General features: G+C 37.1%; 53 protein-coding genes, 2 pseudogenes and 1 riboswitch (1 of these 56 running past the window's edge). Of the genes and pseudogenes, 16 read left to right on the top strand and 39 right to left on the bottom strand.

The window, feature by feature from the left end; translation table 11 throughout:
• From IEX29_RS05780 to IEX29_RS05770, 3 genes are all read right to left on the bottom strand, one after another.
• A protein-coding gene (locus tag IEX29_RS05780; RefSeq protein WP_188733521.1) for an aminotransferase crosses the window boundary here: on the bottom strand, positions 1-1108 show its 5' portion. It extends 248 nt beyond the left edge of the window; 1108 of the gene's 1356 nt are visible here — the first part of the coding sequence; the start codon lies at positions 1106-1108; its stop codon lies off the left edge, out of view.
• 675 nt (positions 1109-1783) lie between these two features.
• A complete protein-coding gene (locus IEX29_RS05775) occupies positions 1784-2503 on the bottom strand; it encodes a GntR family transcriptional regulator (protein ID WP_308423620.1) in 720 nt (239 codons plus the stop codon).
• A gap of 182 nt (positions 2504-2685) precedes the next feature.
• Positions 2686-3309: a TetR/AcrR family transcriptional regulator gene (locus tag IEX29_RS05770; RefSeq protein ID WP_188733520.1), complete on the bottom strand. Its 624-nt coding sequence runs from the start codon at positions 3307-3309 to the stop codon at positions 2686-2688.
• Positions 3310-3510: 201 nt separating this feature from the next.
• On the opposite strand from IEX29_RS05770, the gene IEX29_RS05765 reads away from it, so the two are divergent.
• Positions 3511-4413, top strand: a complete 903-nt coding sequence (locus IEX29_RS05765) for an alpha/beta fold hydrolase (protein ID WP_188733519.1) — start codon at positions 3511-3513, stop codon at positions 4411-4413.
• Between the two features lie 70 nt (positions 4414-4483).
• Here the strand turns inward: IEX29_RS05765 and IEX29_RS05760 are convergent, their stop codons facing one another.
• Positions 4484-5239 carry an SDR family NAD(P)-dependent oxidoreductase gene (locus IEX29_RS05760; protein WP_188733518.1) on the bottom strand — a complete coding sequence of 252 codons (756 nt, stop codon included), beginning with the start codon at positions 5237-5239 and terminating at the stop codon, positions 4484-4486.
• A 201-nt stretch (positions 5240-5440) separates the two neighbouring features.
• Positions 5441-6373 carry a D-2-hydroxyacid dehydrogenase gene (locus tag IEX29_RS05755; protein ID WP_188733517.1) on the bottom strand — a complete coding sequence of 311 codons (933 nt, stop codon included), beginning with the start codon at positions 6371-6373 and terminating at the stop codon, positions 5441-5443.
• A gap of 569 nt (positions 6374-6942) precedes the next feature.
• Between IEX29_RS05755 and ileS the strand changes: the two genes are divergently transcribed.
• Entirely contained in the window at positions 6943-10020 is a 3078-nt protein-coding gene (gene ileS, locus IEX29_RS05750) for an isoleucine--tRNA ligase (protein ID WP_188733516.1), read from the top strand.
• Positions 10021-10065: 45 nt separating this feature from the next.
• On the opposite strand, the gene IEX29_RS05745 is transcribed toward ileS, so the two are convergent.
• The 6 genes from IEX29_RS05745 to IEX29_RS05725 form a co-directional block, all read right to left on the bottom strand.
• On the bottom strand, positions 10066-10665 hold the full coding sequence (locus IEX29_RS05745) for a short chain dehydrogenase (protein WP_188733515.1): 600 nt from the start codon (positions 10663-10665) through the stop codon (positions 10066-10068).
• Between the two features lie 162 nt (positions 10666-10827).
• Positions 10828-12288, bottom strand: coding sequence for a CoA-acylating methylmalonate-semialdehyde dehydrogenase (locus tag IEX29_RS05740; RefSeq protein ID WP_188733514.1), 1461 nt, complete (start codon positions 12286-12288; stop codon positions 10828-10830).
• A gap of 75 nt (positions 12289-12363) precedes the next feature.
• Positions 12364-12537, bottom strand: coding sequence for a hypothetical protein (locus tag IEX29_RS26605; protein ID WP_229720114.1), 174 nt, complete (start codon positions 12535-12537; stop codon positions 12364-12366).
• Between the two features lie 220 nt (positions 12538-12757).
• On the bottom strand, positions 12758-14203 hold the full coding sequence (gene nhaC / locus IEX29_RS05735; protein WP_188733513.1) for a Na+/H+ antiporter NhaC: 1446 nt from the start codon (positions 14201-14203) through the stop codon (positions 12758-12760).
• A 41-nt stretch (positions 14204-14244) separates the two neighbouring features.
• The gene (gene iadA / locus IEX29_RS05730) at positions 14245-15396 is read right to left on the bottom strand and encodes a beta-aspartyl-peptidase (protein ID WP_188733512.1); all 1152 of its coding nucleotides are present in this window, start codon (positions 15394-15396) and stop codon (positions 14245-14247) included.
• Positions 15397-15602: 206 nt separating this feature from the next.
• Positions 15603-17639, bottom strand: coding sequence for a sigma-54 interaction domain-containing protein (locus tag IEX29_RS05725; RefSeq protein ID WP_188733511.1), 2037 nt, complete (start codon positions 17637-17639; stop codon positions 15603-15605).
• Positions 17640-18161: 522 nt separating this feature from the next.
• Between IEX29_RS05725 and IEX29_RS05720 the strand changes: the two genes are divergently transcribed.
• Positions 18162-18611 carry a MarR family winged helix-turn-helix transcriptional regulator gene (locus tag IEX29_RS05720; RefSeq protein WP_188733510.1) on the top strand — a complete coding sequence of 150 codons (450 nt, stop codon included), beginning with the start codon at positions 18162-18164 and terminating at the stop codon, positions 18609-18611.
• A gap of 260 nt (positions 18612-18871) precedes the next feature.
• Positions 18872-20242 carry an MFS transporter gene (locus IEX29_RS05715; RefSeq protein WP_188733509.1) on the top strand — a complete coding sequence of 457 codons (1371 nt, stop codon included), beginning with the start codon at positions 18872-18874 and terminating at the stop codon, positions 20240-20242.
• Positions 20243-20408: 166 nt separating this feature from the next.
• Here the strand turns inward: IEX29_RS05715 and IEX29_RS05710 are convergent, their stop codons facing one another.
• The gene (locus IEX29_RS05710) at positions 20409-21155 is read right to left on the bottom strand and encodes a class I SAM-dependent methyltransferase (protein WP_188733508.1); all 747 of its coding nucleotides are present in this window, start codon (positions 21153-21155) and stop codon (positions 20409-20411) included.
• 255 nt (positions 21156-21410) lie between these two features.
• Here IEX29_RS05710 and IEX29_RS05705 point away from each other — a divergent pair, with 255 nt between their 5' ends.
• The 3 genes from IEX29_RS05705 to IEX29_RS05695 all read left to right on the top strand — a co-directional run bounded on the left by IEX29_RS05705 (position 21411) and on the right by IEX29_RS05695 (position 24449).
• Positions 21411-21902: a sigma-70 family RNA polymerase sigma factor gene (locus IEX29_RS05705; RefSeq protein ID WP_188733507.1), complete on the top strand. Its 492-nt coding sequence runs from the start codon at positions 21411-21413 to the stop codon at positions 21900-21902.
• Positions 21899-23050 (top strand): anti-sigma factor, encoded by a 1152-nt coding sequence (locus IEX29_RS05700; RefSeq protein WP_188733506.1) that lies wholly within the window; start codon positions 21899-21901, stop codon positions 23048-23050. Before IEX29_RS05705 ends, IEX29_RS05700 begins: the two co-directional genes overlap by 4 nt.
• Positions 23051-23267: 217 nt before the next feature.
• Complete coding sequence (locus tag IEX29_RS05695; RefSeq protein ID WP_188733505.1) at positions 23268-24449, top strand: metal-dependent hydrolase family protein; 1182 nt, start codon at positions 23268-23270, stop codon at positions 24447-24449.
• 69 nt (positions 24450-24518) lie between these two features.
• Here the strand turns inward: IEX29_RS05695 and IEX29_RS05690 are convergent, their stop codons facing one another.
• A complete protein-coding gene (locus IEX29_RS05690) occupies positions 24519-24857 on the bottom strand; it encodes a DnaJ family domain-containing protein (RefSeq protein ID WP_188733504.1) in 339 nt (112 codons plus the stop codon).
• Positions 24858-25076: 219 nt separating this feature from the next.
• Here IEX29_RS05690 and IEX29_RS05685 point away from each other — a divergent pair, with 219 nt between their 5' ends.
• A complete protein-coding gene (locus IEX29_RS05685) occupies positions 25077-26714 on the top strand; it encodes a hypothetical protein (protein ID WP_188733503.1) in 1638 nt (545 codons plus the stop codon).
• Between the two features lie 142 nt (positions 26715-26856).
• Here the strand turns inward: IEX29_RS05685 and IEX29_RS05680 are convergent, their stop codons facing one another.
• The 3 genes from IEX29_RS05680 to IEX29_RS05670 form a co-directional block, all read right to left on the bottom strand.
• Positions 26857-27291, bottom strand: a complete 435-nt coding sequence (locus tag IEX29_RS05680) for a hypothetical protein (protein WP_188733502.1) — start codon at positions 27289-27291, stop codon at positions 26857-26859.
• A 155-nt stretch (positions 27292-27446) separates the two neighbouring features.
• Positions 27447-29606: a DNA topoisomerase gene (locus IEX29_RS05675; protein ID WP_188733501.1), complete on the bottom strand. Its 2160-nt coding sequence runs from the start codon at positions 29604-29606 to the stop codon at positions 27447-27449.
• A gap of 218 nt (positions 29607-29824) precedes the next feature.
• The gene (locus IEX29_RS05670) at positions 29825-30544 is read right to left on the bottom strand and encodes a hypothetical protein (RefSeq protein WP_188733500.1); all 720 of its coding nucleotides are present in this window, start codon (positions 30542-30544) and stop codon (positions 29825-29827) included.
• Positions 30545-31249: 705 nt separating this feature from the next.
• Here IEX29_RS05670 and IEX29_RS05665 point away from each other — a divergent pair.
• Positions 31250-31399 carry a hypothetical protein gene (locus tag IEX29_RS05665; protein WP_188733499.1) on the top strand — a complete coding sequence of 50 codons (150 nt, stop codon included), beginning with the start codon at positions 31250-31252 and terminating at the stop codon, positions 31397-31399.
• A 136-nt stretch (positions 31400-31535) separates the two neighbouring features.
• Here IEX29_RS05665 and IEX29_RS05660 read toward each other — a convergent pair whose 3' ends face one another.
• A complete protein-coding gene (locus IEX29_RS05660) occupies positions 31536-32759 on the bottom strand; it encodes an MFS transporter (protein WP_188733498.1) in 1224 nt (407 codons plus the stop codon).
• Between the two features lie 495 nt (positions 32760-33254).
• Between IEX29_RS05660 and IEX29_RS05655 the strand changes: the two genes are divergently transcribed.
• Complete coding sequence (locus IEX29_RS05655; protein WP_188733497.1) at positions 33255-34004, top strand: YdeJ family lipoprotein; 750 nt, start codon at positions 33255-33257, stop codon at positions 34002-34004.
• Positions 34005-34135: 131 nt separating this feature from the next.
• Here the strand turns inward: IEX29_RS05655 and IEX29_RS05650 are convergent, their stop codons facing one another.
• The 17 genes from IEX29_RS05650 to IEX29_RS05570 form a co-directional block, all read right to left on the bottom strand.
• Complete coding sequence (locus IEX29_RS05650) at positions 34136-35008, bottom strand: helix-turn-helix domain-containing protein (RefSeq protein WP_188733496.1); 873 nt, start codon at positions 35006-35008, stop codon at positions 34136-34138.
• A 269-nt stretch (positions 35009-35277) separates the two neighbouring features.
• Positions 35278-36186: a sensor histidine kinase gene (locus tag IEX29_RS05645; RefSeq protein ID WP_188733495.1), complete on the bottom strand. Its 909-nt coding sequence runs from the start codon at positions 36184-36186 to the stop codon at positions 35278-35280.
• 17 nt (positions 36187-36203) lie between these two features.
• Positions 36204-36953, bottom strand: coding sequence for an ABC transporter permease (locus tag IEX29_RS05640; protein ID WP_188733494.1), 750 nt, complete (start codon positions 36951-36953; stop codon positions 36204-36206).
• Entirely contained in the window at positions 36950-37867 is a 918-nt protein-coding gene (locus IEX29_RS05635; protein WP_188733493.1) for an ATP-binding cassette domain-containing protein, read from the bottom strand. Before IEX29_RS05635 ends, IEX29_RS05640 begins: the two co-directional genes overlap by 4 nt.
• A 106-nt stretch (positions 37868-37973) precedes the next feature.
• The gene (locus IEX29_RS05630) at positions 37974-38654 is read right to left on the bottom strand and encodes a response regulator transcription factor (RefSeq protein ID WP_188733492.1); all 681 of its coding nucleotides are present in this window, start codon (positions 38652-38654) and stop codon (positions 37974-37976) included.
• A gap of 5 nt (positions 38655-38659) precedes the next feature.
• Positions 38660-39031 carry a cupin domain-containing protein gene (locus IEX29_RS05625; RefSeq protein ID WP_188733491.1) on the bottom strand — a complete coding sequence of 124 codons (372 nt, stop codon included), beginning with the start codon at positions 39029-39031 and terminating at the stop codon, positions 38660-38662.
• Positions 39032-39065: 34 nt separating this feature from the next.
• A complete protein-coding gene (locus IEX29_RS05620) occupies positions 39066-39866 on the bottom strand; it encodes a GNAT family N-acetyltransferase (RefSeq protein WP_188733490.1) in 801 nt (266 codons plus the stop codon).
• Positions 39867-39915: 49 nt separating this feature from the next.
• A complete protein-coding gene (locus IEX29_RS05615) occupies positions 39916-40389 on the bottom strand; it encodes a GNAT family N-acetyltransferase (RefSeq protein ID WP_188733489.1) in 474 nt (157 codons plus the stop codon).
• A gap of 183 nt (positions 40390-40572) precedes the next feature.
• Positions 40573-41688: a 5-methyltetrahydropteroyltriglutamate--homocysteine S-methyltransferase gene (locus IEX29_RS05610; RefSeq protein ID WP_188733488.1), complete on the bottom strand. Its 1116-nt coding sequence runs from the start codon at positions 41686-41688 to the stop codon at positions 40573-40575.
• A gap of 93 nt (positions 41689-41781) precedes the next feature.
• A riboswitch (SAM riboswitch) is annotated at positions 41782-41883 on the bottom strand.
• A gap of 253 nt (positions 41884-42136) precedes the next feature.
• Positions 42137-42883, bottom strand: coding sequence for a Fic family protein (locus IEX29_RS05605; RefSeq protein ID WP_188733487.1), 747 nt, complete (start codon positions 42881-42883; stop codon positions 42137-42139).
• Between the two features lie 293 nt (positions 42884-43176).
• Positions 43177-43500 (bottom strand): hypothetical protein, encoded by a 324-nt coding sequence (locus IEX29_RS05600; protein WP_188733486.1) that lies wholly within the window; start codon positions 43498-43500, stop codon positions 43177-43179.
• A gap of 219 nt (positions 43501-43719) precedes the next feature.
• Complete coding sequence (locus IEX29_RS05595; protein WP_188733485.1) at positions 43720-44298, bottom strand: type 1 glutamine amidotransferase family protein; 579 nt, start codon at positions 44296-44298, stop codon at positions 43720-43722.
• Positions 44299-44607: 309 nt separating this feature from the next.
• Positions 44608-45060, bottom strand: a complete 453-nt coding sequence (locus IEX29_RS05590; protein WP_188733484.1) for an NUDIX hydrolase — start codon at positions 45058-45060, stop codon at positions 44608-44610.
• A gap of 65 nt (positions 45061-45125) precedes the next feature.
• Complete coding sequence (locus tag IEX29_RS05585) at positions 45126-45662, bottom strand: GNAT family N-acetyltransferase (protein ID WP_188733483.1); 537 nt, start codon at positions 45660-45662, stop codon at positions 45126-45128.
• 73 nt (positions 45663-45735) lie between these two features.
• A complete protein-coding gene (locus tag IEX29_RS05580) occupies positions 45736-46257 on the bottom strand; it encodes a ClbS/DfsB family four-helix bundle protein (RefSeq protein ID WP_188733807.1) in 522 nt (173 codons plus the stop codon).
• Between the two features lie 96 nt (positions 46258-46353).
• Positions 46354-47187, bottom strand: a complete 834-nt coding sequence (locus tag IEX29_RS05575; protein WP_188733482.1) for a GNAT family N-acetyltransferase — start codon at positions 47185-47187, stop codon at positions 46354-46356.
• A 113-nt stretch (positions 47188-47300) separates the two neighbouring features.
• Positions 47301-47777: a DinB family protein gene (locus IEX29_RS05570; RefSeq protein ID WP_188733481.1), complete on the bottom strand. Its 477-nt coding sequence runs from the start codon at positions 47775-47777 to the stop codon at positions 47301-47303.
• 89 nt (positions 47778-47866) lie between these two features.
• Between IEX29_RS05570 and IEX29_RS05565 the strand changes: the two genes are divergently transcribed.
• The gene (locus IEX29_RS05565) at positions 47867-48562 is read left to right on the top strand and encodes an ArsR/SmtB family transcription factor (protein WP_188733480.1); all 696 of its coding nucleotides are present in this window, start codon (positions 47867-47869) and stop codon (positions 48560-48562) included.
• An 820-nt stretch (positions 48563-49382) separates the two neighbouring features.
• Here IEX29_RS05565 and IEX29_RS05560 read toward each other — a convergent pair.
• On the bottom strand, positions 49383-50237 hold the full coding sequence (locus IEX29_RS05560) for a helix-turn-helix transcriptional regulator (RefSeq protein ID WP_188733479.1): 855 nt from the start codon (positions 50235-50237) through the stop codon (positions 49383-49385).
• A 111-nt stretch (positions 50238-50348) separates the two neighbouring features.
• On the opposite strand from IEX29_RS05560, the gene fabF reads away from it, so the two are divergent.
• Positions 50349-51575 carry a beta-ketoacyl-ACP synthase II gene (gene fabF / locus IEX29_RS05555; protein ID WP_188733478.1) on the top strand — a complete coding sequence of 409 codons (1227 nt, stop codon included), beginning with the start codon at positions 50349-50351 and terminating at the stop codon, positions 51573-51575.
• A 103-nt stretch (positions 51576-51678) separates the two neighbouring features.
• Here the strand turns inward: fabF and IEX29_RS05550 are convergent, their stop codons facing one another.
• Complete coding sequence (locus IEX29_RS05550; RefSeq protein ID WP_188733477.1) at positions 51679-52554, bottom strand: phosphotransferase family protein; 876 nt, start codon at positions 52552-52554, stop codon at positions 51679-51681.
• Between the two features lie 806 nt (positions 52555-53360).
• On the opposite strand from IEX29_RS05550, the gene IEX29_RS05545 reads away from it, so the two are divergent.
• Both IEX29_RS05545 and IEX29_RS05540 read left to right on the top strand, forming a co-directional pair.
• Positions 53361-54578 (top strand): quaternary amine ABC transporter ATP-binding protein, encoded by a 1218-nt coding sequence (locus IEX29_RS05545; protein WP_188733476.1) that lies wholly within the window; start codon positions 53361-53363, stop codon positions 54576-54578.
• Positions 54571-55278, top strand: a complete 708-nt coding sequence (locus IEX29_RS05540) for an ABC transporter permease (RefSeq protein ID WP_188733475.1) — start codon at positions 54571-54573, stop codon at positions 55276-55278. Before IEX29_RS05545 ends, IEX29_RS05540 begins: the two co-directional genes overlap by 8 nt.
• On the opposite strand, the pseudogene IEX29_RS26600 reads toward IEX29_RS05540, so the two are convergent.
• Positions 55274-55318, bottom strand: a pseudogene (locus IEX29_RS26600) (hypothetical protein); the annotation flags it as partial. The gene IEX29_RS05540 and the pseudogene IEX29_RS26600 sit on opposite strands and share 5 nt — an antisense overlap.
• Before the next feature lie 111 nt (positions 55319-55429).
• Positions 55430-56026, bottom strand: coding sequence for a TetR/AcrR family transcriptional regulator (locus IEX29_RS05535; protein ID WP_188733474.1), 597 nt, complete (start codon positions 56024-56026; stop codon positions 55430-55432).
• 95 nt (positions 56027-56121) lie between these two features.
• Between IEX29_RS05535 and IEX29_RS05530 the strand changes: the two genes are divergently transcribed.
• Complete coding sequence (locus IEX29_RS05530; RefSeq protein ID WP_188733473.1) at positions 56122-56655, top strand: 2TM domain-containing protein; 534 nt, start codon at positions 56122-56124, stop codon at positions 56653-56655.
• A gap of 106 nt (positions 56656-56761) precedes the next feature.
• Positions 56762-57283, top strand: a complete 522-nt coding sequence (locus IEX29_RS05525; RefSeq protein WP_188733472.1) for an HXXEE domain-containing protein — start codon at positions 56762-56764, stop codon at positions 57281-57283.
• A 138-nt stretch (positions 57284-57421) separates the two neighbouring features.
• On the opposite strand, the pseudogene IEX29_RS05520 reads toward IEX29_RS05525, so the two are convergent.
• Positions 57422-57671, bottom strand: a pseudogene (locus tag IEX29_RS05520) (hypothetical protein); the annotation flags it as partial.

Below are 57671 nucleotides of genomic sequence, written 5' to 3'. Positions count from 1 at the left end.
CTTCCCCAACATTTTTATGATCAATCAGTTGATGCAATTCTGCTAATTTGGATTGAGCGAGATTATTTACACGCTCAATGATGTTCTCATTTTCAATGATTTCAATATTCTTCAGCGCAACCGCACACGCTGCCGGATGTCCTCCATATGTGGAGACGTGCCGAAAATGCGAGTCTTTTCCATCCTTTTGAAATACATCATATATTTCAGATTTAACCGCAGTAGCTCCTAAAGGCAGATAACCGCTGGTCAGCCCTTTTGCCATTGTTACCATATCAGGCTGCACTCCTGCTGCTTGCTGAAATCCAAACATTTTCCCTGTGCGCCCATAACCGGACACAACCTCATCCATTATTAGAAGTATATTATGCTGCTTGCAAATTTCAGATACCCGTTGAATATATTTCATCGATGGGATAATAACCCCGCCCCCGGAGATAAAAGGTTCCATAATAAAGGCAGCTATGGTTTCTTCGCCTTCCCAATTAATCATTTCTTCCAATAGCTGCGCCGCTTTCAAATCCGACTCCTCCGCACTTCCATTAAAAATGGATCGGTAGCTGTACGGTGGATAAACATGCAGGAATCCGGGCACTGTCGGATCATATTTCACCCGTCTATTAGCTTGTGCTGTGGCACTAAGTGCTCCCAGGGTTGAACCATGATAAGCCCGGTAACGGGAAATAATTTTATATTTCTGCGGATTGCCGGTCTGATTATGGTATTGTCTGGCGATTTTAAATGCCGTTTCATTCGCTTCCGAACCACTATTTGCGAAAAACGTCCGATACTCTTCGCCAAGCAGTTCACTAATCTTCGCTGCCAGTTTGATTGCAGGCTGGTGGCTCATCGTTAACGGAAAATAGGAAAGGTTTTTCATTTGCTCCGCTGCCGCTTCGGCTATTTCCTCACGTCCATGACCAAGATTTAAACACCACAGCCCGGAAACTCCATCCATATACCGTTTACCAGATTCATCTGTAAACCATGAACCCTCCCCCTTCACGGCAACAAGCTGTTCCGCTTCCGGATTAAAACGATGCATCGCATTCCACAATAACGATTCTTTTTTCTCAAGCCTACCGTTCATTTCTTTTTTGACTTTCATTCTTCTTACCTCCTCATTTATCTAAGACTATTCATCTAGAAACCTAAATTTAAGAAGAAACTGAAATTCCAGGAACCGGTTGAATCGATTGTTATGCCATGTTGTATACTGTACAATTATTCTGAGTTTTAAATAACCAGTCCTATAGCGTATGAGGGAATACCTTCAGGTTATACATTCTTTATCAGAGCAGCTAGTTTATTTCTAATGAGCCTAGCACAATATTTGTCTAGTGAAGAATTCACACAATAAAAAGACCGCTCTCAATTAATGAACTATTCTAAGCATCCAGTTACCTCCTTAAACACTTCAAAATAACATTAAAAAAAGCCGTCAAAACACAAAAGACGTTATATTTTATCCCGTTTGCAGCACACCGCCAATTATTCTCTTTGCTTCCTCTCCCATGCTTCGAAATTTGAGAAGACAAACTAATCCCTTCATAAAGATTCTGACGTCCGAACCAGTTGTAATATAAAAGCTCTGCTCATAGTATAATCCAGGTTAACTCCTAATTCAATATATTCAGTTATTTGAAATAATGATAAGAGTTATTACTGTTTTTAATAAACCGCTTTGTCCATGAGTTCAAAAAAATATATTATATTAATATTCTATGACTGAGAAATAGCAATAATCACCACCATTTTAATTTTAAATTTTCAGCAGCCTGATCTATCCAAACTTACGAGACAGGTTTAATTTAAATGTATACAAATCACTTCGATAAAATGCCTTTTCCATTTCAATGATTTCATTATTTCGATCCTTAATAATACGTTCAGCAATCAAGGCATTCGTTCCATCCGTCAATTCCAAATTCTCCTTATCCTCGTCTGAAAAAGCACCGCTGCTTATTGTCTGCCCTGCCTCGGCAAGTATTATTCCCAGCTCATTTTCCAGCAAATCGTACAATGTTACATCATTTAAATCATACTTTATTAATTTCTCACCAATATGAACTGGATAGTAATGCTGTTCTACACCTATTGGCGTGTCATCGGCATAGCGAATTCGTTTAATAAAATATGCCTCTTTAAGGTCGGTCTTTTCCTGAATATGGTGCGGGGTTTCCATCAAATAAGATGCAATTACCTTTGCTCCCGGTTTCTTTCCCATCTGTATAATAGTTTCCGTCGTACTGCTTAAATTCCCAAGCCAATCTTGAATCGGTTTTAAAGAAACAAATGTGCCTTTTCCATGTCTCTTCTCCAATATTCCTTCACGAACTAAAAGATTAACAGCCTCTCTGACAGTACTTCGGCTCGTATTATAATCTGTCATAAGCTGTCTTTCACTTGGAATCTGGTCTGTAAATATTCCCTCTTCTATTTTCTTCTCAATAATATTTTTTAATTGTATATGTAAAGCAATGGAATTATTGTAATCAAGCACAATAATAGCTCCTTTTCGTTTTTTAATTGGATTTTCGAGACTGCAGTGACAGGCATTCTTGCTATGTGATAAAGCATAACAGATTTTTATATTATCTCAATACTATAAAAAAGCAGACTTCCCATTTCAACGAATAAGATCAGTCTGCTTTCCATAAACATAGCTTGTAAAAGAAAACCCTTCTATTTTTTCTGTATAACTCCACTTTCCAGTATTTGAATAATTCTTTCTGTCTCAACCTCTTCTTCATCCCAGTTTGCTTCCGGAAGAAATACATAACGTGCCACAATATACGATAATATAGAAGTTGCAACCGTACGCATAATCACTTCTGCTTTCATATCAACCAGCTGGCCCTTATCCTGATAGTATTTGATAATCTCTTTCAGCCTATCAAAAATATCCTTCCCGATATATTCAATAAACTGTTCTTTCAATTCTGGATGAAAAGGAATTTCTTGAACTAATATTTTTAGCATCGGCAAATTATTTTGAATATATTCTTTCCGATTCTCAATCATGGCACGAATAAAATCTTGAATATATTCATATTCCTGATCAAGCACCTTATTCAGATCATTTTTTATCATCGGCGCAACCAGCTTCACCATCATTGGCGAAACAATTGCCAGCAGCAAGCCTTTTTTAGATTTAAAATGTTTAAAAATCGTCCCTTCTGCTACCTCTGCTTTATTTGCAATTTCGCTCGTTGAGGTCCCTGCATATCCTTTCTCTGCAAATAAATCTGTGGCTGCCTCCAATATCGCTATTTGTTTTTTCGTTAGTTTGGGTTCTTTATTTGTCATCTTATCTCGCCTCTTATCACGTTAGACATATCTCTATGTATACTATATAGGATAAACATCCGGTTTGTCATGAATAATGAAATTACAGCCTGGAAGTATTTTATTTCATTTGTTATGAAGGCACAAGCAATTTAGGATTGTATGATATGCTTCATGTAGGATCCTGTATAAAACTCTGATTTCTATAAAGGGGGCTATTTTTTGAATTTTATCGAAATCAATGGTCAAAAGATTGAAATTCTATCTAAAGGAACAGGAAAACCGGCAATTCTCATAATGACTGGTATGGGATCTCCTTTCTATGAATGGGAAGAAATTACGTATAAGCTCGCAGAAACGAACCAGGTTATTATGTATCATCGCCCGGGATTAGGTAAAAGTGAATACAATCACATTGAAAGGACTACTGAAAACTTTACAAAGGACATCATACAAATACTGGAGAAATTGAATATAACAAAGCCGATCATTCTTGCAGGGCATTCCTACGGCGGTTTATGTGCACAGCATTTTTCAAAATTATATCCAGAAAGAATACAAGGATTATTACTATTAGATTCAACCTCTGTTGATTTATATAAGCTGGACCAATTAGATCTGCCTTATCTCGATGAAAATGAATCAGATGCTGCATGGATTAAAAACTGTAAAGAGTATGCAGCCATGTCTCCCAAAGAACTTTTAAAGCAATTAGACCCTGTTTTAACAAAAAAACAACAAAAGCTGCCGAAAAAAACACAGGAAAAGTTAATTACATTTTATACAAACCCTTCATTATATAAAACTATGCTTCAAGAGATCACAAATTGGGAAAAAGATACTGAAATCATTAGATCTTTATCATTTACAGGAGATTTCCCAGTAACTATCATTGGTCGTGATAAGAGGAAATGTATTTCAAACTATATCGATGATGGGGTTCCAAAAGCGGAAGCAGAGCTGCTAGAAAATACCTGGCATCAATTGATTATGGAACAAAAGGATATTTACAAAAATGCCAAGCTGCTATTTGCTTTAGGTGCGGGACATGATATTTATTTAGATCAGCCTCAATTAGTTATTGACGCGATAATTCATCTTGCAGATTGTTATAATCATCGATAGTAACTCCAAAAAGAAAAACGTATCAATGAGATAGTACCCGCTGATACGTTTTTCTTTTTCAGGCATTTATTTATAACGAGCTGGTTGACCCGCCATCAATCGGAAACTCTGCGCCTGTCGTATAAGATGAATCTTCAGATGCCAGGAACAGCACTGTTTTCGCAACCTCTGTCCGTTTTCCTAAACGGCCCAGCGGGTAAGTTTTACCTACTTCATCAGTGGTTTTCCCCTGCGACTCTGCTCCATAATCCGCCATTTGCGTATCAATATAGCCCGGATGAATGGAGTTCACACGAATCTGGTCCTTGGCAACCTCCATCGCAACATCCTTACTCATAATACGGACTGCACCTTTACTTGCACCGTATAAGGCATGTCCAGGTGCTCCGCCAAGACCGGCTACAGAAGAAGCATTAATAATCGAACCGCTTTTCTGCTTCTGCATGACCGGCAGCACATGCTTCATGCCTAAGAAAGTACCTGTCACATTGATATTCATTAATTTATTCCATGTGTCTAATTCAATCTCAGTAATTGGTTTGATAATGTATATTCCTGCATTATTAAACAATACATCAATGGTTCCAAATTGATTAACCGCTTCTTTTACAACCACTTGCCAGTCTTCTTCTTTACTGACATCATGCTTTATGGAAATAGCTTCTGCTCCAAGCTCTTTTACTTCTTTTTCTGTTTCTCTTACACCTTCTACATTCACATCTGTCAAAATAAGCTTTGCGCCTTCTTTTGCAAATAAATGAGATGTTTCTTTTCCAATACCTGTTCCAGCTCCTGTGATTAGTGTAACTTTATCTTGCACTCTCATCTTAACTCCTCCTTGAACTACTTCAATAAATCGTGAAATTTACTTGCTTTGTATTAATTCCCTTTTTTTGTATAAGTAAACATCCATACAAAGGTTAGCATGATATAGTTTGTGAGGAGTTTTATATTTTATACAGAGCTTTAAATTCCATAATTGATGCCATCTTTAGCATCACCAAAATAATAATTATAAAAATAGATGTTAATAACCTTTTTGAATATCCACTTTATTTTCCAAGACCTGCCCCGCTTCTACCTTATTCAGCGTGCCAATAAAACACTCCACTGCCTCCCTTGCTGTTGTCACAGCAGAAATATGCGGTGTTATTGTGATAGCAGGATGCTCCCAGAATGGGTGTGATGCAGGCAGTGGCTCTTCACGAAAAACATCTAACACGGCAAAACGCACCTGCTCTTTTTCTATCGCCTCGATTAAAGCTGCTTCATCTACGGATTTTCCTCTGCCAGTATTGATAAATCCAATCTCCGTTACTTGTTCAAAAAAAGCTTTATCAAATAAATCAGCTGTTTTATCTGTTAGCGGTAATGTATTAACCACATAATCTGCTTCTTTTATAATCGAAAAATGTGAATCAATAGCCGCTACCTGGTTAAAAGCTGACTTCAGTTTGCCGCTTAAAGATATCCCATACACCTTCACCCCAAATACTGATAGGATTCCTGCTACTTTTTGACCAATTTCTCCTGTTCCATAAATAACTGCCTTCTTCTCACTCAGTAATTTAGGGGTAATTGCATTCCAGGCTTTCTCGCCCTGCTGCGCAGCAAACCTCTGATGAGATTGCGCATCTCTCAAAATATAGCTTAAACAATATTCTCCAATCCGCTGTCCAAACGAGCAAACCGTCCGTGTTAGCAGTACATTCTCATCCCAATTTCTGCCGGATAAAAATCCGTCCACGCCGGCACCTAATGAATGTACCCACTTCACTTTGCTGTAGTCTGTATTTTTCTTTATTTGAAAGCCGCAGAAAGCATCTGCCCATTCCAGATCTTCTTCTGTTAATTTGTCTTCAGTCAGGTAACGGATTTCTTTATCCAGATTATACTGTTCTATGTATTCCTTTAATTCGTTTATCATTGGACTGACAATCATTATTTTTTGAATATCCATATATCCTGCCTCCCCTTCTTCTATTTCTTATTATACAGTCTACTTACCAATTTGCTAAAAAGCCAATAGTTGAAACAAGTTGACTTTTCATTTTCAATCGTTTACTATTATTGTTAATTTAAAAATCTAATTCGATGACGGGAAAGAGTAATTATCTTCCTCTTAACTACAGAGAGTTGACCATGTGCTGAAAGTCAACGTTAAGAAAGCTAATGAAAATCCTCCCTGAGAAGCAAAGTTGAAGAGAAAAGTGGAAAGCATCGTTTAAAAACGTAACAACTGGAGCAAAGTAACTGAGATAAAGGAATCACGGAGAGCTAGCGAACCGATGATGACTTATCGTAGGGCACTTATACGAAGTTGTCTAGTTTTTGATGCTTGGAACTAGACCATATGTATTAAACTTTGACGGCATTCTACCGATATCCGGAACGCGTATGATAGTACGTAGTGAAAATCCATTCGAAAACCACTACTATGTTGGTTTTTTTTATTTTTTATGACGAATGCAACCATCCTGATTCTCTCTGCGCAGAATCGGGATTTTTTAATTTAATGAGGTGAAAAAAATGAAGGTATCAAGTGCAGCACGTGAATTAAGAATCCGGAAAGAGTGGGAAAAAGATCATACTTTTGAGCGCTCTATTTCCAACAGAGAAGGCAGAGAATCCTTTGTCTTTTATGAAGGCCCTCCGACAGCAAACGGCTTACCGCATGCCGGCCATGCTCTTGGCAGAACGATAAAGGACTTTGTAGCAAGATATAAAACCATGTCCGGCTATCAGGTTTTACGAAAAGCAGGCTGGGATACCCACGGTCTGCCGGTTGAACTGGAGGTTGAAAAGCAATTAAACATCCGCGGTAAAGAACAGATTGAGGAATATGGTATCGAGAATTTTATCGCGAAATGTAAGGAAAGTGTCTTTACCTATGAAAATGAATGGAAGCAATTCACCGAGGCGCTCGGATATTGGGTGGATATGGAAAGCCCTTATATCACACTGAATAATGACTATATTGAATCCGTCTGGCATATTCTTTCTCATATTCACAAGAAAGATTATTTATACCAGGGACATCGTGTTGTTCCCTATTGCCCGCATTGTGAGACATCCTTAAGCTCCCATGAAGTCGCCCAAGGGTATAAAGATGTGACAGATTTATCTGCGACTGCTAAGTTTCAGATCGAAGGAAGAGATAATGAGTATCTATTAGGCTGGACTACAACACCATGGACACTGCCGGCCAATGTGGCTCTCGCTGTGAACCCGGAAATGGATTATATGCGTGTGCAGCAGGAAAATGAAATATACATCGTCGCACAACCATTAGTCCAGGATGTGATGAAGGAAGATTATAAAGTCTTAGAAACTGTCAAAGGGCAGGATTTAATTGGGCTCTCCTATCATCCGCCATTTGATTTTATAACAGTTTCTAACGGTCATGTGGTGATTGGGGCTGATTTTGTTACAGATACAAGCGGGACTGGAATTGTCCACTTAGCACCGGCTTATGGAGAAGATGACTATAAAGTAATCCAGGAGAATCATCTTGATTTTGTCAATGTTGTTGATACAAAAGGCCGCTATAAAGATATAATCACACCACTTACCGGAAAATTTGTCAAAGAATGTGATGTAGATATTATCAAAATGCTTGCTGAAAAAGGGCTTTTGTTTGCTAAAGAAAAATATGAGCATAGCTACCCGCATTGCTGGCGCTGTGATACTCCCCTTCTCTATTATGCAATGGAAGGATGGTTCATTAAGACAACAGCAGTAAAAGAAAAGATGATAGAAAATAATCAAATGGCGGAGTGGTTGCCATTCCATATGAAGGAAGGCAGATTCGGCAACTTCCTGGAAAATATGGTTGATTGGAATATCGGCCGAAACCGTTATTGGGGAACACCGCTTAATGTCTGGGTCTGTGATGACTGCGGTGCACAAAAATCACCAGGCTCCATCAAAGAATTAAGAGAGCTGTCTATTGATTCACTCCCCGAAGATATTGAATTGCATAAGCCCTATGTGGATAACATCCATTTTTCCTGTGACTGTGGGGGAAAGATGCACCGGACCAGTGAAGTAATTGATGTCTGGTTTGACAGCGGGTCCATGCCGTTTGCCCAGTATCATTATCCTTTTGAAAATAAAGCATTATTCGAGAGCCAATATCCAGCTGATGTTGTCATTGAGGCTGTTGATCAGACTAGAGGCTGGTTCTATAGTTTATTGGCAGTCTCCACCTTATTTACTGGGAAAGCACCATACAAACGGGTACTCTCACATGGACATATCTTAGATGAAAACGGGCGGAAAATGTCCAAGAGTAAAGGTAATGCCCTATCACCGATTGATTTAATCAATGAATTTGGCGCGGACGCGCTCAGATGGGCTTTGCTTGCTGACAGCTCCCCTTGGAATAATAAACGTTTTTCCCAAAAGACAGTCAGCCAGGCAAAAACAAAAGTGCTGGATACACTTCTAAATGTTTATTCCTTTTATCAGATGTATGCAAAAATTGATGACTTTAAACCGGAAAAAGAGGCAGCCGGTCATCCAACTACGCTTGACAAATGGGTGCTCTCCCGTTTAAATACCGCCATTCAAGAGGTGACGCAAAGCTTAGATGCCTATGATATCACCAAAGGAGCAAGGGTAATTTCGTTATTTATCGATGAGGTCAGCAATTGGTATGTCAGACGTTCCAGACAACGCTTCTGGAGTGAAGGCATGACAGACGATAAGCGGGCAGCATTCCATACTTTATTTGAAGTGCTGACAAAGCTGTCGCAAATCATGGCGCCTTACACACCATTTTTGACGGAGGAAATATACTCTGATTTAACCGGCTCAAGTGTCCATTTATCCGATTTCCCAGCAGCTGATCAAACGCAGATCAAAACAGAGCTTGAAAAAGATATGGGAAATGTACTACAAATTATCGAGCAGGGCCGTTCTCTGCGAAATGCAGTTGAAATAAAAACAAAACTTCCTTTAGCGCAATTAATTGTAATGCCAAAAGAAAACGTTGAACTGTCTGCATTAGAAAACTACAAATCCATTATTAAAGAAGAATTGAATGTCAAGGATGTACTATTCAAGCAGATGGATTATCAGCTTTTACAATTTGTTTTTAAATTAAACTTTTCGGTTGTCGGTCCAAAAGCCGGTAAGGCAGTTGGTGAATTAAAAAATAAAGTAGAAGCTTTAGATAACACAGAAAAAGAAAAATTTATTGCAGACAAACAATATCCATTCATCCTGCAATCCGGTGACACAATTACTTTAACAACAGAGGATGTGCTTATCGAAAAGAAAGGAACAGATGGGTTTGCATTATCGGAAGGAAATACGTTTATGGCGCTGCTGGATGTTCGCTTAACGGAGGAATTGAAAGAAGAAGGCTTTGTCAGAGAATTTGCCCGCGCTGTGCAAACCTATCGCAAAGACTTGAATCTGCCGGTCGAACAGCGTGTACAGTTATTCGTGGAGACGGATACTGCTGCACAGCGTATTTTAACCAAATTTAATGAACTGGTGCATAGGCATCTAATCCTCGATTCCATTCATTTTGAGAAAAAGGAAGACATGAAATCGTTTGAAGTAGAAGGACATGTAATTGAATTATTTATACAGGGATAAGAGAGAAAAGCAGATCGAACATTGTGTTTGATCTGCTTTTTATACTTAATATACTTTATAAGCCTGTCCTGTCTGTGCACCGAAAACACTTTTCCTGTAAGCCAAACCAATCCGCCTGGAAGAAACAGGCTCAAACCCCTGGAACAGCTTACCATGCTTTTCTTTTGATTTTTCAAGCATGGACGGACTGACATGGTTAATACGAATTCCACGCGGCATTTCAATCGCTGCTGATTTCACAAATGCTGATACACCGCCATTTGCCATTGCAGAAGAGGATGCTGTTTTCAATGGATCGTCCATCAAGACACCTGTTGTCAGTGTAATGCTTCCATGATCCTTCAGATAGTGCAAACCGATTAATACTAAATTTACCTGTCCCAGCTGCTTACTATTTACAGCAATCATATTTTGCTCAGGTGTCAGCTCATTTACCGTTGCAAAGTGTGCTGAACCAGCTGCACAAATAATAGCATCTACCTGACCAACCTTTTCAAAAAGCGCTTTAATACTTGCTTCAGAGGTAATATCTACCGGATACTCTGTAGAATTTCGGCTGGCTTGGATAAATTCTGCATCATCCTTCAGCTCTTCATATACAACTTCTCCGATTGCTCCTGTGGCTCCGACTATTAGTATTTTCATATTCTGCCTCTCCTCATTTCTGAATAATTTTATATATTTTCTTTGTTACAGTATCTCATGAATTTTATAAAAGGTATAAATTCCAGCTCATCACATTTTTTAGAATATGACATAGATAGTTAATTAGAAAAGCCACTGTAATTACAGTGACTTCCTTCTACCTTAAACCCATTTGGTAGTGATAACTTTCTTTCGTGTATAGAAATGTAATCCATCTTTACCGTTAGCGTGTAAATCACCATAGAAGGAATCCTTCCATCCCGAAAAAGGAAAAAAAGCCATTGGAGCCGGTACTCCAATATTAACTCCAAGCATTCCAGCATGAATCTTTTCTCGAAATTGGCGTACACTCCCCCCATCTCTTGTAAAGATACATGCTCCATTAGCAAAGCGGGATTTATTTGCCAGCTCGATTGCTTCATGCAAATCCTTCACACGAGCAATAGATAAAACTGGAGCAAAAATTTCATCCTGCCATATTTTCATTTCTGAAGTAACATGGTCAAAGATAGTCGGCCCGACAAAATAACCTTTTTGCCTTACAGCTTCATCTTCACGGCCATCGCGGACCAGGCTGGCTCCTTCTTTTTTTCCGGATTCTATATAGTCTAATGTACGTTCTTTATGCTTATCACGAATTACTGGTCCAAGGAAAATTCCTTCATCTAAACCATTGCCAATTTGAATTTCATTTGCTTTTCGTGTCAAAAGCTCAATAAATTCATCTGCAATGCTCTCCTCTACAGCTACTACAGAAGCTGCCATACAACGTTCTCCAGCTGAACCAAATGCAGCGTTCATAATTTGTGTGGCTGCATTATCCAGGTTAGCGTCATGCAGCACAATTGAATGATTCTTTGCACCTGCCAATGCCTGCACCCGCTTTAAATTATTTGTACCGCGTTTGTAAACATATTCTGCTACTGGCTGCGATCCGACAAATGATATTCCTGCCACCTGCGGATGATCTAATATACCATTTACAACATGATGTGCACCATGAACGATATTAAACACACCGCTTGGCAGGCCAGCTTCTTCGAGCAATTCTGCTAAACGATTCGCAAGCAGGGGTGCACGTTCAGAAGGCTTCATGACAAATGTATTCCCAGTAGCAATCGCCATTGGAAACATCCAGCATGGAACCATCATCGGAAAATTAAAGGGTGTAATTCCCCCAATGACCCCAATTGGATAACGATATACCCCGGACTCTAAGTCTGTTGCAATCGAAGCTAGCTGCTCCCCCATCATCAACGAAGGTGCTCCTGTTGCAAACTCTACATTTTCAATTCCTCTTTGTACCTCTCCATACGCTTCTGCAAAGTTTTTACCATTTTCAAGGGTAATCAGCTTTGCCAGCTCATTATGGTTCTCCACCAGGAGCTGCTGATATTTAAATAGAATCCGGGCACGTTTTGGTACGGGGATTTCCTTCCACGTTTCAAATACTTCTGCTGCTGTTTCTATTGCATGATTTATGTCCTCTAAAGAGGATAGCGGCACACGAGCAAGCAATTCTTCAGTTGCTGGATTAACTACTTCTTCTGTTTTTGCTGTATTCGCTTCGATCCATTTTCCGCCCACATAATTCTTCAATGTTTCTATTGTTGTTTGTGCCAATGAAATAACCTCCTGTAATAGTTCTTTATAAAGCAAGATTACCAGTAATTATTAGGCTGCATGGAACAATAATATTTATAAGAAAAACTGCTCTACACCCCAGATGTGTGTCTCTCCACAAATAGCTCTTACCTTCGTATCAGCAGCAAATCCTTTAAGCAGAAGTGAATTGAAATCGCTATGCCGTCTCCAAATAAAAGTAATACTCAGGAACATCCAATTTGATTCCATAAACCAGCATGCATTCATAACTTTTATCTAATTCCATCATAAGTTTATCGAAAATTCAGTTAGATAGCAAGGAAATCAAATACAAATTCATAGCAATACTGGAAATTTCTTTCATTCTCAAAATTTGAAGACTACTATGCCAAAGACTCTAGTATCTCGTGAACTAACTCACAAAAAAACATCCTCTTTTTTGATTCAGATAACTATCAAAAAAGAGGATGTTTCAAGTAAGATTTATTTACTGTTCCGGTTTAGCTTCCGTAGTTTCTTCAGAATCCTCATCCGGTATTTTCGCAATACCAATACCTGTATACCCTAAAATAATCGCAAAAATAAATCCTGTATAACATAATATCGCCCATGGAGCGTAGCTGAGTGTAGAAACACCCAGTGTCCCGGCCATAAATACCCCGGCTGATGACCATGGAATAAGCGGTACCACAACCGTACCAGAGTCCTCTAACGTACGGGATAAGTTTTTCGCCTGTAATTTCTTTTTCTTATACGTATCCTTGAATATTTCTCCGGGTACGATAATAGAAAGATATGAATTCCCTGTAACTAAAGCCATGGTAATACAAGAAAGAACGGTAGTCAGTATTAAGTCTCCTGTACTTTTAACCACTTTCATTAATGTTTGGATAATTACTTCAAGAGATCCTGATTTGGCAATAATACCAGCAAAGATAAAAGCAGAAAAGGCAATTAAAACAACCCCTGTCATTGATTGCATGCCTCCCTGATGTACCAGACTGAGAACTTCCGGAATAACTGAATCAGGTTCAAAATTTGCACGATTGACCATACCTACGTCAAATCCTGAAACCGTGGATGCAAATACGTCACCAGCACTGAATCCTTGCATAAAAATCCCTAAAATTGCTGCAACCGCAGATGAAAAGATAATCATTGGGAGTGTCGGCTTTTTCCTGATTGCTCCGTATAAGATAATTGCTGGAGGAAGCAGCAGCAAAACATTCCAATTAAACATATCTGTTAGTGTTTGCAGCATGATATTCATCGTCTCTGGTGTAGCGGCATTATCTGAAGATAAATGAAGGCCGGCAAAAAAGTAGATAATCATACTAAGAATCGCTGCTGGTACAGTTGTCCATAGCATATGACGAATATGTTCATAGAGTTCACTTCCAGCAGCTATTGGAGCGATGTTGGTCGTATCCGAGAGTGGAGATAATTTATCCCCAAAATAAGCACCTGCAACAATGGCACCTGCAGTCGCTGGAAGATTCGCTCCAAGTCCGGTTGCAATTCCCATTAATGCAACACCGACCGTACCCGCTGAACCCCAGGATGTTCCTGTAACAATGGAGATAATCGCAGCAACAACAAACGCAATAAGTACGATAAATGTTGGATTAATTATTTGTAACCCATAATAAATCATCATTGGAATCGTACCGGCAATCATCCATGTCCCAATCAAAATTCCAATTGAAATCAGAATGAGAATGGCAGGCATGGCCTGTTTAATTTTTTCTTGAATCCCTTCCATCATTTCGTCCCATGTATATCCTAATCGCCATGCAATAAATCCTGCATATACAGAAGCTAAAATCAACAGAGGTTCCGGACTGAATCCATAGACACCAAAGCCAATAGCAAGTAACAGCAGCATCACGACAATTGGTGAAAAAGCTTCAAATAAATTGGGTTTTTTTCTCATCTGTGAAATCCTCCATTTCTTCACCTGTCAGTGTAAGTTTCTTATTTTTCAAAGGTCCCCTTAACAAGGAGCTTTTTACTTTCCAGCATGTGACGCCCTTTTGCAAATACATGCTCAAGCGCCAGTGTTTCTTTATCTAAAATAAGGACATCGGCATCTTTGCCTTCCTGGATACCGCCTTTATTATTCAATTTCAAAGCATCTGCCGTATTACTCGTTACAAGCGGAAGAACTTCCTCTATGGACAGTGCCTGCTTTTTCACGGTACCAATGACTTGCTGGTACAACGTTTGTGTACTCGCAACTCCAAAGCCGATCATTTTTCCTGCTTCATCAAACTTCGGCAGGCTCCCATTTCCATCTGAAGAAATCGTTAAATGCTGCATATCCCCGCCATTCTTTTTATAGTAAGCAACCCACTCACCTGTTTCATCATCAGCTGTGATATCTACATAGCTTCCCTTATTTGCCAGTCGTATTGCATCATCCAGCAGCTCCTGGCTGCGGGTGATATGTGTAGCATAAAGATTCGAAGCTGGCAGTTCATAATCCTCTAAAAGCTGATGCAGCAGGGATAAATATTCCTTTCCGGGACCGGTATGAAAATGCGTTACTCCTGCTTTCCCGCTGAGCATACCGCCTACTCGGGCTTCTCCCACTATCTTGGCTAATTCATGCAGAGAAGGCTGTCCCGAACGCGAATCGGAAATAGCAATCTCTGCCGCTCCAATAATTTTATCAAATAGAATAATATCTTCCTTAACACTCGATGTAATTGTCGTTGTAGGAACTGCATAGTTTCCTGTATAAATAAATGTTGTCATTCCTTCTTCTTCCAACCCACGTGCTTTGGCGAGAAGAGAAGTCATATGGCGGGTTGTCCCATCCGTTCCTAACAGACCGACAACTGTCGTAATTCCAGATTGAATCATATCGCTCAGCTGTATTTCCGGGGTCCGGGTCGCAAAACCTCCTTCTCCTCCGCCCCCAATTATGTGAACATGCGGATCAATAAACCCCGGCACAGCATAATCACCATCTGCATCCACTATTTTATAGTCAATACCTAATTCTTTTACCACTTCCTCGTCTACTTCTCCTATTTTGGCGATTCTTTGATCAACGAATAAAATAGATGCTCTCCCCAATGATTCTGGGGCATAAATTTCAGCATTTTTAATTAATGTAATCATTCATCCAGCCTCCATTCGCTAAATAATATTTATTTTCTGAAAAAGCATTCAACAGCAGTTGCGCTGCTTCCAGATAAAACGCTATAGGGTATATTATGCAAAAAACATGCCAATTAACTATAAGGCTTGATAGAGCTGATTTCAATAAACCAATAAAAATTTAGGAGTATTTATAGGACCGAACATTCCTATAAATACTCCTAAATTTAAATAAGTTCTATAATTCTTGCTCCCAGATCAGTTATCCTGGTTCCCTGCTTTTTTATTCCAGTTTCTATTAAACCGTATTTTTTCAGCACTTCCAATTTTGTACGCAGTCTGCTCTCAGAAATTTTGTCAGAAAGCATTGCCTGTAATGTTGAACGGCCAATTCCCATATTTTCGCCCTGTGTAATAGATAAGCTTTCTAAAATATCCTTAAAAAGATTTAGATCTCCTGAATGTTCGAGCAATCTTATTATTTTATCTGCCTGGATATCTGTAAACGGATTATTCTTCATTTTAGATGGCAAATCAGCCAGACTCACTTCCGGCCCGTTCACAACAACTGACAAATAAGTAACCAGGCTTTCCAATTCCCGGACATTTCCCGGCCATCTATAAGAGGAAAGCTGATTCATCACATCTGATGGAAAATTCAGCTGACTATTTTTCTGTGCTAAGAAATAATGGATTAAATTAGGAATATCTTCCCTTCTTTCGGATAATGAAGGGATCCTTAAAGGTAATTGATTTAAACGGTAAAACAAGTCATCACGAAATTCCCCGTCTCTAATCATACCCTCTAAATTTTTATTGGTTGCTGCAATAATTCGGACGTTAATCGGAATAACTTTGTTTCCTCCGACCCGCATAACCTGTCTTTCTTGTAGCACTCTCAAAATAGCAGCTTGAATTTTCAGTGGAGCGTCTCCTATTTCATCCAGGAAAATTGTTCCGTTTTGCGCTAATTCAAAAAGGCCAGCTTTTCCACCTTTTCTTGCTCCTGTAAATGCCCCTTCCTCATAGCCGAATAATTCACTTTCTGCAAGCGATTCAGAAATCCCGGCAAAGTTCACCGCCACAAAAGGTCCTTTATTTCTGGAGGAATATTCATGAATAGATTGTGCAAAAATCTCTTTTCCCGTTCCACTTTCTCCGGTGATTAGTATCGTATAGTCACTTCTGGCTAATTTTTTCGCGATAAGCTGTGTCTCCATAATCATCTGGCCGCTGCCAATATTATCGTCAAAGGAATACTTTGTGGTTAATCCCGTTTGCAGCTTCTTTTTCCTTATCTCCTGCTCCATCCGCTCTACATGTGTCACATCCTGAAAGACAAGAACGATTCCCGAAAAAGCTCCATGAAGCAAAATTGGATTTAGCGTAACCAACAGATTCAAACCACGTACCTGAATCTGCTGCCTTGGAATTGGCTGTTTCGTCTCCATCACTTTATCAATTTGAAATTCATGTAATACATCCGCATAATACTGGTGTAAGACGTCCCTGCTATCAACCCCTAAAATATTGCCTGCTTCTTCATTAAATAAGGAAACATGTCCTTCACTATCAATAAAAACAACACCATCCTGCACGGCATTGAGAACAGCCTGTAAGCTGGAATTAATATAATTCTCATTTCGGACAGAATTGGCAAGCTCTCTGCCAATACGGGCAAAATTTTTCACATAGCCCATCGTTATATGATGAGCATGATTAAAATTACGCTTAAGAATTTTTGAAATATCAAAAAGTGTACTCAGATCAAGGCGTCTGTTTCCTAAATCAATAACTGCTTCCAGCTCTGCAGGGACAAGATTTGCCAAACCGTGTGTAATCGCCACATCAATATTTTTCAAATTAGGCGGATGCTCCATATCAGGGGAATACGCGTAAAAATCTAAGTAATCGAATCCCAAATACTTCAGCATGGTTACAGATTCATAGGCAATAGCCTCATCATTACTGACAAGCAGACATCGTGTCGCCTTAGGCAATTCAAATAATTTTTCCAGCTTTTTAAAATCAATAGATCGATTGGCAACCAGCATAGGTGCCTTTGTCTTCTCAAAATCAATAAAATCCTCAACCAGGCTGTCCGGGGCAGAAGACAGAATTAAATCTACATCCTCCAGATGAACCGGTAAAAAATGATTGCTGCGCAGCCGGATTTTATCTCCAAAAACATCCCGGATATTATCGCGAAACGTATAATAAAGATCAATTTCCTTGGTGAGTATCAGAATAATCGGGTTACTCATAGGTGTTCACTCCAATCAGAAGTTGTAATTAAATAATTAAATTTTTGTGTATCATTTATGTAACATAATTCATGATGATTTGACAACAGCCCTATAAGGGCATTTTACCTGCTACGCCTAAAAGGCTGGCATCACAAGCCCTCATACCCTCGCACCTCTAAAAAGGTTCTTTTATCTTTGTTCCGTCTTTTATCTTCCAGCAATAACCAGCTGCTTAGTTTTGTTTTTTAAAATACACTTCCGAAAATTCAGTTCACCCTTGGATTTATAAAAAATTATGAAATTCATTCATGCACAATGTGATATTGGCTTGCGACACCATTATCAGTCTAGCATAGGAGGCTTTTTTATGTTCGCTGTATCACCAATGCTTACTCAATTCTCCCCCGCATAGCTGGGGGGTTAAGTTTTTCATTTATCATTTCCAAAACCTGCGTTAAACATATTGGCCATATATGAAATGACAGGATTGAAGGAATCGCTGTATACTTAAAATAAACATTTCACCCAGGGAGGGTTACCATGAATTCCAAAGACGATAAGTTAGCCAATACAGTATTGGATATTGTGAGGATGGCAAATCTGCTCGAGAGAATTGGCGGAAAATACGCAGGTAAAGGCGGGTTACCCAGTGTATATCAATACATGCTGCTATCCATACTCTCCAATCAAGGTGATTTATCCTTACGAGAAATAAGAGAAAATACACTTGTTACCAAACAAGCAATCACTGGACTTATCGAAAGGATGAAGAAAAGTGATTATATTGAAACATATACAGATCCAAGTGACCGCAGGATAACGCGAGTTCACATCACAAAAAAGGGCAATGATGCATTAAATCAAATCCTTCCACACCGAGTTACAGGGAATCGACAAGCATTCTCTATTTTGGATGAGGAAGAAATTAATCAATTGCATACTATACTGCCAAAGTTCATTCATCATGTGGAGAAACTATTGAAGGAATGATCATAAACCTATTCAATGATTTGAAGACCTAGAAAAATGGAAACAGCTAAGCTATCTAACCAGCGGCTATTAGCCAGCTGCTGGTTAGATAGCTTCGTGCAATTTATTAGTCAACATATTGACTTAATAATGGATGTAAGATATGATTATTAAGTCAATATGTTGACTAAATTCTTAATAAAAAGAAGGAGGGATATTTCCTCAAATTAATAAAGCGGATTTTAAAGAGATACAATTTAATCAATAAATGGAGGATCATAATGAACAAACAACAAAAATGGCTAAATATTTCCATCTGCTATATTCTGCTTTATGCTACCATGAATACAACAATGATGAATGTTGCGCTTCCAAGCATAGCGAAGGATTTCGTACTCACCCCTTCTGAAGTAAGTTGGGTAACGGCTATTTTCAGCCTATTTTTTGGTATTGGATCTGTCACTTTTGGAAAACTGGCTGATATGTTCCCAGTTCGTCGTTTACTTCTGATTGGACTTGGTATTTTCATGGTTGGATCACTAGTTGGTTTCTTCAATGTAAATTATGGAATGGTTGTTGCAGCACGAATCGTTCAAGGGTTTGGTGCAGGCGCGCTTCCATCTCTTAGTTTAGTAGCTGCAGCCAGGTTTTATCCAGCAGAAAACCGTGGCCGTGTGCTTGCTATGGTATTTTCAATTGTGGCTCTCGGGGCGGCTATTGGCCCCATCCTCGGAGGTTTCTTAACGGATTGGTTCGGTTGGAAAACTTTATTTCTGATGTCTCTGTTAAGTTTATTGGGTGTTCCTCATTTCCTTAAATATGCACCCAAAGAGGAAACAAAAACAGGACACTTCGATATGGGCGGCGCTATCCTGCTAATGCTGGCTGTTACTTCCATTTTAATGGGGATTAATGTTTCTGCTTGGCTACTTCTTTTTGCAGTTGTATTCCTTGTTCTTTTCTTTTTACAAAATCAACGGGCAGCAGAGCCGTTCATTGAAATTAATATTTTGAAAAACAGCCCATTCCGTTTAGTGCTATTGATGAGCTTTCTAAACTCTATTACATATATGGGTGTGCTTTTCATCATACCATTAATGCTCACGAAAGCGAATGCATTGTCATCTGACTGGATCGGTCTTGTTTTATTCCCAGGTGCACTTCTGACTGCTGTTTTAGGGCCACTAGTAGGGAAATTGATTGATAAACATGGTAGTTTGCACATTAATCAATGGAGTTTTATCATCATGGTATTTGCCTGTGTAGGGCTTTCTATTTTTGTCGGCTCTTCACCAATCTGGATTTCTATCCTGCTTATTGTAATATTCCTTGGGTTCACTGCCAATCAGACAGCTTTTTCCAATCATATATCGGTAATCGTACCATCAAGCGAAAATGGCATTGCAATGGGTTTGTTCACATTAATGACATTCCTGGCTTCTGCCATCGGCATTGCTTTGTTTAGTCGCTTTCTTGAGTTTAACAGCGGGCACTGGAATCCATTGAACATTTCCGATTACAGTGCATACAGCAATGCACTCCTTCTTACCGCAGTTGTAATCCTCCTAGCAATGGGCGTGCTTGCTTGGGAAAAGAGAATAACGAAAGAGAATGAAGGTGTTGTAACGGCCTCAAATGAAGAGGTGAATTGATTTAAAAGCTTTCGATTTTGAGAACAGGGAAAAATTGAAACCTTTCATGAGTTATTTCTGATGAAAGGTTTTTTTCTATCTCGAAACAATTTTCCTCTAGTACTTTTCTTATCCTTTGTTCAACCTTTTTAGCTGCTTTATATCCAATATGCTCCACACCTCTCATTCATTTTTTCGCAAGTATCGTAAATTCCCAAGGTATATCCTCCCCGTTCCAGCCGCGGTGTTCTTCAAATTTTTCCAATTGAAAACCGGAACCGATAACAGCATTAATAATGTCACTTAATGTATATAAACGGACTGATACATTTGGAAAATCAGTCTGTTCAGCTTCATCAAAATAATCTTTATAAGCTAAATCACCTGATTGAACTTTTTTGCTATCAAAGTAGCTTACCTTTTTACTATCAGCTAAAATGCATTTCCTTAATGGGTGAAAATCACTCAGAATCATTTTCCCATCCGGTTTTAAAAGTACATAAAGTATGCTCATCAATTTTTCAATATCATCAAAATAATGCAATATACCGCCTTCCAGATATAGTACATCAAAATTGCTCTGGTACGCGGATAAGTCAATTTCATAAATATCAGTCACAATATAATCAATAGCTGCATTTGCAAACCCGGCAAGCTCCAAGGCATACTGCTTATTTTCTTCTGAGATATCAAATACAGTAACTTCTGCTCCAAGTAAAGCAATTGGAACTGCTTTTCTGCCATTAGATCCGCAGAGATTGGCAACCTTCTTCCCTTCTATATGCTGAAAATAATTCTTATGCTTCTTCAATTGTCCAATCGGGTTCTCCGCTACCTGTGCCGCTAATTTTTGAGGTGATCCATATTTTTTATTCCAAAATTCATAAGCTCTATACTCCCAGGCAATTTTATTTCTCTTACTTTGCTCATTCATTTTTCTCCTCCTAAAAACGTAAGAATTTTATTTGCTATAAGGTTTAAAATTGCATTCATTTTATGTATATTCTTTATCATATCAAAGTTTTTAATTGATTTACCGCATAATTGTTGACAATCGTTGAAATCCAGCGAAATAGTAATTAATAAAAATCTCTTTTGAACTCATAAAATTTATTTCTCCAAATTTGAAATAAATCTGTAACTTTTTTTAATTTGAAACGTGTTATGTGTAGATGGAAAGGAGGAACGCATGAAATCGATTGATCAGGTTTATCAATTATACTTTCGGGATATTTATCAATTCCTTCTTTCTCTGAGCCGTGATCATTATACAGCTGAAGATCTGGTGCAGGAAACATTTTTACGGGCTTATCTGTATCTGGAATTTTATCATAATGAAAACGTGAAATCCTGGCTATTTACCGTAGCTTATCGTACTTATATTGATTATTATCGAAAGCATCGAAAAAGCGTCGTTACAGAGACAGACTTCTTCCAGCAATTACAGAAAAATGAAGCAGAAATTCATCACCAGCTTATTTTAAGCGAAGAGGTACAAGAGGTTTTAGCACTGATTGACCAGCTGCCGGATAAACAGCGGACCGCTATTATTCTTCACGATATTCATGAGCTGTCTTATAAAGAAGCCTCTCAAATAATGGATGTAAAACTCGGTCATTTTAAAATATTGCTGTTCCGCGGAAGACAGGCAATCAGACAGAGAAAGGATGAAAATCAGTGAAAAGAACATTTGAAGAAAAATTACTGGCTTATGAAAAAGGCGAATTAACAGACGAAGAGAAAGAAGCGTTTGAAAAGGAGCTCGATACGCTTGAAAATATCTTTGAAAATGGAGAGAAGCAGGATAATAAGCCCTTCAATAAAAAAGAGCAGAAAATCCTGCGGAGAGGAAAATGGAAAGCCCGGATCCAGACAACTTTTTTCGTGTTTATTTTATTTATTGGTATTTTATTTATTAGCATGATAGGTACCGGGATCTACTATTCTTGGGGGACACCGGACAGATCAGAAATCATCATGAATGTTAATGATTATACTGCTGCACTGACAGATCCTTATGGCAGCCTGTCCTATTCTTCAGCACAGGGCGGATTATTCTTCGGACTGGATGTAGAAACAACGAAGCGAAAACAGGTTGGCGATGAAATATTTGAAGTCGGCGAATCTGAATCGTCCTTCTTCTTTTCTTATTTAAGAGAGCAAAATGATACTTTATTTACAAATGACAATTCCGCATCCCCAGGTTTTTATCTGCCTGGTGAGGAGGAAGCGTATTCTTCAGATTGGGAGCAGCTTGAAAATTTACCAGAAGGAACAGTCTCCTCTGCTTATATTTCTTTCGATGATTTTCTTAATACAGATGAGGTGTTTGACCTCTTCGATAACTATAATTTAGAAATTCTTTGGTTTGGAGTTCAAAAAGGTGATATGTCAGATGAGTATGAAATTGATTTTATCTCTAGTCACGATCCATTCTTTTTTGGATTTCCAGCAAGTCCTATCTGGCTGGAGGAGGATATGTATACCGTAGAAAGACAGGAAGAAAAAGGCTTGTTTGGCTCAGGGACTGTTTCTGAAACCAGCTCTTCTCCCACTTATGAAGATGGAGACAGTGAGATGCTGCATGAGCAATTTTTTAAAGTGCTGTATTTCCTGTCAGACCACGAAAAGCTGGCTAATAAATATGTTTGGGATGATTTGCATATCGATGAAACCATACAATATTTTGAAGAAAACGGGATTAACCACTACGGTGTGGTGGTTACAGGGCCGACAAAAGAGCTGCTAAAGCTGCGGGAAAATGATGAAGTCTATGCATTACAGCTGGATGAAACAAGACTTTGGAACTGGACTGACAGAGTAAATTAGAACTGTATTTATTGAGGCATCTTTTCATTGGCTAACTGCTTTTACAGCGGACCAATTGAGGGATGTCTTTTATTATTTAATTTTCGTGTTAATAATCCCCTGGGAAAATAATTCTAAGACAAATTCCCACAATTCTCTCTTTTTTTATGATATATTTATCTGTATTCTAAAATTTTTCATACAACATTAGAAAAATCAATCATGAGGAGAGACAAGAATGACAACAATTTTATTTAAAAATGCCAACGTATTTACCGGTAAAAATAAAGATTTTGAAGCAATTGATTTTGCGGTAGATACAGAATCGGGTCTATTTATCAATCAAGAAACAAAAAATGCAGATAAAGTCATTGATCTGAAAGGAAAATATGTGATGCCCGGTTTAATCAATGCCCACACACATATTGTTTTAGATCCTTTCTTCAAAATTGGCGGTCTATCCTCCGTTAATGCTGTCAAAACAGGAGCAGTCGTAAATACTTATATTGCGGTGGATAACTTAAATAAGCTTTTAAAAAATGGTGTCACATATATACGTGATGTCGGTTCTTCTGACGACATTGATTTACAATTATCTAAACTGGAAAAAGAAAATAAAATTACTGCACCTGGAATTATCGGATCAGGCCCGGCGCTTGTAATGACTGGTGGACACGGTGTTGAATTAGGACTCGAATCTGATGGTGTTGACGAGCTTCGTAAAAATGCCCGTACCAATATTAAAAATGGCGCACGAAACATTAAATTAATGGCTACAGGCGGCGTAAGCATTGATGGAGAAACACCACATGATATTCAGCTGAGTGTTGATGAAATGCGTGCGGCGGTGAATGAAGCACACCATAAAGGTTATACTGCCTGTGCTCATGCCCAGGGAACAGAAGGAATTAAGAACGCTATCCGTGCAGGTGTAGATTCCATTGAGCATGGGATTTATCTTGATGATGAGGCGATACAAATGATGCTGGAGAACGATACCCACCTTGTACCGACACTAATGGCGCCATGGGCGATTAATCAGCATCCGGATAAATTACCTGACTTTATGGTTAAAAAATCACTCGCTGTCCAGGAGGCTCATATTGTAAGTATCGGCAAAGCGGCAAAAGCTGGAGTTAAAATTGCGATGGGAACGGATTCGGGAACTGCTTATAATGATTTTGAAAATGGATCTTCCGAGGAGCTTGAACATATGGTCAAGGCTGGCTTAACGCCACTGCAGGCATTACAATCCGCTTCCGTTAATGCAGCAGAGCTGTTAAAAATTGACGATTATGCCGGTTCCATTGAATCAGATAAGCTTGCTGACTTTATTATTATTGAAGAAAATCCACTAGAGGATATAAAAGCCGTTCAAGGCGATAAAATTGTTTATAAAAAAGGAAAGAAAGTAGAATAAGTGTAAGAGAAATCCGACTGGACCTGCAAAGATAAGCTACATCCTGCAGGTCCAGTTTTTAATTTATGATTACCACTCCTTCTTCGCTGTTTCCAGATGAACTAAGCTGACAAATTTCTTTTGCAATGGTGCCGGGCAAATTCGGTTATGCTTTTTAATTTGCTTGTTAATTTTTTTGATATCCCCTTCTGTCTGCGCCTCCTGCACCAATAAGTTGATTTCCTTTTGCAGCTTCAGCCACGGCGGCAAATAGCCTGCGTCCTTCGCAATTTTTTGAAAGTGTTGAAAAGTATCCTTCTGGATATAATCCTTCGATAAAGGTTTTCCCTTACCCGGCAAATCCTTTTCATAGCTATAATCATTCTCTTTAATCATATCTCCAATTAAATCATTGTATTTTCTATCCAATCGTATACCTCCCTTCTATTTTGTTAATGCCAATTCCATAAACATTCGAAATCCAGAAAATTTAAATAATAAATGCTACTTTTAGTATACTGTTTTTTTACAACTCCTGCTATTTGGAACGAAATCATTATTTAAATATTTCCAAAACAAATCGGTAAATTCTAATTAAATATGCTAGAATAATATTGTTTATATCAAATCATGCAGGAGATAAGGAAAATGGCACCTAAACAAAAAAATAATAGCGGTTTTTCAAAAGGCTGGATTTTCTTTTCTATTCCTTTTCTGATTCCTTTTATCATCATTGGATTTATGTTTTATAAAGGCTATACAGAATTTCAGCCGGAAAAAGAGCGGGCAGACCAATTACTCCATGAGGCTGAAGCTTTGAGTGAGAGTGTAAATGGAATTTCGGAATATTATATGTTACCAAACGGTCATGGTCTAACAGCCAGATCAGCTGACGGCACTATTTTGCTGGAAGAGGTGGATCCTGCTGCCAATACAATTGTTCAAACAGAGCAGCTTGATAGCGATATTTTTATGCGTTCCTTTGTATCCTATCAAAAAGATGGATTGGTCTTTATTACAAAAGCTAATGATAATAATATGATTAAAGCCTATTACTATGAATCTGGTAAAGAATTAACAAAATTGGATATCCCGGAAATCCAAGCAGAGGGATACTTGGAAAGCCATGTGCTCAGCCACCAGGGTACTATTTACTTACTTGGAAAAAAGAATGACGGGAGCTTCTCTTTATATAGTATTCATGATGTACAGCTTGAGGAAATAGACTTAACGGAGAATGAACAAATTGTTGATCTTGTAGATGCTAAACTATATTATTCAAGCTCGTTTACAGATTTATTGCCTGCTGTGGAGCTAAGCTTATATGATCAATCACAATTTATGCTGACCTTTTCGCCAAAAGCCGACGAGAGATTTCTTATCCCGGAAGCGGCGAGTTTTTGGGAAACAGAGGAAGAAGCTGTTTCCAAGCTGTATCAAGGAAAAGAATCTACTGTTATACGCATAGCTGATAATCAACTTGTCCAATATGATATTCATACACATACCGTACAAAATGAAATCCCGACACCTGAGCCAATTTATTATCCAAATCTGATTCAGCTTGATACAAGTCTGACCCTGGTCATTGGCAGAAAATCTGTCGAGGAATCATCTGCACTTATTGGATATGTTTTTAACCAAGCAGGTGAAGAGATGGTTGCAGACCTGACAAAGATGCTGCAGGGGCAGTCTTTCGATTATAGTAATGATGCATTTTTTGCACAGGCTACTGAAGAAGAGCTTTATATCGCTTCGGATAGAGCTGCCATATCTGTCAATTTAGCAGACCCGTCAGTCAGCGAATTATTAACCCCGGAATCAGTGGAGAAAAGCTATCTTGCTTTAGCAGAAGAAAAGCAGCAGCAAGCTGAAAAACTCACACAGGATTCAAATACTTTCTCTAAAGACAGACTGCTTCAATATATTCGTGAAGATTCAGCTGGTCAAACATTCACTATAATTATTGCTTTTTGGGTTGGTATTCCGTTGCTTATTATGATAATTATCTTCATGTTCTCCAAGCTTAGTAAATGGAAACGAAAACGCATATTAAATAATGGCGGTATCAAAGTACGGGCAAAAATTACGCAAATTAATCAAACTGGTACTTATATTAATGAGCAGCCGCAGGTACGCATGAAGGTAGAGTTTACCTATCAGCATAATCTTATTCAACGAGAGGTAAAGCAGGTCGTCAGTTTACTGTATCCGCCAAGACCAGGTGATTTTGTTGATCTTCTTTATGATCCTCGAAGCGGGAAGGTATATCTTTGGAAGGATTAATCATTATTTTCAGTTGTAAAGCAGGCATCTGGAATGCATTCTGGATGCTTTTTTTTTATAAAAAATAGATGAACTACCTTAACAAAAAAGCTGCCCTACGAAGTAAAACACCCCATAGACAGCTTATCTGTCTGCAAAACATTTATTGTGACATTTTTTTCTTTTCTGAGAATAACTTTCCTCTTTCCAGCCATTTTTGTTTAGCTGCTTTTCTTCTCTTTACTTCCTCTTTTATGAGTCTTGGGAAGGTGTCTTCTGCAAAATCCTGTACACTGTCCCAATCTAAGAAAAAGAGAACTTTCATATCCTTTGAACCATCTTCATTACGACGTTTATTTAAACACACACCAAAAATCCGGTCCGATTTCTCAATCATCCTTTGAAATAAGAGGGGATGTTTTTCCTGATCTCTATACAGCTCTTCAACCATTCCCATATAATGCGAATCATAACGGTGGAATGGCGTATCAGCATCAATGCTTTTACTGCTGCGGTATACTTTACGGTTATTTGCGTAAATCCATATTAATGTACCATAATCCAGATTTTCCTTTGTGCTTACGATAACCTTTTTCATGTTGGGCATCCTGTCTAGAGGAAAATTTAGCATGGTAAATACAATTCTTTATATCTCCGTTTATTAAAATAATGCTACCTCTGCCTTTCATTATACACTATATCCCGGTTAAAAGCTTGAAAACTTGGGAATGCGCACATCCATCCCGGATCGATTCACTTGGAGAATTCCATTTTCCAGCTATAATAGTCATTTTCTTTATTTTTCTCATAGCTTAAATAAGCATTGAATTTCTTACCTTTTTTACTTGTCAGCCCCTTCACAAAAACTTTCTTCTCTTTCAATAGCTTTTTCACCATGGTTTTCGTCGGTTTCTTCCGCATCGAGGCTAAATATTTATCATTTTTCCAAATTGCAAAGGAACAGCCCTTCTTCCAATTATTACAGCTAAAGGCTTTATAACCGTCCATCACTTTGCCGCCGCACTCCGGGCATGTCCCCAATACTTCATTGGTTGCCTGTGTGGAGGCTACTTTATTAATAATAACGTCTTCTCCATGCTTAATGGTTTCCACAGACTCCGTTGTGAAATCAAAAACAAGCCTCAGAAACTCCTGTTTACTCCCTTTTCCTTTTTGAATATCTGATAATCCTTTTTCAAGACGGCCAGTGAATTCTAAATCAAACAGATTTTTCACAGGAAAAGTCTCAACAAGCCGGTTGCCAAGCTCTGTACAAAGTAAATGTTTGCTTTCCGTTGTAATATAGCCTACATCCTTCAATTTTTTAATGGTTTCTGCTCTTGTTGCAGCTGTGCCAATACTGAATCCGGTTAAAATACTGCCCAGCAGCTCTTCGCTTTCATCCTCTTTATAGCTTTTCCCGCATGTCTCCATCACACGCAGCAAGGTTCTTTCCGTATGGTGTTTTGGCGGTTTTGTTACATGAGAAGTGACTTCAGAGCCCGCTACATCGACAAGCTCCTCCTTGCTTACAGCTGGCAGCAAGGTATCCTTTGATTGGATTTTCTCTACTTTTTTCCAGCCTTCAATAAGCTGAACCTTTCCTTTTGAATGGAACACGCCAGGCAGTTCCACTGCCAGAATTTTTGTAACCAGCTTTGTTTCTTCATATTCAGCTATCGGCATAAATTGCATAATAAAGCGGTTTTTAATCGCTGTATACACGATTCCTTCGTCTGCTGAAAGTCGTTTCGGCTTCATATAGGTTGGAATAATTGCGCTATGGCTTTCCACTTTCGCGTTATTAAAAACACGCTTTGTTTTCATAAATTTAATTTCATCTTTATAAGGAAGCTCTTCAGAATGCACTTTTAACACATGGGCTGTTTTTCCAACTAAGCTCTCTTCCAGTGCAATACTTGAAGTTCTTGGATAAGTAATCAGCTTTTTCTCATAAAGTGATTGAGCCACCTTTAACACCTTATCAGAAGTCCATCCCTTGTACTTATTCGTTATAAAACCCTGCAGGTTGGATAAATTGAATAAAAACGGCGCGAATTCCTTTTTCTTCTCCACCTGCTTATCTGTAATAATGGCCTGCTTATTTTGAATTGCCTCGTGAACCGGCTCCAATAATTCTTTTTTCTTAAATTTATCCTCTTTCTTTTCTGTATAAATACCTTCATATTCCTGTTTATCTGCTGTCTGAAAGGTTGCAGTCAGTTTAAAATAATCTTCAGGTTTGAAGTTTTTTATCTCCTGATCGCGGTCATAGATGATTTTTAATGTTGGCAGGAGTACTCTTCCTATATTGAGTGCTTTACTTTTCCCCTGCTGATATTTTAAAGTTGCTACGGAGGTCAGATTAATGCCGATAACCCAATCAGCCCATTGCCTGCTGACCCCTGCATCCCGCAACGGCTGCATCTCCGCATTCAGCTTGAGATTTTCCAGACCCTGCAGCACCTCATTTTGCGTCCATTCATTCAAGAGCAGGCGATACACCGCAGCCTTTGGTTTCTTACCGCCCCGGTAGATGATACTGTCAGCAATCAGCTGCCCTTCCCGGTCATAATCACATGCCGAAATAATTGCTTCTACATCATTCCGTGTCATCAGAGTATGGATTGTTTTTAACTGCTTTGCAGCTCCGCCATCTGTCTGTGACCGGTTTCTGGGACTGCTTTTTATCTTATATTTAAATTCAGAAGGGATAAAAGGAAAATTATCCATTTTCCAGCTTCGCATCTTTCCATCATAGTCCTTCGCATCGTACAACTCGACCAGATGACCAAATGCCCAGGTAATGACATAGTTATCTCCTTCAAAATAGCCATCCTTTTTGTTTTTTATTTTTAATGCGTCTGCAATATTTTTTGCGACGGATGGTTTTTCCGCTAAAATTAATTTCATTGATTTCACCTATTTATTGTTAATGTTTTTTCAAGCTTAACATGTTTAGATTAATTAAGAAATAAACGTTCACTTAGAAGTCGTATTGCCATACTTCAATTTATAAAACACAGTATTTGAAAATGAAACAGGAGCATATTTTGCGATTAAAATTCTTTCTTCTTTCGATATATGCTGTTGATCAAGGAAATGCTTAAAAACTTCAAACTCGGACATATCTATTTTTTTGGAAAAGGTTTTTGATAAGCTAATCTATACTTCTTTTCCAGCAGGAGCCAACGTTTTCGGAAAGTATCTCTCTCATCCTTCGTTTTTTCTCTTTTAACTTGCTCCTGCAGAAGCCGTTCTTTCGCTTCCGATTCACCAAGTTTGTATATTAATAGAAAGTCCATTTCACTTATTTTTGAGCATAAATTATTGGCATGGATGATTGACATATCCTCGAACTCCTCAATATCACTTATCAACTCATAAATTAAATCATGCATATCGTTCGTTTCCATGTAATCATCATTATAAATTTTTACCGCTAATAGCTCCAATACTTCGTTCCCCAGTTTATTAAAGTAGTCATAATGCGCGTTACGGTATTGTTCTTCAAACCAATCTGAATACTTTTCTCTATAAGTCTCGTGGAATAATCCATAATGGGAACTGTACGTTGCTACAGTATTCCCAGTGTATTCTTCTAAAAATTCTTCCACCTTTTCATAATCTGCCAGATTAAAATTTTCATCTATTTGACAACGGAACAGAGTTCCAGAAAAGTCCCACGGTGGATCAAATTCATGTGAGACATAATACTTTACACCTGTCATTAAATCATAGGAGAGAAGCGAAGAAAATAATTGCATGATTTCGGTTTCTGTCTGCTCAGCTACTTCATCTAAATCTCTTTCAATTTTTTTTATAATCAATGTTGAATCCATATTTATCATTCAGCAGCCTCCATATTCAATTTTTATTATTAACCAATCAATGAATAAGTACTTACAATTGTAACTTCGACCTTTTCGCTTGATAAATCAATCAAATATTATTGCCTCAACTTGTCGTCCACTTTTGTAAATACGGATGCATTCGGTGTCCTTTTTCACCCAGTTTTGCAAGGTTCGATAAATAGCCATTTCATTTTCATACCCTTTAGGAACGTTTGTTCTTATTACCCTATCCTATCACAGAAAGGGGTAAAATACCACTATTCTGAAAGTGGGTAACAACTTTTTGGGACTGTTCATGATATGCTTATGCTGTTAAATATTTCTTTGGGTTTTCTTAACAGCTAAATGTATAAAGTATTAAAACCGCCAATTCACCTCCCACCTAAAATTCGCTGATATTTTTGAGGAAGGAGTACTCTTAGCTGAAATGATAGATGGTATATTTTTTTTAATAAATTTTTGAACTTGATCTTGTTTTGAAATTCTCCATTAAATCTCGCCCTTATAGCTGTTCTGTAAATAAATGTCTGACTTATTGACATTCTGCTTCATTATAAAATGTGTTTAAAAATTCTACCTTTGCAGTAGAAATTTGAAAATATGCAGTCAATAAAAGGAATAGCAGTCCGAAACTTATAATTTATATGTGTATGGTTAAACTAATTATATAAATTATCATGAATATTTACAGGAGGTGCCATAATGTCTGAACAAAATAAAAATCGCAACAAGGATAAAGGAAAACAAAATAATCGCAATAAGCATAATAAAACAGGCCATGATACGGAATTTGCAAGTGAAAAAAGTGAATTTCTGAACTTGGATAATAAGAAAAACAAGCGAAAAAGATAATATATCTTTGCAAAAATTGCTGAGTCAATGCATTAAACTTTGACTTAGTTTTTTTTGCTAAATAATTGCGGAAATATCCTTCTTTTAAGTGATTGCTCCCTCACTTCAATATACTTTCAAGAAAAATATTTACTCCTTACCACTCAAGCTTTTCCACCTTATCAATATCAGGCAGGTTTTGAATACTCCGATTAAACAAGTAAAAACCTCCTAAAATAATTAAGCCTATTCCAAATAAACATAGTACAAAAATAGGTGATGCAAGCTCTGTTAAAAAACCTCCAGCCAGTGAACCTATAGGCATTGCAAAACTAATAATACTTTCAATAGCTGTATTCACCCTTCCCAGCATTTTTTCTTCAGGAAGCTTTTGAAAAAGAACTGTAAACAGAACATTGATGGCACCAATAAATGCATAGGATATAGCCAATAAAATATAAAAAATAATTTCTGACAGCTGAATGCTGAACACCATCAAAAGCCAAGTGCATCCAGATAATATAAACCCGGCAGACATCATGATACCTAATCGCTGCTTTGTCCTGAATTTATCTATAAATAACGCACCCAGCATTGAGCCTAACCCTAAGAATGCAATTGTCAAGCCGTATGTTGACGGACCATTTCCATATTGATTTGCAAAGGACGGGAGCGTCACAAGGATCATGGCAAATAAAAAGTTAATAATTGTCAATGGAATTAGAAATGCCCGCAGCAGAGGATGATTAACCACCTTTAATCCTTCCAGCAATTCCTTTTTATAATTATTTCCTTCACCCTCCCTCTTTTCTTTTGAAATATTCACTTTCAACAGCAACATTAAAAATATAGGAATAAGAAAAAACACTAAATTTAAGCTATACAGCATTGAGATTGCAAGAAAACCAATCAGAATGCCAGATAAGCCATTGAAAACAAAATCCAGCCCTTGATAAGCCACTGACATAACAGAATTCGCTTTAACTAACTGGCTTTTTTTAACAACCTTTGGTATCAGAACATTTTCAATTGGATAGACGACTTCAGAAAAAATAGTTAAAAAAAAGATGATAAAAAGTAACATCCATACATTCATGTCACCGATACCCACGGTAATTAAAATGACTCCAAGCAGAAGGACTTGCAGGATACTTGCAAAAATATATAATTTTTTAGGATTACTACGGTCAATTAATGGACCAAAAAGCACATTGAAGATAGAAGGAAGTGTAAATAGAAATCCAGCCAGCCCTGTTAACATTGGAGAACCGCTTATTTCTAAAATCGCCCACATGGAAACAATATAAAAAATGCTGTCACCGATATTGGATGAAATTCTTGACCAAAGTAACAATTGAAAGTTTTTATTTTTAAATAACATAATGATTCCTCTTTTCTGCAAAATCTTTTTTCACATAATAAGAGAGGAGACAGCGTTTTATTTTATATGAAAGAACACCAAAAAAAGACTGCTCAATTAACAAACAGTCTTCCCCGTCAAATTAATGAAAAAGAATAGTTAAATCAGCTGTGAAACATACTTATTTTGCTAAAATTGGACAGACCTCTCCCGTTGTCAGCAAAACAAGCATAATGACACAGGTGAAAACAATCGCATATCCTGTTTTTTCACATGTGTTCACAGCTATTACATCCATTCTTTTTCACCTCCGTTCTTTATTTAAAGTTACTTTACCATTATTTTCATCCGCAGTAAAGCTTTCATTTAACGGGCTCTTAAAAATTACTTTGACTTTCGAAGTTTTACAACTCAACTATAATACTTTATGATAAATTTATCGTGTTTATTTATTTATTGAATTAGGAATCATAAGATTATTGCAATTTTCAATTAAAAGAAAGGAAAGGTCGTAAAATGATGAAACGAATGAAATTTACCTGCTGCGGTCTTCTACTTCTGTCCATCACCTTTGTACTGATTGCCTGCTCGAATGATACAAACGAGAGCGATAATAATGATTCAGCAACAAATGAAACGACAGAAGAACCAAACGCAGCAGAGGATGGCAATTTGGCAGATGAGAATGAATCTGATAAGAATACTGCAACAGACGATTCCTCTGAAGATGATGCGGAGAATGATTCTAATAATAATACAAGTGAAGAATCGGAAACGGATTCATCCGACGACATCTCAGCTGAAAACGAAGAAAATAATGGCAGTTCTTCAGGAGAAGATGAAGATAATGCATTATCCAGCTATTCCCCCGAAGAAATTGAATATGCCCGCGTTTGGCTGCAGCTTGGACCAAATCAGGATATCGATGAATTATATGTAGATCATGTTCCTGCCGGTACACCGCTTGATCCAAATGATGAGGAGAATGATGTCAGCTATCCGGAAGATGTTATTCAGGTATCCGGTTCCCGTATTGTAGATGGCATGGTAACATATAGCGGCAATGGCGACGGCTCCATTAATGTCTATAACATTCCATACGGAAACCGCTGGTATGGAGGCACACCCCGCCCTGATGATATTGATTTAGAAGACGTCAAAGAGGAAATGAGAGATATGCTTAAAAATCCAGAATTAGTCTCTATTGATCCCGGGGATGATGAAGCAGTTATCAATATTATCGAAAAAATGTATATTATTGAATGATAGTCCTGCAGCCATTGATCAAATCGCAGTATTTAAAATAGAATGATGAGGGATACAATAGAGCGGATAGAAAATGTTGATTCTATCCGCTCTATTGTATATATAGTAATCCTTATCCGCAATATACATTCCTATACCGACTTATACTCCTCCAAAATTCCCTTCACAATATTGACCATCTTCGTATTCCCCTGAACCTCATACAAAGTCTTTGCTGTTTGAATATAGCCCAAGCCTTCCTCTTTCCTATTTAACTTCACCAGATTATTACCAGTCTGATAATAGCTGTCCGGAAGCATATAGAGTGTATTTCTTTTCACACAAATAGATATCGCCCGTAAACTATACGATTTGGATTCGTTGTATTCTCCTAAATAAGTCAGCGTCTGTGATAAACCGAAAAGAATTTTCAGCTCTGTTTCAAAATCATCCATTTCTTCCATTTCCTCTAGCTGGTTCCAGGCTTCTTTATATAACTGGTAAGCTTTTTCATAGTCTTTTTCATCCTGATATATACTGGCAATACTTGTTTTTACATTAATATTCAGCAGTTTATCAGCGGCAGTGTTTTCTTCTGCCAATAAATCCTTCAGCATCCGTACACTTTCTTTAAAGTTATTTGTTAAATGATAAAGCGAAATGCCTTTATGCCATAATAAATAACGGCGTTCATAAGGAGCGTATCTATTTGCATTAACCGTCAGCTCATTATCCACAATATATTTAATGGACGCGTAGTTTCTTTGTACTTTTAACTGCTTTATCATATTTTTTATTTCCATAAAATGTTCGTTGGACTTTAAAGGATTGGTTTCAAAGAAATAATTCATATCAACCAATAACCTTTTGCTTAGCTCAAACAAAACTAGGCTTGAAGGATTTAAAGCACCTTTTTCAATATTGCTGATTTGTGCCTGTGTACATATATCAGAAGCAAGCTCTTTCTGGGTAAGACCTAATTCCAGTCTTCTTTTTCTTATGTTGGTTCCAATATGAAATGCCATCACTCTGCCTCCATTATATTCATATGAATGTATTCTATTGTGAAATTTTCACAGTTGCTTTATAACTAAAAAATATTCATTGTTAATTATTTATATCATAAAGTTATAAGCAGTTCAACAGAGGCAGCTATGCTGTCGTATTATGTGGAAGAAAATCAAATTGAAATGCAAAAGATGCTTTCAATGCATATACTCTTGTCTAAAATGAGCAGCTGCATATAAAGCATCTTTGTAATAAAAAAGAATTTAGATAATATCTTTGCGACGAGTTATGTACCCTTCTTAAAGAATACAACGAGCTGAAATTTATCTCCCTTGACATTTGCATCTACCTTGCCTTCCAGTTTATAAATCAGCTGTCTGACAATATGCAGCCCCAATCCAAGCTGTCCTCCAGTTCTGCTGCTGTCCATGCGATATGTACGATCAAAAATCCGATCGAGCTTTGTTTTATCAAACTCAGAAATATCGTTTTCCGCCTCCAGCCTGATAAATGCCTCTCCCTCTGTAAGCTTGATGGTAAAATAGCTTTCAGCATATCGTAAGGCATTTTGAACAATGTTGCTGATAATCCGGTCAACTGCCTTTTTATCAGCCAAAATAGGGGAAACAGCAGTCTCGTCTATCTCTATTTCTAACTTACTTTCTTCAAAATCATGATAGAATATCAGCATTATTTCTACAATCAGTTCATTCAAGGAAATCTCCTCCATGTATAATTGCTGATCGGAGGAGTTTATTTGTGAAAGCTCATAAAATAAATCAACCATCATGGTCAGATTATCAATTTTCTTTTGAATAATAATCAAAAATTCTCTTTTCTCTGTATCTGACAAAGAGGAATCTGTCAGCAGCTCCGAAAACCCTTTAATCGATGTTAAAGGGGTTCTTAAATCATGTGAGAGATTGGTAATTTCTTGCTTTAATGCTTCCTCATTCTTTTGCTTACGCTGCTGATCCTGCTTAAATAATTGAATTAACTGATTGATATTCGCAATAAACCGAATCAGACCTCTGCTGTGTGTATTTGTACGGATTAATTCATTTGTACCAAAGTTCTCATTGATTTCTTTGAGCTGACTAGTTATCCTTCTGATATCCCAATGAAGTAACAACAGCATGCCGATACAAACAATTAATAATACACTCAATATAATGATAATCAACCAGCTGTTCACTTCTATCCCTCCATAAATCAACCAATATCCTGTTTCGTAAACGTTGCCGCTCCAATGAATAAAGCAATCACACTAATTACGATACCTGTCACCCAATAACGATAATCTAATTGCATAGATTGATTCATAAAGCTCATTAAATTGTCATTCAGCTGTGTACTTGGGGCAAATAAATAAAACTCATTCCATCCATTTATTTGGCGAAATACGAAATACAGCAAATCACCTGAGAAAATATAAATAAATACAATAATAATGATATTATATATGTCACTGATCTTCAGCATTTTCAATGTGTGTATCAATATAAAGCCACTAAGTACAATCGGCACCATATTAAAGCTGGCAATTAAGAAATTGCCGGTTGTCTCCGGCTCTTTAGCAAAAAGGATCTCTCCTAATCCAATCATCAAGAGTATACCAACTATACAAACGAACATAAAATAACATAAAGTCAGCATTAATTTCGACCAGAAGATACTACTTTGGGAAATACCAAAGGAGACAGCTTGTTTAGTAAGAGATATGTCCTTCCCTGTCAATGTTGCATTATACACAAAGGAAATAATTATAATCAGCACACCCATACCAAGAACATTTGAATAAAAAAACGAGCTTGTGCCATAAGGAAAATGAGCATCCACTTCATTAAAATAATACAGAACAAATGCTGCTGCAGTAATTAGAATAAAGCAAATAGCCGTCGTCAAATAAAGGCTTTTTTTACGCAGTAAGCGGTAATTTTCACTTTTTATATAGTTGATCATTTCTCTCCTGCCCCCTCCACCAATCCTAAGAAGTATTCCTCTAAATTCAATGCTTCCACACGGAATTCCATCACAAATACATCATTTTTGATTAAAAGCCGATTGATTTCTCCAGCCTCTTCTATATGATTTTGTATCGTGATAATCTGGTCAGGAAGGGATTTATATTGGATATCCTCATAGGCACGTTCTAAAAGCTGTGCGGTCTTTCCTGTGTCATCCACCTTTAAATGGATTTGTTTCCTGCTTTTTTCATCCAGAAGCTGCTTGCTGACATCCTCGACAATCACACCATTCTTGATAAATACAAAACGGGTTGCTACCAGCTGCAATTCCGTCAAAATATGGCTGGAAATCAAAATGGTTATTTTCTTTTCCTGGTTTAACTGAATTAATAGTCTGCGAATTTCCATAATACCTTCTGCATCTAAACCGTTAATTGGTTCATCAAGCACTAAACAATCCGGGCTGCTTAAGAGAGAAAGTGCAATCCCCAGCCGCTGCTTCATACCCATGGAGTATTCTCCAAATTTTTTCTTCTTCTGATTTGCCAGCCCGACAATTTCTAACACTTCATTTATCCGCTTTTTTTCTGCGACTCCTCTTTGAATCCGGAAGTACTCCAAATTATGAATGGCTGTAAAATCCGGAAAAAAGACGGGTGTCTCAATCATAAATCCCATTCTTCTTTTTGCTTGAACCATATCTTTGCCTGACTTTCCAAACAAGTAAATTTCTCCAGTTGTTGGCGTTAACTGTCCCGAGAGCATTTTAAAAATAGTTGATTTTCCGGCTCCATTTTTACCAATTAAAGCGCAAATCTCTCCTTTCTCCACAGAAAAATTCAGCGGTTTAATAACTTCATCCTGCTTAAACTTCTTCGTTAATGTATACGTCTGAATAACAGCACTCATTTTCTCGTCCCCCCCACTAAATGTTCTTAATAATTAGTTTAGCGCAGGGTTCTTTAAAATCCTTTAAGCAAATCATAAAGAATTCATAAAGAAAGGTAAAACCGCATTAAACCAACATGAAACCTATTCCCCAAATCGTTTTAATATACTCATCAGAGGTAATCTCTGCTATTTTTCTGCGCAGATTGGAAATATGGACACTAATCGTATTATCATCACCTACATAGGTGCCTCTCCAGATTTTTTCATAAATTTCCTTTTTTGAAAAGGCATGCTCTGGATGACTAATGAATAAGTATAAGATATCAAATTCGGCATTGGTTACCTGCAAAGGTTTATTCTCTAGTGTTACAGATAGCTTTTCCGGAAAAATTGTCAAACCCCGCCATGTTTTTGCCTCTGGCTGGCTCGGCTGAACAGCTGATTTCCGCAATTGAACCTCCACTCGGGCTTCAATCTCCTTCTGATGAAAAGGCTTGGTTATATAATCATCTGCTCCCATTTTTAAGACCTGAACCTTATCATCCATTCCTATTTTTGCAGAAATTACAATAATAGGAATTGTACTCTCCTCTCTGACCTGCATAATAAATTCTTCTCCACTTATCCCAGGTAACATCAAGTCTAATAAAACTAAATCGAATGTGTTGCTTTTCAGCTGCAGCAAACCTTCCGTACCAGAATATGCAGACACAGGTTTTATACCTATTTTTGTTAAAATAACTTGCAGCAGCTTACTGATTTCCTGATCATCTTCAATAATTAAAATTCGTTTATCCTCATTCATGTTTATCACTCGCTTTTGATAACATTCTTTAAAACAGGTACATTTTGAGCGTTTAAATTCTTTCCCTCTATAACGAAAGCACTCATCTGGGTATCCGTTCCGGCAGCATGGAATTCTCCTGTTTTCCAAAAAGCTGCTTTTCCAGAAGACAGTGAGATTCTATTCTCATCCTCATCGCAGACCCATCCTTCGCCGGATACAATCATAAAAAGCTGATCTGCCAGGGCCTCATGAAATGGAATTTTGTCATCCCTTCCAAGGTACATATATCCTGTTCGGATGTCATTAGCATCCAACAAAATACGATTAACAGTAAATTTCGTTGTTTTTGTATCTATTGATGCTCCATATTCTTTTTCAAAAGAAATAATTTTCAAAGCTATTCTCCCCTATCCGGATTTATATAGAAACTTATTCAGCTTCATAACGAAGCATTGTCCACATACCGATATCTTCAAATCCTAATCGTTTATAAATATTTCCTGCTGCCGGATTATCATAGAAAAGGCAAAGTGATTTTCCTTCTGCCAATAAGGTAATACATAACTTCTCCATACACTTCGTTGCAAAACCCCGCCGTTCATACCCCGGGCGTGTACATACGCCAACGATCATTGCAGAATGAGAATTCTCAGCAGTTGTGGATGCAGATGCAGCCATCGTTCCTTTTTCATCACGGACAAAATAGGTGCGTCCTGTTTTGTTTTTCTCCTCATTCTTTCTTGATTCAATAGTGATATTACTGGCTGCAAATTCAGGAATGGACGCAAGCATTTTTATATTCTCTTCATAATCAGCAGGCTTCAGATACTCTACCTGCTCTATTTGTTCCGAACTGACTGCATAGCTTAATTCTTCACAGGCAGCATAATACATCTCTCTATCTACACGAATAATTTTATCAATATATGTAAGCAATGGAGCCACAATATGTTTCAGACCACTTAGATTGCAACGTTGTTTATAGCTGTTAATAATCTCCGCAAACCCTTTCACATCATACTCGCTTTCGCTATAAATAATAAAATTTTCGCGATAGCGCAGGAGAACAGCAATTAGAATGTCCTTTTCCCATTGTCCCCAGACGTTTTGGACATCAGAATCGTAGCCAAATGCTTCAATATCACCGATTATAAATAAGTTTTCGGCAGCTACTGGCTCAATCAGCTCCATTACTTTTGCGTGATCCTCTTTTGTCAGTTTTCGTATCATCCTATTTCCTCCAATTAATTTGCTTTTGCTTTACTGCTGCTTCTATTCTTTATGTCAGCTCTTTTCTAAACAGAACTCTATCATTCTCTAATCCATCATAATTTGTTCTTACAGATATACCATCAATTATTTTATCACCTTGTTCAATGACAAATCCCATTTTTTGATGAAATGCAATGGATGTTTTATTTACTGGCGAAGTGATGCAGCGAACGATTTTCCGATCAGTCATTTTAACCTTGGCAAAAAAATTCTTATAAAGTATCTTCCCAATATCTTTCTTTCTATAATCCGGATGTACCCCAACAAAATGAATATAAGCTTCGTCTAAATGATCCTGCGATAAAAAACCAATGATAAAACCTATGATTTTCTCATCTTCTTCGGCGATAAAACTGGTATTTTTAAAATGGTTAAAAAATAATTTAGGCAGCATACCTGCCATATCACGGCCGCCCCACCACTCATTTATCTGTGGAATCAGGGTATCATAATCAGAACTTAATAAACTGCGAATCTTCATTTTATACCTCCTTCCTATGCTGTGATATTGAATAAATAAGTCCTATATTTCAATCATATATTTCTAATATATCAAAATATTATATTAATGTCTTTCTCCGATTAAACACATCTTTTATAAATTGGCATGAAAAAGGAGATTTGGGAAGGTCGCCTTTTCCCAAATCTCCATCTTTTCAAAATATTAATTCCATACATCTTCGGCGATTCGAACAACATGCCGGATCTTTTCCCACTGCTGTTCCTCACTCAATAAATTCCCTTCTTCAGTGGAAGCAAATCCGCATTGTGGACTGAGACAAAGCTGGTTCAATGGTACATACTCAGCAGCTTCTCCAATCCTTGCTTTTACAGCCTCTGGATCTTCCAGATCACTAAATTTCGATGTTATCAACCCCAGCACAATATATAAATCATTACGGTTTACATGGCGCAGTGGTTCAAATCCGCCTGATCGATCATCATCAAATTCCAGGAATAATCCATCCACCTGAAGGCCTCCAAAAATGGTTTCTGAAACTGCTTCATAACCGCCGCTCGACATATAGGTAGACTGGAAATTCCCCCGGCAAATATGCATCGTTACCAGCATATCTCCTGGTCTTTTGGCAATGGATTCATTGATTGCTCTTGCACACAGTTGAGCTGTTTTCTCCGGATCTCTCCCTTTTTCAATCAAAGAATTTCTGCCCTTCTCTGAGAAAAAGGTTGCCCAGGATGTATCATCCAGCTGCAGATAGCGGCAGCCTTCATCATATAATGCCTGGATCACTTCCTGATAAGCAGCGACTAGATCATCAATAATAGCTTCATCACTTTCATAAATTCCTTCCTCAAAATCCGCCCGAAAAAAGAGCATATTCGGACTTGGAATCGCAAATTTCGCAACAGCATCTCCAGCAATGTGGTGAAGAAATTTATAATGATCAATCATATAATGATCGCTGAAACCAATTTTACCTGTTACTTTAATGCCCCGTTTTTTAGTCTCCACACCTGTGAACTGTAAACCTTGGTCAGCCGTATAACCCTCTACACCATCTAAGCCTTCCAGAAAATCAAAATGCCACCAGGCGCGGCGGAATTCTCCATCTGTCACGGATTGAAGGCCAGCTTTTTTCTGCTGCTCCACCAGCTTGATAATCTCCTCATCTTCAATTTGACGCAGCTGCTCAGAAGTGATTTCCCCTTTTGCCAGTTGTGCACGTGCTTCTTTTAAACGCTTAGGGCGAAGAAAGCTCCCTACATGATCTGCTCTGAATGGAGCATGTGTATTTTTCGTTTCTGCTGATACTGTCATCCAATACCCCTTCCTCTTTATCTGTTATATTCATTCTATAATCCAAAAAACCCCTTCTGAAAATAGAAGAGGTTAGATAAGATAAATGGTCTCTTCTTATCTTCAAGCAAAATGCTTCTGGAATTAGCACAGTACAAATTAAAGTCTGCTGCTAAGGCTTCAGCGGGCCAGTCCCTCCACCTTTCTTGATAAGAATATATGGAATTATACGAATAATTACTGATTACTTTACATGGAAGAAATTAATTCGTCAAGGAGAATCCAAAATATTGGAAGCCTGCTGAAATTGATTTAGCCTCGGGAGTGCATTAACCTTTTTTATCAGAAAAAATTTTATAATCTTCGCTGGTAACAAAGGCGGACAGATACAAGCAGAAAGCTGCACCCTCCCTAGATACATTATTGTTAGTATACACTCCATTTAATTCTAAGCTATCAGGTATTTAATTTACATATCCTTTAAAAACTCTAAATTTTTCTCTAATGTATCTACTTCTCGTTCAGCTATAAACAATATAAAAGGATTATAATCTCCTTTTGCTCCAGAAGTATCCAGAACTTCGTAATACCTGAATCTATCGTCTTTTTCAATTGTAATTGGAGGAAACCCAAACTTCATCAATTCAAAATTCATTAACAATCTGGATGTTCTTCCATTGCCATCGGAAGAGGGGTGGATATTTACAAATTTAGCATGTAATAGACTGGCTTTTTCTACTGGATGTAAATCATTATTTTTTTTATACCAATCCATCAAATTATCCATTTCATCTTGAATTTTTTCATAAGATGGAGGTGTATGATTAGCACCTGTTATCAAAGCTGCAGTATTTCTATATTTGCCAGCGATTGTCCTATCTATCCCTTGCATCACAATGGCGTGAATATCTTTTATTGTACGCTGATTCAACGGGATATCATCATTTATTAATTCCTCCACATACTCAATAGCTTTTTTATGATTATTTGCTTCGGCGTGTTCACGAAAAGATTTGCCATGAATGGTGATACCATCTTCTAAAACTGCCTTTGTTTCATACAGAGTTAATGTATTTCCTTCAATTGCGTTGGAATGGTACGTATTTTTAATGTAGAAATCCTCTCTCATATCTTTTACGACTTCGTGAGGCAAAGGTCTTTTTTTATCTAATTGTTCTTTTAAAACACTGGATTTATTTAATAATTTCTTTGTCATATCCAAACAGATCACTCCCATCTTTTTCGTAAAAAAGCGTTAGGTTCTCCAGCTTTTAGATTTCTCAAAAAATATTTTAATGATTCCAAATTATGCTATTCACTATTGTACTATAATTGAAGTTCAATACAGCTGTTCATTATTTACTGAAGGATTATTATACAGAAATACTCTATCATCGTTCTACAACAAAAAAACCATAGCAATATCTATTAATTAGACACACTAATGGTTTGAAAGGATCTATTTATTACTCTATTCATTGAAATGTTTACCTTATTTGGCAAACCCATTCACTTAGCTTTTTTCAAAATATTCACATCTGCTCTGGTAGATAATAATTCTGTTGACAATACATCTAATTTAGAATCTACTTTGTCTACTTTTTCTTCTAATGATATGACTCTTGAATCTACTTTGTCTACCTTTTCTTCCAGTGAAGTGACCCTTAAATCCAGTTTGTCCACCTTTTCTTCCAGCGAAATAACTCTTGAATCCAGAGTCTCTACCTTCTCTTCCAGTGAAGTGACTTTTGAACCCAGATTATCTACTTTTTGTATTAATTCCTTTATAGCGAGCATTAAGGCTTCGTTTGTCACTTTTACTTCTTTACTCATGAAAAATCGCTCCTTCACCGCATAAATACGATATGTTTATTATACAATATACACTTTTCTTTTTCATCTCCTCCCCCGAAAATTTTATAGTTAAAAGCCTTCTATCATAGAGGGAAAGAAGACTCTTAATATATAATTTAAAATGAACATACTTGCTCTGTTGAGACCAAAACCAGATTCTGAAAATTTGAAGCTGAAAATACAATTTTCAGGTCAAACTCAACTTGTATAAAACCCTCTTTTAAACATTTGATACCATTCTTCCAATTGATTTTGCTCCATAATCTCAAAGTATTTTAGAATTTCTCTCGCAAACTCAACTGCAGCTGTTCCGTTAGCGGTAATAAAACCTGTTGTTGAAACAGCTTGTTTTTCGATGAAATGTTCTTTGCCTTTGTAACCCGGAGCACCTTTTATTAAATGAGCAGCTGAATTGCCGGTATGTTTTATATGATCTAAATATCCTTTGTCTGCCAGGAATGTACAAGCATCACATATGGCTGCAACCGGGATTTTCTTTTCTACGCACATATCTACCACTGATTTAATAGCTTCATTTTGCGGCTTCGCCCAGGTTGTACCTCCAACCATAATAAGCATATGAAAATCTGCGGGTATTTCATTGATTGTGTAGTCTGGAATAACAGTAAATCCGCCCATTGATTTGACCGGATCCTTGCTAAGGGATAATGTTTTCACAATATATCCAGTTTCCGGGTTATTCAGTTCAGAGCAAATATAAGATCCTTCCCAATCTGCATAATTTTCTGGAAGAAAAATCAAAATTTCTTTTTTCATAGGTTTACACTCCTCGTAGGGTATATTTAGGTTTTAGCTTTTAATTGTTACTGACTCACCTGACATACATTATTCGCCTATCCCAATACAATCCTATTATTGCAAATATTCCATCAATAAAGATGATAAAATCTTTCATTTAGCGAATATAAATTAAAACTTTTAATCTTACATTAAGAGTACCAAACAAGCGTTCCTGATACAAGTTATTTTCAGAAAGTTTATTCTGTATATTTTTTCATATCAATAATGTCACAACAGTGGGCGATGTAAATGAGATTTACTGATAAGCATTTGGAAATGAAGTTATTATTTTAAAGTCCCACTAAGGTATGGCCCCAAATAATTCTTTGCCTCCAACGTTAAAGTATCCGGAAAATCATCTGTATGGAAATATTTCAAATCGATAGATTCATCTTTATCTATCTTCATTTCCCCTTGTATTTCGTTGGTCAAATAAACAGCAGTCACAGAATACAGTTCGTCACCGTTGGAAACTTTAAAGTAATAGTCCGGTCCGGAAAATACATTAAGCAGCTTCAGAGTCCCTACCGTAAGATCCGTTTCCTCTTTCACTTCTCTTCTTGCTGCGTCCTCCAGACTTTCTCCCAGCTCCATTAACCCTCCCGGCAATCCCCAACCTCCATCATGTCTATGCTGCAGCAGAATTTGGTTATCATTATTAAGCATAATTACAACAGAGCCAGGTAAAATTAATGGTCTGGTACCGACTAATTTTCTTAATTCTTTTACATAATCCATTAAATCCCCTTCTTTTATCAGATTTAAAAATACTATAATCCCCTGTCTTAGCCCCATCCACTACTCTAGAATGGAAATTCATCCAGTTTAATTGGTGTTGAAGATTTAGTCTTCCAATCTTTTCTAATCATTGCATAGCAAACGGAATCTGAAATACTGCCATCATCATTTTCCCATGCATGACGCAAGTAGCCTTCTTTCACAAATCCGCATTTGTTCAACGTTTTTCTCATAGCCAGATTATCACTGCGGGTATATGCTTCCAATCTAATTTTCTTTTCTGATAATCCAAAAATGTAATCTATTACCCAATTTACTGCTTTTATTCCATACCCTTTTCCTCTTGCTTCTGAATCCAATCGAATATCAAATGATGGAATAGTGTCACTTATATCATGAATAATAATAAGACCAATTTTTTCATCGGCTTCCTCTATCCAAAAAGTTTCTCTACCCTCATGATACCAGCCAGCATGATACCCTTTAATAATTTGTTCACTAGTGGGGGACGGGTTAGAATGAAACTCCCAATCATTGCTTGTCATCAAAGCCAGCAATTCATCCTTCTCTTTAAAAAACTTCGTAAAACTTAAATCTCCCATACTGTTTCTCCTAATTAACAATAAATTTTCTTCAATCCTTGCTTCTTTATATTACTTCACCATATAATGACGATTACTTCACGGTTTCTTCTTTAATAGATTCGGCAATAACCTCACACTTTTTTATCGCCCATATGTAATGCTTATAAGCGTTCGCAGCAAAATAACCATATAAATTACTTGTTTTTGTCCACTTATAATATTTCTTCGTCATGATTTCTTCATTCGAATGTGATTGAACAAGATTCATTACTCTTTCATGACTCAGCTTTAATTTTTTCATGGCTTGATTTATCGTTACATCCTGGTAATTCTCCCATATCTGCATATTAAGGAGTTTGATAGTTCTCCACATATAACCCGGCGCCGGCATAAAAGGCATATCTCCATTCATCCCTTCTCTGTACCACCTCTCAAGCATTGCGTGCCACTCATAAAGATGCATTAATACATCACGAAAATTTTTATCCCTCTCTCCAGTTTCAACGGTAATCGTTCTTTTTCTGGCAGGGATGGATTCAATCAACTCAAATAATGCATTAAAATTCTTTTCGCTTTCTGTTAATAAAACCTCTTTCCCGCTTTTCTCAGCTATGATAATTACCCCCTTTTTTACTATATTTTAACATAGGTATATCTGTGACTGTACTAATTTTCAGAAAAAACAACTTGCCAATTACTGAATTGAGCATTACCCGATCTTAAATTCGTAGCCTGTATAATTAAACGCATTTCTAAATCCGATATTCTCAGCAACTGCAATTGAGGGCTTGTTAGAATCCATACAATCCCAATATAGAATAAGATTATTTTTCAAGCACTCCTTCACATAAGCTAGAGCTGCTTTTTGCGCTAACTTTTTACCCTGGTGTTCTTCTACGGTTTCGATTGCAATAGCGTGCATACTATCAACTGCAAAATTTGAAAAGCAGATGCTTACAATTTTATTTTTATATATCACACAATAACTAATACCCTTATTTAAAAAGCTGTTGATTGAAGACCAGGATTCTACTATTCTGGAATGTAAAAAATCAATATTTTCAACTTCCTTATTACTATTTTCAAAAAGCCTCTCTGAGATTTTGGCTATATGGTATCCCTTTTCCATAGCAGGCTCGAAGCTGCTGTCTTTATAATCGTCTTTTTGCAAAGTATAAACTCTTTGCTTCCAGCTTCCTAAATGACGATTTTCTAACACCCTTTTTATTGTCTCATCCCATTTATTATGATCACCAATCCCTTCAAACCAAGTCATTCCAATCTTTCTCGCTTCCGGTACGATTACAGTATCAATAAAATGATTTAATTCACTATTAAATGCTTTGTTATTCTCGTTACCAATAAAGAAAAAACCATCGTTATTACCTAACCAGATAAGCCCCGAAGCAGGAGTATCGACATTATCAACAAAAATACGGCCGGGATTTACTCCCTTAACAACTGCCTTCGCTTCTAATTGACCTTGCTCATGTAATAACGCTTTATATTTGTATAATTCTGAACTTTTTAATTCTGTTATCATTATTAAGCCCCCTGTTTCTTCAATAAATAATTTAGTATATTAATAATCATTAATATACTAAATTATTTGATATAGCTTCTATCCAAGCCTGTATTCACAGCTAAGAAACAAATCTAATCCCATATCTTAGGGCGTTCAACCCCCATTGTTCTCATATAATTTAATAATTGTCCTGTATGCACAGATTCATGATATGCAATCCGTAACAGCATATCACCTAATTTTCTTACATACCCGACATCCGAACGGTCAATCTCAATTTTCTCTAAATCAATTGCTCGAATTGTCTTTATGTACTTCATAAATTCATCCCGATAAAGCTGTACAAATGCCAATTCATCATCTACTGTTGTAAACGGTCTTGTCTCAAATGGGTTAGATATATTGTTTAATGCTTTACTGCCCCTGCCCACTAGGATTTGATGATACAGAAACTCTCCTTCTACAACATGCCTAATCATTTCAGCACAGCTAAACGCATTTTCATCAGGTCTCCATTGCAGCTTTTCTTCCGGTATTGCTCTCCAAACCTTTTCACTTCTGCGTCTAACTTCCTCAAAATTAATGATGATTAAATCGTTTGTATTCATTTCTAAACCCCTCCTGTCGTATTGTAATTTATTGTAGCACGTAGAAACTTCGGTTATAATCGAACTATGAATGTTTTAGGGGGGAGATAATGGGAAGCAGACCTGATTTTTCATATGTTGCAAAACTAATGGCTGATTCATCAAGAGCTGCTATGTTAGAAGCACTGCTTGATCTAGACGGTCTTCCAGCAAGTGAACTAGCAAAAAGAGCAAATATCTCGTTGCAAACAGCGAGTGGTCATCTGACAAAACTTGTAGAAGGAAACTTACTTAACGTGGAAAAGCATGGACGTCATCGTTATTATCGTATTGCTCATGTTGATGTGGCACAGGCAATAGAAATGCTGACCGTTATTGCCCCTCCGCCGAAAATTAATTCTTTGAAAGATTCTTCGCGTGCCAAAAACATTCAAATTGCCAGAACCTGTTATGATCATTTAGCCGGAAAACTAGGTGTTTTATTAACGAAGGCTTTGATTGAAAAAGGATATTTATATGAAGATGAAAATAATTTTCTAGTAACCGCAGAGGGCGAACAATTCTTTTATGATTTTAACATTGATCTGGATGCTTTACGGCAAAAACGGAGGCATCTTACCCGAAAATGTCTGGATTGGAGCGAAAGACACTATCATCTGGCAGGTGCTTTAGGAAATGGTATTTTAATTCGATTATTTGATTTAGGCTGGATTGAAAGATTGCCTGGACGGGCAGTGAAAGTTACCGATACAGGAGAAAAAGGATTGTATGAAACACTTGGTATTACAACCAAAGAATTGATCTAGTTTACTATTCAAAGCAATTCGGCGTTGTGGTTACACTAGTTATGAACACTTATATTCCTTATTGAGGAGCATTATCATCCAGGCAAGACAGATTCAATCCTGCAGTGAAATATATACTCCCCTATTTCAGTATTAAAGGATAATTCTCTCATTTGGGTCTATTCCAGCCTATAACTGATATGAAGTTAATATTTTTCTCTGTGTCTTTTAAAAGTATAAAATTATAACTTTTTGCCAAATTGTTACCTGGATAAACCTTCCTGTTTTCAATGTATTTTAGTAATTCTGGGGAATCATAATTACTACCATCTATTTGTATAAACTCTTTTTAAAATAAAAAGTATCACCATTCTCTTTTAACCCTCTTCCACTTACTTCATACACCAGGAAAAGGCTTTTTTATAATCGTTTCAAATCTTTTGATTTATCACTATCCCTAATGCAATAAAGCAAAAAACTTGATCATCTAAATTTTCAACTCCTAAAATATATCCGCATTTAAAAAATAAGATAATATATGGTTGTAACCACAAAATAAGTAAGAAAACCTGCCAGACCAACTAATATAGCTTTCTTTTTTGTCATAATTATAAACCTCCTTCCTTCTAAAAAAACTTCTGAAAAATAGTATAATAATCTACATCTATTGTCTGCTTTGACTAATTCTCTACCTTTAACACACCTGTATTTGACCAGGCAGCTGAAAATCTATAAAACTAAATTCAAAACAGAGGAGTTGTTATATTAACCTTTCATAAATCCGAAAAGCTCTGACGCATTTTATTTGTACATTTCCCCATACAAAAAACAGATAAATTATCTATTCATCAGATTTACTCAATAAACTCCTTAACTTTAATTCCGTATCTGTATCCATTACCGGAGTATATACACTGCACCGTAAATCCGAAGTACCCTGAACTTGCAGAGAGGTCAAATTAAACAACATTTTCCCAGCCTTCGCATGACGGAATTCAATCAAAACATCCGGTGCTGAACTGACCTCCTCTTCATCCCATAACTTTTTAAATTCGGGAAATTGCTGTTCCATTTTCTCGATAAATTGTTTATACCATTCATCAGCAACATATTGACCATAATAGGATCTAAAAATTGACAGGTATCCTTTTACAAAATGTTCCCAGTTTACTGCCAGACTTTTAAATTCTTTTCTGGAAAATAACAAAAAGATAATATTCCGATCCTCTTCAGGTATCCTCTCAAAATCGATAAAAACCATTGCTGCTGCTTTATTCCAGCCGACAATCCGGCAGTATTTATCTGAAATAATGGTAGGACAATGCCGCAGCTCCTGCAAAATTCTATTTAAAGAAGGGGTCATTAAAGATTCCTCTGCTTCATTCATATTGGATGAACTTTCCACTGCTCTTTCACCGGATGCAAGAGCATACAAATATTGCTTTTCATCTTTATTTAACCTTAGGGCGCCCGCGACAGCATCCAATACAGAACCAGATACTTTTATATCTCTTCCCTGCTCAAGCCACGTATACCATGTAGTACTTACTCCCGCTATTTGAGCTACCTCCTCCCGCCTTAGTCCCGGAGTTCTTCTCCGGGCTCCTTCCGGCAGACCAACCATCTGCGGGTGAAGCTTTGCTCTTTTACTCTTTAGAAAATTGGAAAGCTCTAAAAGCCTTGTTTCTTTTTCCATTAGCACTTCCTCCTCTTACATAGTATTCATTATACTATGATAAATGCCAACTTGTAATGGGATAAAGTTGCAGTAAAATAAGATTTAGATTATAGCAGGGAGGAATTTCTTATGAACAGAGTAGTCATTACCGGATCCGGTATTATTTCACCTCTGGGTAATAACGTTCATTCATTTTGGAATAATTTAAAGCAAGGAAAATCAGGTATTTCTTTATTAGATGTCGATGAGGATTATGGAAAAACCGTTGCAGGTGTTGTACATGATTTTGACCCAGTTGAGATATTTGGTAAAAAACAGGCCAGAAAAATGGACCGCTTCACCCAATTTGCTTTGGCGGCGGCAGAACAGGCGTTAGAAAGCTCAGAGCTGAATTTGGATAAAATAAATAAAGAACGGCTGGGCGTTTTTGTAGGATCTGGCATTGGCGGTATAAATACGCTGATTGAAAATGTGAACATACTGAATAAAAAAGGATCAAGCAGAGTCAGTCCAAGCTTAGTTCCGACTATGATACCTAATGCCGCTGCCGCACAAATCAGTATCAGGCTGGGCGCCTTAGGCCCATCGATTGCACCAGTTACAGCATGCTCGATTGGAAACACTTCCATCGGAGAAGCTTTTAACACGATAAAACACGGAGATGCAGATATCATCTTCGCCGGCGGAACAGAAGCAGCCATTAATAGTTTATCTTTATCAAGCTTTAGAAATGCCCAGGCCTTAACTAAAAATCTGGATCCAGCTTCTGCAAGCAGGCCATTTGATGTGGAAAGAGATGGTTTTGTTATCAGTGAAGGTGCAGGTATATTAGTTCTTGAATCATTAGAGAGTGCTATAGATAGATCGGCGCCCATTCTTTGTGAGGTTATTGGGTATAGCTCCAGTTCAGACGCATACGACAGGGTAGCTACAGACCCTGAAGGAAAAGGAGCTTATCTATCCATGAAAAAAGCTTTAGAAAATGGAAATGTGACACCAGATGATATAAATATGATTAGTGCCCATGCAACCAGTACAAAAATTGGAGATATTTCCGAAACGATTGCTATCAAAAAAGCAATTGGTGAGAAAGCTTACAACATACCAATTACTGCTAATAAATCAATGCTTGGTCATATGCTAGGCGCTTCCGGAAGTGTAGAGGCAATCGCTCTAATCGAAAGTATAAAGCATGGTATCATACCACCGACAATTAACTTAAATAATCTTGATCCAGATTGTGATCTGGATTATGTTTCCGAGGGAATGAGAAAACAGCAAATAAATATCGGTCTGTCTAATTCATTTGGTTTTGGCGGACATAATGCTACGATCATTTTGAAGAAGTATTCGTAATTTATAAATGGATAATGGAGAGGGTTTTCGCATCAGTTTTATAATGCGGCAGTCCTCTCCTTTCTTTAAATAGTTCTATTGAATGGTGCCTATACCTTTTATTTTATCTGTAAGCTTTTATGCCATTTTCAAATGCCTGCTGGTCATTATTTTCAAGTCCGTGCAAGGCTTCCTGTAATGCGAATGTACTTTGATAAAATTTCACCCGTTCCGAAATTTCATTTCCATTTGGATACAATTCGATACACATATTAAAAAACGCACCCCCATAGCTGGAAAGTATTCCGGCAAAATCATACGCGGGATCTCCTAGACCTGAACCGCCAAAATCTATTATCCCCGAGATGCTTTCTGGCTTTGGATTCCATAAGATATTAGAAGCACCGAAATCTCCATGTATCAGTGTTGTTTTTGAATTTAAAGCTGCCTCTCCATTCAAGAAGGTTTTAAAAGATTGGATTACTTCCTTCTGTGCTTCTTTTCTCATAAGAGGAAACAGCTTATTTTGTATTCTATTAAATAGATTGGACATTTCCCCAATAGGATGATTATCGTTCAGGTTTAGATCATTCTTTGCTTTTTCTTTAGGAATAGAGTGAAGCTCCACCAGAAAAGTTACCAACTGCAACGCCAGTCCTTTCAATAATTCATTGCTCTTTATATTTTGCAAGCTATCTTTCCATAATGGAACGCCTGTAATTAATTTATACCCTGTAAATACTTCTCCCGGTATTACGCTTTCAAAGGACCGGTATGCTGGATTTGGAATTGAAATCGTAATTATATTTTTTATGTATTCTAGCAGTTCAGTTTCTTTTTTTAATTGGCTGATTCCTTGTTTATATTTTGGAAATCGGAATACCAGAGAGTTATTGATAATCAAGACATCATTATTTTGGCCAATTTCATTTGGGTAGTAATTTTGTATAGTAAGATCAGGGTATTTTAGTTTAATAGTTTCTATATATTGATGAACCATTTGCAGCACCTCTTTTTCAGTATTTTATGTAATTGTTAGTTGGATTACATTAATTATTGTTGGATTAATACCATGCTTTCTCGTTTTTGCTATATTTGTATAAATAGTGTCTTTGGATTATCAATATGATCTTTAGTATAGCAGTTTTAACAGTGTATATTGGTTTTATTGTTTTGTTTTACTCCTCTATCTCCTTTACTCTCAAAACTATTATTTATGCTTATGACGCAAAATGATATTCATCACAATCTGCTTGTTCCAGCAGACCAGATTACAAATTTAAAAATTTATCATTCATCAAAAGAATGTAATCGTAATAATGCCATGCTATTTACAGATTGATTTGAAGTGAGTGATTATATGAGTATTTTCATTTTGGAGGATGACGTGATTCAAGCACAGTATCTAAAGGAATTGGTCGAAGAAATTTGTGAGAAGTAAAAATCCATTCTTTTTAGAGCTCGTTATGTATTTCCTGGTTGTCGTATTCGGTTTTATTTTCGTAACGAGTATTTCTAGCATAATAGGGTATAGTAAAAATATAGCATTTGCAAAATTATAATCCCGATACAGAAATCTATCAATATAAACTGCCAGCTATATATTATTGGAAACATTTTTGTATGATGTTGATGGTAATAGCAGTGCTCCGTATTAGTTTTCTGCTCCATAAAATTTTAAATAAAAACAACGTTAAATTTTATTTTTTAGGTTCCTGGAGTTTGTTGGCGGGGTTGTTTTTTATATTTGTTATGCTACAGTGTTTAACGTAAAACTTATAAAAAATGAAATGGAGTGACTTTATTTTGAGCAGAGTTCGAGTGCGAAATTTGACCAAAGTGTTTGGTAAAAGAACGCAACAAGCACTTGAAATGGTCAAAGAAGGAAAATCAAAACAGGAAATTCTAGAACAGACTGGTGCTACTGTCGGTGTTCATAATGTGAGTTTTGACGTAGAAGATGGAGAAATATTTGTCATTATGGGTCTATCTGGCAGTGGAAAATCTACTTTGGTACGTTTAATCAATCGATTAATTGAACCCACTTCAGGAAGTGTTTACATTAATGAGGATGATGTATCTAAGATGTCTAAAGATGAATTACGTCAAGTACGTCGTACGAAAGTTAATATGGTTTTTCAAAACTTTGGACTTTTCCCGAAACGCACCGTTTTGGAAAACGCGGAATATGGTTTAGAAATTCGTGGTGTCGGAAAAAAAGAGCGTCAACAAAAAGCGGAACAAGCTTTAGATAATTCCGGCTTACTTTCCTATAAGGATCAATATCCCGAACAGCTTTCCGGTGGAATGCAGCAGCGTGTCGGTTTAGCCCGGGCTTTGGCTAATGATTCAGAAATTCTATTGATGGACGAGGCATTTTCTGCATTGGATCCTTTAATACGTCGTGATATGCAAGATGACTTATTAGAATTACAAGAAAAAGTACAAAAAATCATTATTTTTATTACTCATGATTTAAATGAAGCTTTGCGTATTGGTAACCGGATTGCGTTAATGCGTGATGGAAAGATTATGCAAATCGGTACCGGTGAAGAAATCTTAACAAATCCAGCCAATGACTTTGTACGCGAATTTACTGAAGATGTTGATCGTTCCAAAGTTTTAACAGCGGAAAATATTATGGAGCCTGCTTTAACGATTAATGTAGAAACGGAGGGGCCGAATGTTGCCTTACAACGTATGCGAAAAGAAGAAGTAAGTATGTTGTTAGCTGTCGACCGCAAACGTGATTTAAAGGGGAGCTTAACTGCAGAAAGCGCCTTAGATGCTCGAAAAAATGAAAAAAAGATTACAGAAGTATTAGACAAAAATGTACAAAAAATCAGCAAGGATGCCTTAGTAACTGATATCTTTGATTTGATTTATAATTCCCCTACTCCACTGGCTGTAATGAATGAAAATGATCGGCTCATTGGTGTTGTGGTCCGTGGCAGTGTGATTGGTGCGATGACAGATAAAACTGAAGGGACCGCGGAAAAAGAGGGAGTGAACATAGATGCTTGACTTTCTACAACAAGAGATACCACTTCCTAATTGGATTGATAGCGGGGTCAATTGGCTGACTGAGCACTGGTCAGGGTTATTTTCGATCCTGCAGACAGTTGGCGAAGCTGTTATGAACTTCACAACAAACACCTTATCAGCTGTTCCTCCATTATTAATGATGGTACTATTGACCGTTGCTGCTTTTTTCGTTTTTAACCGAAAATTGGGCTTCGCGTTTTTTACTTTGATAGGTTTACTATTTATCTATAATCAAGGTATGTGGGCAGATTTGATGAACACAGTAACGTTGGTAATTATTTCAAGTTTGGTCGCCATCGTTATCGGTGTGCCACTAGGAATATTAATGTCAAAAAGTGAAACGATCCAAAATATTGTTAAACCAATTTTAGATTTCATGCAAACGATGCCTGGTTTTGTTTATTTAATTCCAGCAGTTGCTTTCTTCGGTATTGGGATGGTGCCAGGAGTATTTGCTTCTGTGATTTTCTCTTTACCCCCTACTGTCCGGATGACGAATCTAGGAATCCGTTCCATTTCTACTGAATTAGTAGAAACCTCAGATTCTTTTGGGGATACTGCTTGGCAAAGATTATTCAAGCTTGATTTACCTATGGCCAAAGAAAATATTTTTCTTCGTATTGTGCCTGATGGGTTATTGGTAACCAGGCACTTGTCATCGCATCAGCCTGCCCATTAGCAACTGCCTCCCAAACAACAGGGATATCTAATGAGCTCATAGTAACATTATACCCTTGCTCTTCTAAATCACTCTGCTAAGTCTGTAGATACTAAATTAAACTTCACTCAAAAAATGTAATCTCCTTCTCAAGAAATTTAGCAGCTCCACATTACTGTAAAAGAGACTTAAGATGATAATTTAAAGTTGCAATCATTTCTTCATGTGTAAGATGATCCGGATTTAATAAGTGATGCATCGCCATCCCGTCGACAATTGCATGAAGCCGGTTAACCTCCAATTCCAGGTCAAGCCCCTCCTTGGCAATTTCTAGTAATTGTAATGCCTGAACAACATTTTTCAATCCTTGGTGCATGTCTTGATATACTTTATTGCTCAGTTTCTGAAGCGTTTTATCAACCAGAACCTTTGCGGAGAAAGCCAGCCATACCTCCATTTCTATTTTTCGCTCTTCATCGATAGGCAGTACTTCACATATCCCCTCTGTCACAAATTCCAACGGATCCTGTTCTTTTGAATACTTCCTTTCTTTAGCTCTTTGAATTACTCGTTCTGATACAAGCTCCATGGAAAAATGCAGCAACTCCGACTGTGATGCAAAATAATGTCTTACAGCACCAACCGAGAGATCGGAAGCCTGCGCAATTTTTCTCACTGTTGCTTGCTCAAGCCCTTCTTCCACAATGACTTTCCATGTTGTTTCTGCAATTTGAATTTTACGTTTTTGATGATCTACTTTTTTTGGCATATTTTTATTTTAGCACACTTGTATTAAATAAACAATTATGCTACCATTTAATTTAATACATTTGTACTAAATTAAATGACGAGGATGTGTTTTATATGATCGGTTGGCTGATTATAGCTTGTGAGATTGGGTTTTGGGTCTTTGTTTTAGCAGGATTAGGGTCCAGATATATATTGAAAAAGAAGAAATTGGGAACTTTTTTGCTAATCTGTACACCCTTTGTGGACCTTATATTGCTTATTGTAACTATATTTGACTTAAAAAATGGAGCTGTTGCTACTGCGATGCACGGAATAGCTGCAGTTTACATTGGGGTAAGTATAGCCTTTGGCCATGGGATGATTCAATGGGCAGACGGCCATTTTAATTATCGGTTTGGAGGTGGCAATAAACCTGTGAAAATTAAATATGGAAAAGAGCGCGCTATAAAAGAACGTAAAGCATGGTACCGTCATTTGCTCTCCCTGATAATTGGTGGAGGAATCTTAATAAGTATTATTTTCTATATTAACAATTCTCATCAAACGGAGGCATTAATGCAGATAATGCTGCTCTGGTCTCTGATTATGGTCATCGATTTTTTCATAAGCTTCAGTTATACGCTTTTTCCAAAAAGGCAAAAGACATGATAATACATTTACTGGTGAAGGAAAACAGGACATTATATGTATGAAGTTAAGATGAAAACAGTAGATAATATACACTAAAAAGCGGATTCATTACGGGGGAATTTAAATGGATATAAATATATTGATTTGGTCTTTTTTAATTATTTTCATGCTTCATAACTTTGAAGAAATCATTATGATAGAAAGCTGGTTTAATAAAAAGTATCCAGAAATACGCGAACATATTCCGTCTTTTGCCGTTAAAGAATTAGAGAAAACAAAAAACACGACAGCCGTTCAATTTTCTATTGTGGTGTGTCTTCTTTCTATAGTGGCAGCGGCCATCGTATTAGTTACCGTTATTACAGACCAATATTTTTTATTTATTGGTTTAAACATTGTTTTTGCTTTAAATATCTTTACTCATCCACTTCAATCCATATTGCTGAAATGTTATGTCCCGGGCTTATGGACAACATTATTACTCATTATTCCCTATAATATTATTGTTTATATGCAGTTTTATCCTCAAGGAGTCTTGAATTTAACTACAGGTGTTTACTCATTGTTCGTGATTATACCATTTATTCCGGTGTTTCTTCTAAGCCATTGGGTTGCGAAAAAGCTGGCATTCTACTTAGAAAGATAGGTTTTTTGAAAAATAATTTTATAATCAATTATTTTCACAACAAATAACAAACGAATCCAAATACAAAAAGCTAACGGGACTGTTGCACGATCAATACCTGATTGTACAACAGCTCCGTTTTCATTCCATTATTTTTCGTTATTCGGAAGCAAGTTTTTCAATATCTTCTATTTTTAATTTTGTGATTTCTGCTATTTGGTCGATTGGCATTCCTCTTGCTATCAATTCTAAAGCTATTTCTTGTTTTCCTTCTTGTTTTCCTTTTTTTACCCCTTCCTCTTTTCCTCTCTCAAAATAAGAATTCGGCAGCTGCATCACCATGTCTTTTTCCTCCTCCGGCAGATTTTCCATTTGCTCCATCATTTGTGCCTCCTCTTCTTTGTTTAAT

Source organism: Oceanobacillus neutriphilus (assembly GCF_014645515.1).
Lineage (GTDB): Bacteria > Bacillota > Bacilli > Bacillales > Amphibacillaceae > Oceanobacillus > Oceanobacillus neutriphilus.
The sequence above is the reverse complement of the archived record's forward strand: the minus strand, read 5'-3'. Positions and strand labels throughout refer to the sequence as shown.

What these genes read in the sequence shown, in the direction of transcription:
- IEX29_RS26605 (WP_229720114.1), bottom strand. Translation starts at nt 12,537, where the DNA reads ATGAATGCATGCTGGTTTATGGAATCAAATTGGATGTTCCTGAGTATT.
- IEX29_RS05650 (WP_188733496.1), bottom strand. Translation starts at nt 35,008, where the DNA reads ATGGCATTTCATATTGGAACCAACATAAGAAAAAGAAGACTGGAATTA.
- ileS (WP_188733516.1), top strand. Translation starts at nt 6,943, where the DNA reads ATGAAGGTATCAAGTGCAGCACGTGAATTAAGAATCCGGAAAGAGTGG.
- IEX29_RS05710 (WP_188733508.1), bottom strand. Translation starts at nt 21,155, where the DNA reads ATGAATGAGCAAAGTAAGAGAAATAAAATTGCCTGGGAGTATAGAGCT.
- IEX29_RS05725 (WP_188733511.1), bottom strand. Translation starts at nt 17,639, where the DNA reads ATGAGTAACCCGATTATTCTGATACTCACCAAGGAAATTGATCTTTAT.
- IEX29_RS05760 (WP_188733518.1), bottom strand. Translation starts at nt 5,239, where the DNA reads ATGAGAGTGCAAGATAAAGTTACACTAATCACAGGAGCTGGAACAGGT.
- iadA (WP_188733512.1), bottom strand. Translation starts at nt 15,396, where the DNA reads ATGATTACATTAATTAAAAATGCTGAAATTTATGCCCCAGAATCATTG.
- fabF (WP_188733478.1), top strand. Translation starts at nt 50,349, where the DNA reads ATGAACAGAGTAGTCATTACCGGATCCGGTATTATTTCACCTCTGGGT.
- IEX29_RS05755 (WP_188733517.1), bottom strand. Translation starts at nt 6,373, where the DNA reads ATGGATATTCAAAAAATAATGATTGTCAGTCCAATGATAAACGAATTA.
- IEX29_RS05685 (WP_188733503.1), top strand. Translation starts at nt 25,077, where the DNA reads ATGGCACCTAAACAAAAAAATAATAGCGGTTTTTCAAAAGGCTGGATT.
- IEX29_RS05630 (WP_188733492.1), bottom strand. Translation starts at nt 38,654, where the DNA reads ATGAATGAGGATAAACGAATTTTAATTATTGAAGATGATCAGGAAATC.
- IEX29_RS05530 (WP_188733473.1), top strand. Translation starts at nt 56,122, where the DNA reads ATGATCGGTTGGCTGATTATAGCTTGTGAGATTGGGTTTTGGGTCTTT.
- IEX29_RS05660 (WP_188733498.1), bottom strand. Translation starts at nt 32,759, where the DNA reads ATGTTATTTAAAAATAAAAACTTTCAATTGTTACTTTGGTCAAGAATT.
- IEX29_RS05745 (WP_188733515.1), bottom strand. Translation starts at nt 10,665, where the DNA reads ATGAAAATACTAATAGTCGGAGCCACAGGAGCAATCGGAGAAGTTGTA.
- IEX29_RS05565 (WP_188733480.1), top strand. Translation starts at nt 47,867, where the DNA reads ATGGGAAGCAGACCTGATTTTTCATATGTTGCAAAACTAATGGCTGAT.
- IEX29_RS05665 (WP_188733499.1), top strand. Translation starts at nt 31,250, where the DNA reads ATGTCTGAACAAAATAAAAATCGCAACAAGGATAAAGGAAAACAAAAT.
- IEX29_RS05540 (WP_188733475.1), top strand. Translation starts at nt 54,571, where the DNA reads ATGCTTGACTTTCTACAACAAGAGATACCACTTCCTAATTGGATTGAT.
- IEX29_RS05770 (WP_188733520.1), bottom strand. Translation starts at nt 3,309, where the DNA reads ATGACAAATAAAGAACCCAAACTAACGAAAAAACAAATAGCGATATTG.
- IEX29_RS05535 (WP_188733474.1), bottom strand. Translation starts at nt 56,026, where the DNA reads ATGCCAAAAAAAGTAGATCATCAAAAACGTAAAATTCAAATTGCAGAA.
- IEX29_RS05620 (WP_188733490.1), bottom strand. Translation starts at nt 39,866, where the DNA reads ATGATACGAAAACTGACAAAAGAGGATCACGCAAAAGTAATGGAGCTG.
- IEX29_RS05560 (WP_188733479.1), bottom strand. Translation starts at nt 50,237, where the DNA reads ATGGAAAAAGAAACAAGGCTTTTAGAGCTTTCCAATTTTCTAAAGAGT.
- IEX29_RS05615 (WP_188733489.1), bottom strand. Translation starts at nt 40,389, where the DNA reads ATGAAGATTCGCAGTTTATTAAGTTCTGATTATGATACCCTGATTCCA.
- IEX29_RS05675 (WP_188733501.1), bottom strand. Translation starts at nt 29,606, where the DNA reads ATGAAATTAATTTTAGCGGAAAAACCATCCGTCGCAAAAAATATTGCA.
- IEX29_RS05680 (WP_188733502.1), bottom strand. Translation starts at nt 27,291, where the DNA reads ATGAAAAAGGTTATCGTAAGCACAAAGGAAAATCTGGATTATGGTACA.
- IEX29_RS05575 (WP_188733482.1), bottom strand. Translation starts at nt 47,187, where the DNA reads ATGATAACAGAATTAAAAAGTTCAGAATTATACAAATATAAAGCGTTA.
- IEX29_RS05610 (WP_188733488.1), bottom strand. Translation starts at nt 41,688, where the DNA reads ATGACAGTATCAGCAGAAACGAAAAATACACATGCTCCATTCAGAGCA.
- nhaC (WP_188733513.1), bottom strand. Translation starts at nt 14,203, where the DNA reads ATGAGAAAAAAACCCAATTTATTTGAAGCTTTTTCACCAATTGTCGTG.
- IEX29_RS05525 (WP_188733472.1), top strand. Translation starts at nt 56,762, where the DNA reads ATGGATATAAATATATTGATTTGGTCTTTTTTAATTATTTTCATGCTT.
- IEX29_RS05570 (WP_188733481.1), bottom strand. Translation starts at nt 47,777, where the DNA reads ATGAATACAAACGATTTAATCATCATTAATTTTGAGGAAGTTAGACGC.
- IEX29_RS05590 (WP_188733484.1), bottom strand. Translation starts at nt 45,060, where the DNA reads ATGGATTATGTAAAAGAATTAAGAAAATTAGTCGGTACCAGACCATTA.
- IEX29_RS05720 (WP_188733510.1), top strand. Translation starts at nt 18,162, where the DNA reads ATGAATTCCAAAGACGATAAGTTAGCCAATACAGTATTGGATATTGTG.
- IEX29_RS05670 (WP_188733500.1), bottom strand. Translation starts at nt 30,544, where the DNA reads ATGATAAATATGGATTCAACATTGATTATAAAAAAAATTGAAAGAGAT.
- IEX29_RS05605 (WP_188733487.1), bottom strand. Translation starts at nt 42,883, where the DNA reads ATGACAAAGAAATTATTAAATAAATCCAGTGTTTTAAAAGAACAATTA.
- IEX29_RS05695 (WP_188733505.1), top strand. Translation starts at nt 23,268, where the DNA reads ATGACAACAATTTTATTTAAAAATGCCAACGTATTTACCGGTAAAAAT.
- IEX29_RS05585 (WP_188733483.1), bottom strand. Translation starts at nt 45,662, where the DNA reads ATGGGAGATTTAAGTTTTACGAAGTTTTTTAAAGAGAAGGATGAATTG.
- IEX29_RS05640 (WP_188733494.1), bottom strand. Translation starts at nt 36,953, where the DNA reads ATGATCAACTATATAAAAAGTGAAAATTACCGCTTACTGCGTAAAAAA.
- IEX29_RS05595 (WP_188733485.1), bottom strand. Translation starts at nt 44,298, where the DNA reads ATGAAAAAAGAAATTTTGATTTTTCTTCCAGAAAATTATGCAGATTGG.
- IEX29_RS05655 (WP_188733497.1), top strand. Translation starts at nt 33,255, where the DNA reads ATGATGAAACGAATGAAATTTACCTGCTGCGGTCTTCTACTTCTGTCC.
- IEX29_RS05550 (WP_188733477.1), bottom strand. Translation starts at nt 52,554, where the DNA reads ATGGTTCATCAATATATAGAAACTATTAAACTAAAATACCCTGATCTT.
- IEX29_RS05600 (WP_188733486.1), bottom strand. Translation starts at nt 43,500, where the DNA reads ATGAGTAAAGAAGTAAAAGTGACAAACGAAGCCTTAATGCTCGCTATA.
- IEX29_RS05715 (WP_188733509.1), top strand. Translation starts at nt 18,872, where the DNA reads ATGAACAAACAACAAAAATGGCTAAATATTTCCATCTGCTATATTCTG.
- IEX29_RS05705 (WP_188733507.1), top strand. Translation starts at nt 21,411, where the DNA reads ATGAAATCGATTGATCAGGTTTATCAATTATACTTTCGGGATATTTAT.
- IEX29_RS05635 (WP_188733493.1), bottom strand. Translation starts at nt 37,867, where the DNA reads ATGAGTGCTGTTATTCAGACGTATACATTAACGAAGAAGTTTAAGCAG.